Origin of the sequence: Flavobacterium sp. HBTb2-11-1 (assembly GCF_009826975.1) — a bacterium.
GTDB lineage: Bacteria > Bacteroidota > Bacteroidia > Flavobacteriales > Flavobacteriaceae > Flavobacterium.
Genome location: NZ_WUMO01000005.1, coordinates 346,029 through 403,699, shown reverse-complemented (window position 1 = coordinate 403,699; position 57,671 = coordinate 346,029). Strand labels below are relative to the sequence as shown.

General features: G+C 33.3%; 53 protein-coding genes (2 of these 53 cut by a window edge). 30 read left to right on the top strand and 23 right to left on the bottom strand.

Annotation, left to right across the window (positions count from 1 at the left end; genetic code table 11):
• Nucleotides 1-438 carry the 5' portion of a hypothetical protein gene (locus GR162_RS13515; RefSeq protein WP_160782607.1) on the bottom strand. The gene continues 195 nt to the left of window position 1, outside the view, so the window shows 438 of its 633 coding nt (coding positions 1-438); its start codon is at nucleotides 436-438; the stop codon falls past the left edge of the window.
• Between the two features lie 143 nt (nucleotides 439-581).
• Complete coding sequence (gene folP / locus GR162_RS13510; protein ID WP_160782606.1) at nucleotides 582-1,409, bottom strand: dihydropteroate synthase; 828 nt, start codon at nucleotides 1,407-1,409, stop codon at nucleotides 582-584.
• 224 nt (nucleotides 1,410-1,633) lie between these two features.
• Between folP and GR162_RS13505 the strand changes: the two genes are divergently transcribed.
• The 4 genes from GR162_RS13505 (at nucleotide 1,634) to tpiA (ending at nucleotide 5,044) form a co-directional block, all read left to right on the top strand.
• Nucleotides 1,634-2,173: a DUF1599 domain-containing protein gene (locus GR162_RS13505; RefSeq protein WP_160782605.1), complete on the top strand. Its 540-nt coding sequence runs from the start codon at nucleotides 1,634-1,636 to the stop codon at nucleotides 2,171-2,173.
• 91 nt (nucleotides 2,174-2,264) lie between these two features.
• Nucleotides 2,265-3,365, top strand: coding sequence for a BT_3928 family protein (locus GR162_RS13500; RefSeq protein ID WP_160782604.1), 1,101 nt, complete (start codon nucleotides 2,265-2,267; stop codon nucleotides 3,363-3,365).
• Between the two features lie 331 nt (nucleotides 3,366-3,696).
• Entirely contained in the window at nucleotides 3,697-4,194 is a 498-nt protein-coding gene (locus GR162_RS13495; RefSeq protein ID WP_066035041.1) for a TlpA disulfide reductase family protein, read from the top strand.
• A gap of 97 nt (nucleotides 4,195-4,291) precedes the next feature.
• A complete protein-coding gene (gene tpiA / locus GR162_RS13490; protein ID WP_160782603.1) occupies nucleotides 4,292-5,044 on the top strand; it encodes a triose-phosphate isomerase in 753 nt (250 codons plus the stop codon).
• A gap of 241 nt (nucleotides 5,045-5,285) precedes the next feature.
• Here tpiA and GR162_RS13485 read toward each other — a convergent pair whose 3' ends face one another.
• Both GR162_RS13485 and GR162_RS13480 read right to left on the bottom strand, forming a co-directional pair.
• The gene (locus GR162_RS13485; RefSeq protein WP_160782602.1) at nucleotides 5,286-7,622 is read right to left on the bottom strand and encodes a hypothetical protein; all 2,337 of its coding nucleotides are present in this window, start codon (nucleotides 7,620-7,622) and stop codon (nucleotides 5,286-5,288) included.
• Nucleotides 7,582-8,718, bottom strand: a complete 1,137-nt coding sequence (locus GR162_RS13480) for a hypothetical protein (protein ID WP_160782601.1) — start codon at nucleotides 8,716-8,718, stop codon at nucleotides 7,582-7,584. The genes GR162_RS13485 and GR162_RS13480 overlap by 41 nt, the downstream gene beginning before the upstream one ends.
• 116 nt (nucleotides 8,719-8,834) lie before the next feature.
• On the opposite strand from GR162_RS13480, the gene prmA reads away from it, so the two are divergent.
• From prmA to GR162_RS13420, 12 genes are all read left to right on the top strand, one after another.
• Nucleotides 8,835-9,668: a 50S ribosomal protein L11 methyltransferase gene (gene prmA, locus GR162_RS13475; RefSeq protein ID WP_008462980.1), complete on the top strand. Its 834-nt coding sequence runs from the start codon at nucleotides 8,835-8,837 to the stop codon at nucleotides 9,666-9,668.
• 37 nt (nucleotides 9,669-9,705) lie between these two features.
• The gene (locus tag GR162_RS13470) at nucleotides 9,706-9,981 is read left to right on the top strand and encodes an ATP-dependent Clp protease adaptor ClpS (RefSeq protein WP_095927736.1); all 276 of its coding nucleotides are present in this window, start codon (nucleotides 9,706-9,708) and stop codon (nucleotides 9,979-9,981) included.
• Between the two features lie 83 nt (nucleotides 9,982-10,064).
• The gene (locus tag GR162_RS13465; RefSeq protein ID WP_160782600.1) at nucleotides 10,065-11,576 is read left to right on the top strand and encodes a WG repeat-containing protein; all 1,512 of its coding nucleotides are present in this window, start codon (nucleotides 10,065-10,067) and stop codon (nucleotides 11,574-11,576) included.
• Nucleotides 11,577-11,685: 109 nt separating this feature from the next.
• Nucleotides 11,686-12,954, top strand: a complete 1,269-nt coding sequence (locus GR162_RS13460) for a sterol desaturase family protein (RefSeq protein ID WP_160782599.1) — start codon at nucleotides 11,686-11,688, stop codon at nucleotides 12,952-12,954.
• Nucleotides 12,955-12,962: 8 nt separating this feature from the next.
• Entirely contained in the window at nucleotides 12,963-13,649 is a 687-nt protein-coding gene (locus GR162_RS13455; RefSeq protein WP_160782598.1) for a lysoplasmalogenase, read from the top strand.
• A 20-nt stretch (nucleotides 13,650-13,669) separates the two neighbouring features.
• Nucleotides 13,670-14,116: a 2-dehydro-3-deoxyphosphooctonate aldolase gene (locus GR162_RS13450; RefSeq protein ID WP_160782597.1), complete on the top strand. Its 447-nt coding sequence runs from the start codon at nucleotides 13,670-13,672 to the stop codon at nucleotides 14,114-14,116.
• Between the two features lie 19 nt (nucleotides 14,117-14,135).
• Complete coding sequence (locus GR162_RS13445) at nucleotides 14,136-14,474, top strand: hypothetical protein (RefSeq protein WP_160782596.1); 339 nt, start codon at nucleotides 14,136-14,138, stop codon at nucleotides 14,472-14,474.
• 216 nt (nucleotides 14,475-14,690) lie between these two features.
• Nucleotides 14,691-15,509 carry a 3-deoxy-8-phosphooctulonate synthase gene (gene kdsA, locus GR162_RS13440; RefSeq protein WP_026729393.1) on the top strand — a complete coding sequence of 273 codons (819 nt, stop codon included), beginning with the start codon at nucleotides 14,691-14,693 and terminating at the stop codon, nucleotides 15,507-15,509.
• 18 nt (nucleotides 15,510-15,527) lie between these two features.
• The gene (locus GR162_RS13435) at nucleotides 15,528-16,433 is read left to right on the top strand and encodes a hypothetical protein (protein ID WP_160782595.1); all 906 of its coding nucleotides are present in this window, start codon (nucleotides 15,528-15,530) and stop codon (nucleotides 16,431-16,433) included.
• 99 nt (nucleotides 16,434-16,532) lie between these two features.
• Nucleotides 16,533-17,207 carry a YiiX family permuted papain-like enzyme gene (locus tag GR162_RS13430; protein ID WP_160782594.1) on the top strand — a complete coding sequence of 225 codons (675 nt, stop codon included), beginning with the start codon at nucleotides 16,533-16,535 and terminating at the stop codon, nucleotides 17,205-17,207.
• 87 nt (nucleotides 17,208-17,294) lie between these two features.
• Nucleotides 17,295-17,747 (top strand): hypothetical protein, encoded by a 453-nt coding sequence (locus tag GR162_RS13425; protein ID WP_160782593.1) that lies wholly within the window; start codon nucleotides 17,295-17,297, stop codon nucleotides 17,745-17,747.
• Nucleotides 17,748-17,751: 4 nt separating this feature from the next.
• Complete coding sequence (locus GR162_RS13420) at nucleotides 17,752-18,054, top strand: hypothetical protein (protein ID WP_160782592.1); 303 nt, start codon at nucleotides 17,752-17,754, stop codon at nucleotides 18,052-18,054.
• A 68-nt stretch (nucleotides 18,055-18,122) separates the two neighbouring features.
• Here the strand turns inward: GR162_RS13420 and GR162_RS13415 are convergent, their stop codons facing one another.
• The 14 genes from GR162_RS13415 to dnaK form a co-directional block, all read right to left on the bottom strand.
• Nucleotides 18,123-19,514 (bottom strand): M20/M25/M40 family metallo-hydrolase, encoded by a 1,392-nt coding sequence (locus GR162_RS13415; RefSeq protein ID WP_160782591.1) that lies wholly within the window; start codon nucleotides 19,512-19,514, stop codon nucleotides 18,123-18,125.
• A gap of 351 nt (nucleotides 19,515-19,865) precedes the next feature.
• Nucleotides 19,866-21,785, bottom strand: a complete 1,920-nt coding sequence (locus GR162_RS13410; protein ID WP_160782590.1) for a discoidin domain-containing protein — start codon at nucleotides 21,783-21,785, stop codon at nucleotides 19,866-19,868.
• 30 nt (nucleotides 21,786-21,815) lie between these two features.
• A complete protein-coding gene (locus GR162_RS13405; RefSeq protein WP_160782589.1) occupies nucleotides 21,816-22,589 on the bottom strand; it encodes a glycerophosphodiester phosphodiesterase family protein in 774 nt (257 codons plus the stop codon).
• Between the two features lie 90 nt (nucleotides 22,590-22,679).
• The gene (bglX, locus tag GR162_RS13400; protein ID WP_160782588.1) at nucleotides 22,680-24,980 is read right to left on the bottom strand and encodes a beta-glucosidase BglX; all 2,301 of its coding nucleotides are present in this window, start codon (nucleotides 24,978-24,980) and stop codon (nucleotides 22,680-22,682) included.
• A gap of 10 nt (nucleotides 24,981-24,990) precedes the next feature.
• On the bottom strand, nucleotides 24,991-25,704 hold the full coding sequence (locus GR162_RS13395) for a prolyl oligopeptidase family serine peptidase (RefSeq protein ID WP_160782587.1): 714 nt from the start codon (nucleotides 25,702-25,704) through the stop codon (nucleotides 24,991-24,993).
• 6 nt (nucleotides 25,705-25,710) lie between these two features.
• Complete coding sequence (locus tag GR162_RS13390) at nucleotides 25,711-27,087, bottom strand: glucoamylase family protein (RefSeq protein WP_160782586.1); 1,377 nt, start codon at nucleotides 27,085-27,087, stop codon at nucleotides 25,711-25,713.
• A 73-nt stretch (nucleotides 27,088-27,160) separates the two neighbouring features.
• Entirely contained in the window at nucleotides 27,161-28,624 is a 1,464-nt protein-coding gene (locus tag GR162_RS13385; RefSeq protein WP_160782585.1) for a RagB/SusD family nutrient uptake outer membrane protein, read from the bottom strand.
• A 4-nt stretch (nucleotides 28,625-28,628) separates the two neighbouring features.
• Nucleotides 28,629-31,631, bottom strand: coding sequence for a SusC/RagA family TonB-linked outer membrane protein (locus tag GR162_RS13380; protein WP_160782584.1), 3,003 nt, complete (start codon nucleotides 31,629-31,631; stop codon nucleotides 28,629-28,631).
• Nucleotides 31,632-31,875: 244 nt separating this feature from the next.
• Nucleotides 31,876-34,620 carry a histidine kinase gene (locus GR162_RS13375; RefSeq protein ID WP_160782583.1) on the bottom strand — a complete coding sequence of 915 codons (2,745 nt, stop codon included), beginning with the start codon at nucleotides 34,618-34,620 and terminating at the stop codon, nucleotides 31,876-31,878.
• A gap of 103 nt (nucleotides 34,621-34,723) precedes the next feature.
• Nucleotides 34,724-35,146, bottom strand: coding sequence for a DUF3995 domain-containing protein (locus GR162_RS13370; RefSeq protein ID WP_160782582.1), 423 nt, complete (start codon nucleotides 35,144-35,146; stop codon nucleotides 34,724-34,726).
• An 18-nt stretch (nucleotides 35,147-35,164) separates the two neighbouring features.
• On the bottom strand, nucleotides 35,165-36,349 hold the full coding sequence (locus GR162_RS13365) for an acetate/propionate family kinase (RefSeq protein WP_160782581.1): 1,185 nt from the start codon (nucleotides 36,347-36,349) through the stop codon (nucleotides 35,165-35,167).
• A gap of 98 nt (nucleotides 36,350-36,447) precedes the next feature.
• Nucleotides 36,448-38,541 carry a phosphate acetyltransferase gene (gene pta / locus GR162_RS13360; RefSeq protein WP_160782580.1) on the bottom strand — a complete coding sequence of 698 codons (2,094 nt, stop codon included), beginning with the start codon at nucleotides 38,539-38,541 and terminating at the stop codon, nucleotides 36,448-36,450.
• A gap of 64 nt (nucleotides 38,542-38,605) precedes the next feature.
• Nucleotides 38,606-39,679 (bottom strand): magnesium/cobalt transporter CorA, encoded by a 1,074-nt coding sequence (corA, locus tag GR162_RS13355; RefSeq protein WP_160782579.1) that lies wholly within the window; start codon nucleotides 39,677-39,679, stop codon nucleotides 38,606-38,608.
• Nucleotides 39,680-39,869: 190 nt separating this feature from the next.
• Nucleotides 39,870-41,756 carry a molecular chaperone DnaK gene (gene dnaK, locus GR162_RS13350; RefSeq protein WP_008462816.1) on the bottom strand — a complete coding sequence of 629 codons (1,887 nt, stop codon included), beginning with the start codon at nucleotides 41,754-41,756 and terminating at the stop codon, nucleotides 39,870-39,872.
• Nucleotides 41,757-42,083: 327 nt separating this feature from the next.
• Between dnaK and GR162_RS13345 the strand changes: the two genes are divergently transcribed.
• The 3 genes from GR162_RS13345 to GR162_RS13335 all read left to right on the top strand — a co-directional run bounded on the left by GR162_RS13345 (nucleotide 42,084) and on the right by GR162_RS13335 (nucleotide 43,649).
• Complete coding sequence (locus tag GR162_RS13345) at nucleotides 42,084-42,545, top strand: SRPBCC family protein (protein WP_160782578.1); 462 nt, start codon at nucleotides 42,084-42,086, stop codon at nucleotides 42,543-42,545.
• 69 nt (nucleotides 42,546-42,614) lie between these two features.
• Complete coding sequence (locus GR162_RS13340) at nucleotides 42,615-43,088, top strand: DUF1203 domain-containing protein (protein ID WP_160782577.1); 474 nt, start codon at nucleotides 42,615-42,617, stop codon at nucleotides 43,086-43,088.
• A gap of 123 nt (nucleotides 43,089-43,211) precedes the next feature.
• A complete protein-coding gene (locus GR162_RS13335) occupies nucleotides 43,212-43,649 on the top strand; it encodes a thioesterase family protein (RefSeq protein WP_160782576.1) in 438 nt (145 codons plus the stop codon).
• 94 nt (nucleotides 43,650-43,743) lie between these two features.
• Here the strand turns inward: GR162_RS13335 and GR162_RS13330 are convergent, their stop codons facing one another.
• On the bottom strand, nucleotides 43,744-44,436 hold the full coding sequence (locus GR162_RS13330) for a hypothetical protein (RefSeq protein ID WP_160782575.1): 693 nt from the start codon (nucleotides 44,434-44,436) through the stop codon (nucleotides 43,744-43,746).
• A gap of 281 nt (nucleotides 44,437-44,717) precedes the next feature.
• Between GR162_RS13330 and GR162_RS13325 the strand changes: the two genes are divergently transcribed.
• From GR162_RS13325 to GR162_RS13295, 7 genes are all read left to right on the top strand, one after another.
• Nucleotides 44,718-45,707 carry an alpha/beta fold hydrolase gene (locus tag GR162_RS13325; RefSeq protein ID WP_160782574.1) on the top strand — a complete coding sequence of 330 codons (990 nt, stop codon included), beginning with the start codon at nucleotides 44,718-44,720 and terminating at the stop codon, nucleotides 45,705-45,707.
• 125 nt (nucleotides 45,708-45,832) lie between these two features.
• Entirely contained in the window at nucleotides 45,833-46,222 is a 390-nt protein-coding gene (locus GR162_RS13320; RefSeq protein WP_160782573.1) for a DUF1398 domain-containing protein, read from the top strand.
• Between the two features lie 14 nt (nucleotides 46,223-46,236).
• Nucleotides 46,237-47,094 (top strand): ThuA domain-containing protein, encoded by an 858-nt coding sequence (locus GR162_RS13315; RefSeq protein ID WP_160782572.1) that lies wholly within the window; start codon nucleotides 46,237-46,239, stop codon nucleotides 47,092-47,094.
• 2 nt (nucleotides 47,095-47,096) lie between these two features.
• On the top strand, nucleotides 47,097-47,942 hold the full coding sequence (locus tag GR162_RS13310) for a sulfurtransferase (RefSeq protein ID WP_160782571.1): 846 nt from the start codon (nucleotides 47,097-47,099) through the stop codon (nucleotides 47,940-47,942).
• Between the two features lie 18 nt (nucleotides 47,943-47,960).
• Nucleotides 47,961-49,202, top strand: coding sequence for an ATP-binding cassette domain-containing protein (locus tag GR162_RS13305; RefSeq protein WP_160782570.1), 1,242 nt, complete (start codon nucleotides 47,961-47,963; stop codon nucleotides 49,200-49,202).
• Nucleotides 49,203-49,814, top strand: a complete 612-nt coding sequence (locus GR162_RS13300; RefSeq protein ID WP_160782569.1) for a family 16 glycoside hydrolase — start codon at nucleotides 49,203-49,205, stop codon at nucleotides 49,812-49,814.
• 15 nt (nucleotides 49,815-49,829) lie between these two features.
• Nucleotides 49,830-50,315 carry a hypothetical protein gene (locus GR162_RS13295; RefSeq protein WP_160782568.1) on the top strand — a complete coding sequence of 162 codons (486 nt, stop codon included), beginning with the start codon at nucleotides 49,830-49,832 and terminating at the stop codon, nucleotides 50,313-50,315.
• Between the two features lie 184 nt (nucleotides 50,316-50,499).
• Here GR162_RS13295 and GR162_RS13290 read toward each other — a convergent pair whose 3' ends face one another.
• The gene (locus GR162_RS13290; protein ID WP_160782567.1) at nucleotides 50,500-51,543 is read right to left on the bottom strand and encodes an RluA family pseudouridine synthase; all 1,044 of its coding nucleotides are present in this window, start codon (nucleotides 51,541-51,543) and stop codon (nucleotides 50,500-50,502) included.
• On the bottom strand, nucleotides 51,533-52,153 hold the full coding sequence (locus GR162_RS13285; RefSeq protein ID WP_008462802.1) for a PASTA domain-containing protein: 621 nt from the start codon (nucleotides 52,151-52,153) through the stop codon (nucleotides 51,533-51,535). The genes GR162_RS13290 and GR162_RS13285 overlap by 11 nt, the downstream gene beginning before the upstream one ends.
• 457 nt (nucleotides 52,154-52,610) lie before the next feature.
• On the opposite strand from GR162_RS13285, the gene GR162_RS13280 reads away from it, so the two are divergent.
• The 4 genes from GR162_RS13280 to GR162_RS13265 all read left to right on the top strand — a co-directional run bounded on the left by GR162_RS13280 (nucleotide 52,611) and on the right by GR162_RS13265 (nucleotide 55,902).
• Nucleotides 52,611-53,582 (top strand): D-alanine--D-alanine ligase, encoded by a 972-nt coding sequence (locus GR162_RS13280; RefSeq protein ID WP_160782566.1) that lies wholly within the window; start codon nucleotides 52,611-52,613, stop codon nucleotides 53,580-53,582.
• Between the two features lie 147 nt (nucleotides 53,583-53,729).
• Entirely contained in the window at nucleotides 53,730-54,188 is a 459-nt protein-coding gene (gene coaD / locus GR162_RS13275) for a pantetheine-phosphate adenylyltransferase (RefSeq protein ID WP_026729362.1), read from the top strand.
• Nucleotides 54,189-54,225: 37 nt separating this feature from the next.
• Entirely contained in the window at nucleotides 54,226-55,245 is a 1,020-nt protein-coding gene (locus tag GR162_RS13270; RefSeq protein ID WP_160782565.1) for a hypothetical protein, read from the top strand.
• 78 nt (nucleotides 55,246-55,323) lie between these two features.
• Nucleotides 55,324-55,902 (top strand): alkylphosphonate utilization protein, encoded by a 579-nt coding sequence (locus GR162_RS13265; protein WP_160782564.1) that lies wholly within the window; start codon nucleotides 55,324-55,326, stop codon nucleotides 55,900-55,902.
• Between the two features lie 207 nt (nucleotides 55,903-56,109).
• On the opposite strand, the gene GR162_RS13260 is transcribed toward GR162_RS13265, so the two are convergent.
• On the bottom strand, nucleotides 56,110-56,556 hold the full coding sequence (locus GR162_RS13260) for a hypothetical protein (protein ID WP_008462792.1): 447 nt from the start codon (nucleotides 56,554-56,556) through the stop codon (nucleotides 56,110-56,112).
• 273 nt (nucleotides 56,557-56,829) lie between these two features.
• Nucleotides 56,830-57,671, bottom strand: partial view of a DEAD/DEAH box helicase gene (locus GR162_RS13255; RefSeq protein ID WP_160782563.1) — the 3' portion only. Its footprint extends 520 nt past the window's final position; only the last 842 of its 1,362 coding nucleotides appear in the window; its start codon lies off the right edge, out of view; the stop codon is at nucleotides 56,830-56,832.

The window sequence follows — 57,671 nt, the reverse complement described above, 5'->3', positions numbered from 1 at the left end:
AACCTGTTGTTTGCCTTTTTTAAAGTAAACTACAAAATTTCCTATTTTGGGTCTTTCTGTTTTATAAAACACTTTTGTAAAAGGCAGAAAAGCTAAATTCTTTCCAACTGAATCTGCATACGAATAATAGTTCTCAGATTCTTCATTTTGATGCATTTTCTCGTTTCGCTTTTTATCCTGCATTTTTATTACTTGAGGAATTACCAATTTCAAAGGAAGACGTTTATCTATATTAAAAATCCAATTCGTTGAAATTATGGCACTTTTTCGATTTAAATCGGCAATGGTGTCTTTTCCTTCAACTTTAAAAAAGATGTAAATCGGGGAATGATCTTGCACGTCTTTTACGATTGAAACATTTGATTTTGGAAGTAAAACGTCTTGTTTTTTTTCGCAAGAGAAAAGAAATAAAGCGATAATTAAAGTGAAGTATTTCATAATTTATAATTCATTTTAGATAAAGTATGTCATTTCGACGAAGGAGGAATCACACTAGTATTTCCTCTCAGAAATTCGCCAATGTTTGTCGAGTTTCGAGTGTGATTCCTCGTTCCTCGGAATGACAAAACGATCGTTAAATATTATTCGAAACTTATTTTATTAAACAAAGTAACACATTCCACCGCTTCTTTCACATCGTGCACACGAAGAATTTTTGCTCCTTTTGTCAAAGCGATTGTATTTAGAAACGTTGTTCCGTTTAAAGCTTCTTGAGGCGTAATATCAAGCGTTTTATATATCATTGATTTTCTTGAAATCCCAGCTAAAACCGGCAATTCTAAAATATTAAAAAGCTCCATCTTCTGCATCACTTCATAATTTTGATCGGTTGTTTTGGCAAAACCGAAACCTGGATCTAAAATCAAATCGTTGATTCCTAAAGCTCTCGCTCTTTTTACTTTTTCAGAAAAATAGAAAAGCATTTCTTTTATAATATCATCGTATTGCGTTAAACTTTGCATCGTCTGCGGATTGCCTCGCATGTGCATCATAATGTACGGAACGTTATATTTGGCAATAACATCAAACATTTTGTCGTCCAATTCTCCTGCCGCGATATCGTTTATAATCGCTGCACCGCTTTCGATACTCGCTTTTGCTACCTCAGCCCTAAAAGTATCGATCGATAATAATGTTTTCGGAAAGTGTTTTAAAATCAATTCTATGGCTGGAACAATGCGGTCGATTTCTTCTTGCTCTGAGACAAATTCTGCGCTTGGTTTGCTCGAATAAGCGCCAATATCGATAAATGTTGCGCCTTCAGAAAGCATTTTATCAACTCTAGAAATAATCTCGTCTTCGTTTTTATATTTTCCTCCGTCAAAGAAGGAGTTTGGCGTAACATTTAGGATTCCCATTACTTTAGGAACCGATAAATCTATAAGTTCGCCTTTGCAGTTAATAAACATTTGTTTCAAGTTTTTATTTGTTTAAAGTTTCAAGTTGGATTCAGATTGGACAAGTTTTGGAACGTAAAACTTGAAACCTGAAACTTGAAACATTTTTCCGTTTCAAGTTATCCCTATTAACACTTTGTTTAGAAAAAACTTGAAACAAAGCGAGCCTTAAACTTGAAACTCTAAAAAAATTATCCTTATTTTTGAAGAAATTTTAGCAAATATACAGCATATAAATGAAGAATACTTCCCAAGAGTTTGATAATGTTATAGCGGTTTGCCGCACCTTGTTTATCAATAAAATGAAAGATTACGGCAGTGCGTGGAGAATCTTAAGATTGCCATCATTGACAGATCAGATTTTTATAAAAGCACAGCGAATTAGAAGTTTGCAGGAAAATGAAGTCCGCAAAGTGGATGAAGATGAAAAGGGAGAATTTATCGGAATCATCAATTATTCGATTATGGCTTTGATTCAGCTAGAATTAGGCGTTGTAGATCAGCCTGATCTTGACGTTGAAAAAGCAACTGAATTGTATGATGCTAAAGTAAAACTGACCAAAGATTTAATGGAAGCTAAAAACCATGATTATGGCGAAGCTTGGCGTGATATGCGTGTAAGTTCTTTAACCGATTTGATTCTGCAGAAATTGCTTCGCGTTAAGCAGATTGAAGATAATAAAGGCAAAACTTTGGTTTCTGAAGGCATCGATGCTAATTATCAGGATATGATAAATTATTCTGTTTTTGCCTTAATCCTAAACCCAATAAAATAAATCAAATTCCAAAAAATAAAATCCCAAATTCCAACTTTAATATTGGAGTTTGGGATTTAAAAATTTAGAATTTAAACCCTAAATATTTATCATGAAGAACATCATTACCCAATTCTCCCGATTATTTGTCGGCGTCCTATTTATCATTTCTGGATTAATAAAACTAAACGATCCTGTTGGTTTCTCTTATAAATTGGCTGAATACTTCAGCGAGCCTGTTTTCAATATTCCTTTTTTAGAACCATTGGCTTTAGGTTTAGCAATCTTTTTAGTTATTCTGGAAGTAGTTTTAGGTGTGATGCTTTTAGTGGGTTATAAATCAAAATTGACGATTTGGGCTTTATTATTGCTAATCATTTTCTTTACATTCCTTACCTTCTACTCTGCTTATTTTGATGTAGTAAAAGATTGTGGATGTTTTGGAGATGCTTTACATTTAACGCCTTGGCAATCGTTTACAAAAGATGTTGTTTTACTGTTCTTTATCTTGATTTTATTCGTCAATAAAAAACTAGTAAGACCTTTATTTTCTAAACTGGTTACCAATATCATTGTGTTGATTAGCATTATTCTTTGTGTATTCATGGCTGTTTGGGTTATAAATCACAATCCGATTAAAGATTTCCGTCCGTATAAAGTGGGAACAAACATCGAGAAAGGAATGGAAATTCCAGAAGGCGCGCCTAAATCGGTTGTAGAAATGATTTTTATCTATAAAGTAAATGGCGTTGATAAAGAATTTACAGAGAAAGATTTAATGAATATTCCTGAAGGTGCCGTATTTGTTGATAGAAAAGATAAAGTAATTTCTGAAGGATACGTTCCGCCAATTCATGATTTCACCATGACAAAAGATGATTCTGACTATAAAGAAGAATTATTAAAAGAGCCTAAATTGTTGATTTATGTGGCTTATGATTTGAATTTATCAAATCCGGAAGGAATGAAAAAACTAGCAAAGGTCACTTCAGATGCAAAAGCAAAAGGTTACAAAGTAATCGGAATGACGGCTTCTGGAGCTGAGGAAATTGCAAAAGCCAAAAAAGACTATGCTCTAGATATCGATTTCTATTTCTGCGACGGTACAGCTTTAAAAACTGTCGAAAGAGCAAATCCGAGCATTGTAGTTGTTCATAATGGAACTATTGTTCAAAAAGTGCATTACAATGATACAGATGATTTGAAATTGTAATATTTCAATTAACAAATAAATCTAAAAAGCCTTCAATAATTTTAATTTTATTGAAGGCTTTTTTTATGAAATCTGACGTTTTTCTGCTTCAATTTTCATTTGCGAAAACAAAAAAATGCTTTTTAATTATTTTTCAAAAAAGGAGTTTCAAAAAAATACTCGATTTCACAGCCAACTATTACGATTTCAAAACGGTTTTTTCAACCAAAAAATACTGTTTTGTTACAAAATAAACGACTCTTCAAATTTTGTTAATCTGCAATTGGCATTCCATTTGTTTGTTTAACTTTGTGAATTCAGTACCTTAATAAAAAAATAATTTTAATAAAATATGAAACAATTAGTCCTAGCCGTAATTGCATTTATTTCTTTTTCTTGCACACAGGCTCAGAAAACAGCTTTTTCTAAAGAGGCTCTATCTGAGAAATTATTAGCTACCGACGGAAGTCAGGTTACTTTCAAAAACATCTTAAAAAAATACAAAGGAAAAACTTTGGTTATCGAAGTTTGGGCTTCTTGGTGTGGTGACTGCGTAAAAGCAATGCCAAAATTAAAAGAATTGCAAGCCAATAATCCTGATGTTTCTTACTTATTCATTTCGGCTGACAAAACGGCTGACAAATGGAAAGCAGGAATTGAAAAACATGAGTTAAACAAAGGAGACCATTACATGATGAATGATGGTATGAAAGGCCTTTTCGGAAAAGCTATTGACTTAGATTGGATTCCAAGATACATCGTAGTTGACAAAACAGGAAAAATCGTCTTATACAGAGCGATTGAAACTGATTTCGAAAAAATCAATTCTACTTTACAATCATTGAAATAAGCTTCAATGATCATTGCAATGTCAAAATTCAAACATCAATTTTGGACTTTGCTTTAATTTCAAACAAAAAACAAAAAAATAATATAAAACTACCAAAATGAGAAAATCGATTGTTGCAGGAAACTGGAAAATGCATAAAAATGCTGCACAAACTGAAGAATTATTAAACGAGTTAATTGCTAAAATTCCAGCGAAAACAAATGCACAAGTAATTGTAGCGCCAACTTTTGTAAACTTACAAGCGGCAGCGTCTAAATTAAAAAATACAACTATCGGGGTTTCTGCTCAAAACGTTCACCAAGCTGAAGGTGGTGCTTTTACAGGAGAAATTTCTGCAGATATGTTAACTAGCATTGGCGTTAATACAGTAATTTTAGGTCACTCTGAGCGTAGAGCTATTTTCCACGAAACAGACGCTTTAATCGCAAACAAAGTTGATACTGCTTTAAAACATGATATGACAGTTATTTTCTGTTTTGGAGAAGAATTAAAAGACCGTCAGTCTGGAAATCACTTCAACATTGTTGAAAACCAATTGCGTGACGGTGTTTTCCATATTGCAAAAGAATCTTGGTCTAAAATTGTTTTAGCTTATGAGCCAGTTTGGGCTATCGGAACTGGAGAAACTGCTTCGCCAGAGCAAGCTCAGGAAATGCACGAATTTATCAGAGAAACTATCCGTAAAGCTTTCGGAGCTGATATCGCTGATGAAGTTTCTATTTTGTACGGTGGTTCTGTGAAACCAGAAAACGCTAAAGAAATCTTCTCTAAACCAGACGTAGATGGTGGTTTAATTGGAGGCGCAGCTTTAAAAGCTGATGATTTCTTAGCTATTGTAACTGCTATCTAATTTTGAATTTTAGATTTTAGATTTTAGATTTTAGATTTTAGATTTTAGATTTTAGATTTTAGATTTTAGATTTTAGATTTTAGATTTTAGATTTTAGATTTTAGATTTTAGATTTTAGATTTTAGATTTTAGATTTTAAAATCCTTATATAAAAAAGCGTTCGCTGTGCGAACGCTTTTTTATATCTCTATCTTTTCTCTTACATCTTGCATCTTTTCACATCTCACATCTCACAAAAAAACTAATTAATAAACGATTTCAAAAGCGGACAATTGTACTTTTTAAACGTTAGTGTTGTCTTGTATATCGAATAAAAATTAACCAGTTCTTTTCCTGCTTTAAAAGGATTTTTGGCTTCTTGTTCCTCCCTAATCAATTCGGCGTAATGATTGTAATAATTGCATTCAAAAATCATTAAACTGGCCATTGCTTTTTCATTGTTGTTTTTAGACATTTTCAAAGCTTTTTCATAATACATTTTGGCCATTTTCAAGTTGTAATAATTGCCATTTTGGTATTTCTTTTCGTTTTCAGAATTATCTCCGTAAACATAATCTGTGTAAGATGCTCCAGAAGTCCAATCATAAGCGGTCATCATCCAGGAATTTCCTAGATAAGAAACATTAAAATAAGCATGAGCCAATTGAAGATTACTGCTTCCTGTATTTTGCTTTTTCAGCTGAATTAATTTGGCTATAAAATCGGTTTTATTGAAACGATAATCAAATTTGCGTTCTTCTTGTTTTTGAAGGATTTTAGGCGTGAAAGGATTTTCGTTTAAATAGTTTTTGTACTCATAATTCTTTTCCCAAAAATCCTGTGGCATGCTTGAAAAAGTTTCATAAGCCAACTGCAAATCATTATTTCTAAAGGCTATTGTTCCTTTTAAATCTTTATAATAATTGACATTTGGAGCAATTGTTCCCGAGCAGATATATTTTTCGAAAGGCGTTTTATCTGTTTTCTGTTGTAACGCGATCAAAAGATCGACATCTTTTACAGACGCATTTCGGTCAAAATATCCTATATAACTAAAGAAATACGGATTATTATATGCTGCATATTCTCCTCCATTTTTAATATCCGATTTCATCCAAAGTAAACCAGCTGTAACAATATCACCTTTTTTACGAAAATCATTACTTGCAATTCGGTATAAACTGTATAAGTTTTTAAATAGTCCGTGATCGGTTTCTACTAGATTTTCAACTGAATCAAAGTATTTATAAAGCTGATTCTGAACTTTTTCATTCTTCAAATCATCTTGTTTTAATGAAACCAAAGCCAACTGAATATTTTTTTGCATTTGTATCGAAACATTGGCTTTATTTGAAATCAAATCAGTATATTTTTTCCCTTCATCAACTTGATCGTCAATAAAACATAATTGAGCAATTGCGGCAGTAATATAATCTTTCTGTTCTCCAGAAGTCTGTTCGCGAATCGAAATCAGGAAATACTCTAATTCTCTCAAATATAAAATATCCTTGTTGAAGTTTTCTTCTTTCGCTTTAGCGTAATTTTCATACCAATCGGTACTGCTAAACACTACAGACGGCGTACCATCATTGGTATATTGAGGGGTAAAAATCCAATCTTCGAGTTTATTTACTTCTCTCCCTATCAAGAAACTCAAAAACAAACTGTTCGGATTTAATTCATAAATATCTTTTATCGATTTTAAATCTGGTGCTGGATTTCTGAGACTTTCAATAGACAATATAACGCTTCGTTCTTCATCATTTTGGGCTAATGCCAAAGTTTCTTCGGTCAATTTCCAATTGTAATGCTGCAACACTGCAAATGATTTTTCTTCGCAGGAATTAAAAACTTTACTTAGCAAATAGTTTTGCAAAGGTAAATTCTCAACACATAACGCATTGTAATACAACGCCCATGGTTTAAGAATTGTATTCGATTCCGAAGCAAAATAGGCATCATACAATCGAATAACATCTAGCTTTTGCTGTGCATAAAAATAATACCGCAATGCTAAAAAAGCATAGCGCTGTTTTAGAAATGAATCTTTAGTCGACTTTATTTTCTTTTCAAAATCGAAATTATCTTCTAAATCAAAGTTTTTGTAATTGCTTCCTACCTGATCCCAAGATTCCCATTTTGTATATTCTACATTACCATATTCCAACTTTTTAGCCAGCAAAATATAATTTAAAAAAGCTTTATTTTTAGACAACAATAAAGCTTCTACAAAAGTGTTTTTAGGAAAGACACTTTTTAAAGTTTTGTTTTCAAAAGCAGTTTGAAATTGCTCTGAATCTGTCTCATACAAAATCTTATGAACGTCATCAGGATTAATGCCATTTCCTAATTTCTTTTTCCATTCTAAACAATTCTTTTCCTGATCTACGCTCGAAACAGTATTAGTTGCATAATAATTATCTGCCGAATAATAGAATGGCGTAAGCTTAAAGAAACCTTCTCGCTGTGCTCTAAACAAAGCCAAACGGCTGGTTTCTGGAGAAACGCTCCATCCGCAGGCAAATGAAAACTGGACGCTTAAAACGAGAAGCAAACTGCTAAAAGCGCGCATAAAAATTGGAGATATTTTCGGTTCCATAATCGTTGATGTATTTTTTATCAAAAGAGAAAAAAGTCACTTTTGTCTGATTGTCAATCTGAATTTTGTTTTTAATGATCGAAATCATTTTATCGATTTCATTATCTGAAATTTTCTCAATTCTAATTTCGTCGCCATTTCTAAGATACGTCTGCCCTACTAAAACATCATCTTGCAAAACATATTTAGCATCCGAATTTTTTTTCACTTTTAAGGAATCTTTTATCAATTGATCATAATCTGATAAAATGCCTTTGAACTGATTTCCTCTAAAAACGACTCCCCAGCTGTACAACGGCAACGCAATATCCAGTTTGAGTTTGTAATCGCTATGGGTAATATATTGCGCCAATTCTTCGCTAGTGCCAATAGAATTTTTAGTCTGAAAATCATCTGGTTTGGTAATATTATAACACATCAGCAAGCCTTTATCAACTGGCGGTATTCCAGCTTTTGCAGCATACTTATATTGCCAAAGTCTGATTGTTGCCGCAATTTTCGAATTTGGATATTGCTTTTTAATCTGCTTTAATAAATAGAAATAATTCTTCTGAGATTTTTCGGTCCAATCACAGTCAATCAAGATTTCTTTAAAATCAACTTTTAATTTGGCCGATTCCGCTTTTTTAACCGAATCATAATTCAGGGCTTTAAAGTCTTTCTGCTTATAATAATCTTTTGGATAAACAATATTATACGCATTGCTTTCTGCTTTTCTGTCATTCATTCTTTTTGCAATCTGGCCAATTCGGCGAGCCATTCTCACCGCAAGACTATCCAGCTGTTTGGCATCTGATTTTAAAACTACTTCATTTGTAATAAAAATGCTTGGTGTAATCTCAGGATTGCTTTTATTGAGTGAAATATCCTGAATGGTAGCAACGGGCAAAGATTCTTTTGAATACGGATTATAATCTACATCAAAGAAACGGACATACATATGTTGGACATCCATTTTCTTTACTAAAGAATCTTCTGCTTCTTGAAAATACATATCGGTTTTCCAATAACAAAAAGATCGGATAACATCATGCTCTTTTTCGCAGCTTGCAGAGCTTAAAATGACCAAAAGCGCCACCAAAACAATATTTTTCATAATAATAAAAAACTTACAAAATATAATTCAAAATTAGTATTAAAATTTATAACAATATGATTTATTTATGAACAACTTTTGCTTTGTATTCTTACCTTTGCAAAAATTTTTTATTTATGTCGAATATATATTTAGGATATCATTTTACAATTGAGCCAAAAGAATTAGGTTCTGAAATTTTAGTGGCTGAATTGGGCGAAAAAGCGTTTGAGAGTTTTACGGAAACTGAAAACGGAATTTCTGCTTTTGTGAAGAAGGATTTGTGGGATGAAAATATTCTGGATGATATTTATATTCTACAATCTGAGGAGTTTAAAATTGAATATACGATTGAAGAAATCGACCAGGTAAACTGGAACGAGGAATGGGAAAAGAATTTTGAACCGATCGATGTAGATGGAAAATGCCACGTTCGCGCTCCTTTTCATGAAAAAACGGATGCCGAGTTTGATATTGTAATTGAGCCAAAAATGAGTTTTGGAACTGGACATCATGAAACTACTCATATGATGATTCAGCATTTACTGGAAATGGATGTGAAAGGTTTAAAAACACTTGATATGGGATGCGGAACAGCCATTTTGGCGATTTTGGCAGAAATGAAAGGTGCTGAACCAATTGATGCTATTGATATTGATAACTGGTGCTACCTCAACTCTATCGAAAATGCAGAACGCAATAATTGCAAACATATCAGCGTTTATGAAGGCGATGCAGCATTATTGGCAGGTAAAAAGTATGATTTAATTATTGCCAACATCAATAGAAATATTTTGTTGAACGATATGCAGGCTTATGTTGATGCTTTGAATCCAAAGGGAATTATTCTTTTTAGCGGTTTCTATGAAGAAGACATTCCGTTTATTGATGCTTCGTGTGTTGAAAAAGGTTTAACTTATGTTAAAAAGCTTCAAAGAAACAACTGGGTATCTTTAAAATACGTAAATTAGACACTGATAATCAATTCAGTACAAAAACTATAACAATATGAGTACTAAAGAAAAAGTAAGAGAAAGAGTTCGCGAAAAAGAAGCCATTGCTTTTAATAACGAGATCATTGTGTATAATGATGATGTAAATACTTTTGATCACGTAATTGATACTCTTATGCGTGTTTGCGACCACACGGCCGAACAGGCTGAGCAATGCTCTTTGATTGTACATTATAACGGAAAATGCACTGTGAAAACAGGTCCGATAGAAAAACTTAAACCTCAATGCACGCAACTTTTGGAAGCTGGTCTTAGCGCCGAAATTGTGTAATTGATCATATTTTAAAACGCATTCTGTTTTATTCTATACTAGAATTGAATAGAATGCGTTTTTATTTGCAGAAATTTAAAATCATGAGAAATATCCTTCTTTTACTAATTCTGTTATTCTCTTTTATAACGAAAGGGCAATCGAAATTTGAGCCTCTTCGTAAACAATTAATGGAAAATAAGACTTATGAATATGTCTATGGTTTTGAAAATGATTATGCCGTATTTAGAACCTTTAAGGGAAAAATGGGCTTAATTGATTCTCTTGGCAATGTGGTGCTTAAACCTAATTATGCATACATAGAGAACAGAAAAGAGCTGAAAAATATATTTGAAGCAGGAATTATCGTTAACAAAAATTTCAAAAGAGGGTTTGTAGATTTACAAGGCAAAGTTAAAATTCCATTTGATTATGAAGATGTTTACTATTTGGGAAATAATCTGGTAAGAGTTTCAAAAAACAACAGAACTGGTGTTATTGACACTGAAAACAAAGTCATTCTCCCTATTAAATATGCCAATATAATGAATGGCAATGGAATTTTATTTGTTCAAAATAACAACAGTATTGATTTATTTGATTCAAAAGGCAAACAAATCACTAATTTTCAAGCTTTTGATATTGAGTATTTCCAGCACAAAAGGTCTATTGTGACGCTTCAAAACAAAAACACTTTTATCATTGACACTCTCGGAAATATTGTTTTAAACTCTATTAAAAATCATCAATTTGAAAGAGTACTTGATCAGGATTCTTTCCTTATTCTTAATACTTTAACGAAGAAAAAAGGAATTATAAATTCAAATGGACAGTATGAAATTAAATGCAAGTATGATGAAATTCATCCTTCAAATTCAATTTATGTGGTAAAAAACAATGGCAAAGAAGGGATAATCGACCAAAAGGATACTGTTTTGAAACCTTTAATTTATGATAACGTTTATGGTGTTTTTTCTAATGACAGCATTTCGTTCAAGAATCACTATTTTGCTTATAAAAACAATTTCCAAGGCATTATAAATCCTTATCTTGAAAAGGAAATCATTCCGATATCATACAAATACATCAATCCTTTCTCTAATTACTACATCACAACTAATTCTGAAAATAAAAATGGATTGTTTTCTGCTAAAGGAAGAATTATAATTCCACAAGAGTATGATTTTTATAGCGCTTCTCAAAACAAAATTTTTGCTATAAAAAATTCAAAGAAATATCTTCTATCAGTTGAAAACAATAATTATACAGAAACAGAAATCTTTATTGATGAATTTGCAAAAGAAAATTTAGCTTTTGGAGGATTTACAAAAAGCAATTATCAGATTTTTAAAGACAAAAATAAGTTTGGAGTTTATAGCAATAAGAACAAAATTGCAATTCCAGCAGAATATGATGCGGTTATAGAGATTTATGGAACTGGAGAATTTGTTGTAAAGAAGAACAATAAGTATGGCGTTGTAAACTCTGAAAATAAAATACAATTGGAATTAAAATATGACTCGTTTCAAATTATAAAAGAAGTAGTTCGATTTAATATTAAGAACCCAAAAACATCCAAATTCTATTCAATAAAATATCCTTTTGAACCTCAATAATTTGCATTTAGCTTTTGAATAAAAAATACATTCAAAGCTATTTAATTGCAAATAACTCAAAATGCATTCGTTTTTATTATATATTTGAACGAAATAGAATGCATTTTTTATGGAAGAATACGGAAAGATATTGATTATTGCAATGCCGATTTTTTTATCTTTAATTGTTATTGAAAAAATCTACGGCATTTATAAAAAGAATGATACTGCTCCACTAATAGATAGTGTATCAAGCATAAGTTCTGGCATTACCAATTCGGTCAAAGATGTTTTGGGTTTGAGTGTAACTTTTCTTTCTTATGAATGGCTGGTTTCTAAAATAGCACTGCAGCATTTAGAAGCCAATCTCCTTTCCTACTGCATTGCTTTCTTTGTAATTGATTTTTATGGCTATTGGAGCCATCGTCTAGCACATCAGATTAATTTTCTTTGGAACAAACATGCCATACATCATAGCAGTGAAGAATTTAATCTTGCCTGTGCACTTCGCCAGCCCATTGCGAGTCTAGTAAACCTGTTTACCTTTTTATTGATTCCTGCAGCTTTATTGGGCGTTCCTGCTTCTGTAATAGCTATTACGCTTCCTATTCATTTATTTTTACAGTTTTGGTACCACACGAAACATATCAAGAAAATGGGATTTATTGAGCATATTTTGGTAACTCCTTCGCATCATCGTGTGCATCATGCCATTAATCCCGAATATTTAGACAAAAACCATTCTCAGATTTTTATCTTTTGGGACAAACTTTTTGGCACTTTTCAAGAAGAATTAGACGACGTTCCTCCTGTTTTTGGCATCACAAGACCTGCTAATACATGGAATCCGATTAAAATAAATTTTCAGCATTTGAGTTTATTGATAAAAGATGCCTGGCGTGCTCCAAAATGGAGAGATAAATTGACTATTTGGTTTAAACCAACTGGCTGGCGCCCTGAAAATTTTGAAGAAAAATATCCTGTAAACAAAATTGACAATGTTTTTAATTTTGAAAAATATGGTACGCAAAATTCTCAAAAACTAATATATTGGTCTGTTGCGCAGGTTTTAATAACATTGCTTTTTGTAAGTTATCTATTTGATAATATTGCCAAAATCGGTCTCCCAAATATTTTCATTTATGGCTTTTTTATTTTTCTAACCATATATAGCTACACAGAGTTAATGGACAAAAATAAATATGCTTTTTTATGGGAAGGCTTGCGATTGGGATTTGCAATTTGCATTATTGGCTATTATGGAGATTGGTTTGGTTTAAATCGTGTCGTTCCAATTAGTAATTATATTATTTTTACCTACCTGATCTTATCTTTTTTAACGACACTATATTTTATCAATTTTGATTTTAAAACCAACCAAAAATATATCAATTCATAACCCCTATTATGAGAAACTCTTCTTTTTTTAAAATTTATGCAGCATTTAGTGTGGCATACCTGATTGTTCTGCTTACTGGCCACGAGCATTTTGACCTCTTTCTCAAACCCATTCTAATACCAATTATCGGATTTGGAGTCTATTTTTACAGAAAATTTCCGAGTCAGAATATTTTATTGGCTGCACTTGCGCTTTCTTGGCTTGGAGATGTTATCTTACTTTTTACAGACCTTGGCGAGATTTACTTTATATTAGGATTAGTTTGTTTTCTTACAGCTCACATAATCTATTGCATACTTTTTAATAAACAGAAAAGAAATAGAAAAAAACAGAATAAACCCATTTTTATATTTGGAAGCATCTTAATTGCATTCTACCTAATAGGTATGATTTCTGTTCTAATGCCTCATTTAGGCGATCTTGAAATTCCTGTTTCTATCTATGCCTCAGTAATTTCAATTATGCTTTTATTTGCTTTCAACGGATTTTTGGTCTGGGAAAAACCTGGAAATAAGCTCGTTTTTTTTGGCGCCATTTTCTTCGTCATTTCAGATAGTATTCTGGCTATAAATAAGTTTTATGTTCCAATACAAAAAAGTTCCTTTTTTATTATGCTAACATATCTTCTGGCACAATATCTGATTGTAGTTGGTGTTTTAAAACTAAATCCAAAAAAAGCAGAACAGATAGTTTAACTTTCTCAAAAACCAGAATCATGAAAAAAATAGCTATTTTAATTGTTTTATTAATCAGTGTTTCTTCTTGCGTAAGCACCAAATCAACATTAAAGAATGTCGATGACAATGCGCCTGATTTAATTTTAAAAAAGGACAATACCTTTTCTATAACACAATTTGCTAAAGACAAAAAATACGGTTACGACCCTGATTATCCGATTAATATATTTTTCCAGAACACCAACAATGAAGCATTAAACGAAACTCGTTTCTTAAATGCTTTGGCTGGTCCAAATGGCGAAAAAATAACGTATTCCAGATTAGAAACCTGCTGCCCATTCCCTACTAAAAGAAGCAATATGGGGGCTGGATTTTTGAATGTTTATGAATTGAAATGGGAAGGGCAAAAAAAGCCAGTTAAGCTTTATTTGAATATTTATGAAAAAGGAATTTTGATGGTTCCTGTTGGATTGAGGTTGAAATAAATATCATCAAACTAAGATTATGCTTCATATATTGCCACTGTTTCTTATTATTTTACCAGTATTGTCACAATTAATATTGGGAACATTTTCTATCTATAAACCTGCCTCATTAAAATTCAGTCGTATTTCTTGGACCAATTGTATTCTGCAAATTGTACTTTCTTTTATAGCTTTTAATATTGCAGATTATAATTTTTCTAAACAATATGAGCAATATCCAAATCCTATGAGATGCGGCATGCCGCTTGTTGGAATAGCTGTTGCCTGCTTCTTTTTCCTTTTTGCTCTGATTTTGGTTATTGCAATTCAATTTTTAATTAAAAGATGGAGAGGAAAAAAATTAAAAACACAGTATTAAGTGCAAAACTTTAGAACATGATAATTGTCATTTATCATGTTCTTTTCATGCTTTAATATTGCCTAGAAAAAAGCATTGAATTATTTAAAAGAAATTCTAGAAATCCGTTAATTCTACTAAGCTCTTAGCCAGTTATTAGAGTTCTTAAAATAATCTTAAATCTTCATCTGAAACTCATAAATCATAACTACCTTTGCAGTGCAAAAAAATAATTTTATGAACTTACAACATATTCCACAAATTAAGCATACTGACAGCGGGAATTTCTTTTTATTGGCGGGGCCTTGCGCTATCGAAGGAGAAGAAATGGCGCTTAGAATTGCTGAAAAATTAGTTGGTATTACCGACAATCTACAGATTCCTTATGTATTTAAAGGATCTTTTAAAAAAGCAAACCGTTCGAGAATTGACAGTTTTTCTGGAATTGGTGACGAAAAAGCCTTAAAAATCTTAAGAAAAGTTTCAGAAACTTTTCATGTTCCAACAGTAACCGATATTCATACAAATGAAGATGCTGAAAAAGCTGCTCAATATGTAGATGTATTACAGATTCCAGCTTTCCTAGTTCGCCAGACCGATCTTGTTGTGGCTGCTGCCAACACCGGAAAAACAGTAAACTTGAAAAAAGGGCAATTTATGAGTCCGGAAAGCATGAAACATGCCGTTCAGAAAGTTTTAGACTGTAACAATGAAAATGTTATGGTTACAGACCGTGGTACTATGTTTGGATACCAAGACATGATTGTTGATTTTAGAGGAATCCCTACTATGCAGCAATATGCTTCTACGGTTTTAGACGTAACGCATTCTTTACAACAGCCAAATCAAACTGCTGGTGTTACAGGCGGAAGACCAGACATGATTGAAACCGTTGCCAAAGCAGGTATTGCAGTTGGTGTCGATGGTATCTTTATCGAAACGCATTTTGATCCAGCAAACGCAAAAAGTGATGGCGCTAATATGCTTCATTTAGACTATTTTGAAGGTTTAATGAACAAGTTAGTTGCGATCAGAAAAACAGTTAACGCATTTTAATTATAATACTTAAGTTCTTTGAAAACAAAATTTTTATTTTTCTTACTGGCTTGTGTTTCTTTAAACACATTTGCTCAGGAAGAAATACCTGTACAAAAGTACGCCGCACACAACAAAGGAAAATTCTTTGTGATGTGGGGTGGTAATAGAGAAAGTTACTCGAATTCTGATGTAAACTTTAGAGGTAAGGATTACAACTTTACGGTTGATAACATGAAAGCTCATGACAAACCAAAAGGATGGCATGTAGATTATATCAATCCTGCTAATATGACAATTCCTCAGACTAATTTGAGATTTGGTTATTTTTTTAGTGATCATTATAGCGTTACAATTGGTGTTGATCATATGAAATATGTAATGGCACAAAATCAAATTGCAAACGTAAATGGAAATATCAATTTACCTGAAAATGACCCTGCTCATATTTATAATGGAGAATACATTAACAGACCTGTAGATATGTCTCAAGGTGGAGCAAAAGAAGGTGGTTATGGCAATGGTGAAATAAATGTAAATGGTCCAGCTTTTTTAATGTACGAACATACAGATGGTCTGAATTATGTTAATACCGAAGTTGCTAGATTTGATGATGTTTCTAAATGGTTTGGATTGCCAAATATTGACAAAGTTCAAATTAACTTAACTGAAGGTATTGGAGCTGGTGTTTTATACCCAAAAACCAATACTACAATTTTAGGTAAAGAACGTCATGATGATTTTCACGTTTCTGGTTATGGGGTTTCTGCAAAAGCTGGTCTTAACGTTACTTTTTTCAAACATTTCTATGTTCAAGGAGAGTTAAAAGGTGGTTATATCAACATGCAGGATATTAAAACTACTACAAGTCCTGAGGATAAAGCTTCTCAGCACTTTACTTATTTCCAACGAATTATTGCTGTTGGAGGTATTTTTAGAATCTAGTATTTCGCAAAATATATTTAAAAAATAGCTGTCATTTTATTTGGCAGCTATTTTTTTTATCATTTACTTTGCAACTCAAAGTACTTTAAATTATACTTTATGAAAATCAAAAAATATCTATTTCCGATCATTACTTTCTTTCTAAGTTTTGGCTGTGCATTATTCGTTGCGATAAAGGTTTTTCCAAACAATCCTTTTACTGGAAACAAAGAAGAAAAAACCACTGTAAGCAAGTTTAAGGATGGAGATCTTATTTTTCAGACCTCAGAATCTAAACAATGCGAAACGGTTCGAATTGCAACCAATTCTAAATTCTCGCATTGTGGCATTATTTACGATATTAACGGAAAATGGTTTGTTTTTGAAGCTGTTCAGCCAGTAAAACTTACTCCTCTTGAAGACTGGATTAAACACGGAAAAGATAGTAAATATGTAGTAAAAAGGTTAAAAGATGAAAGTACTTTGAGTTTGCAGGTTTTACAAAAAATGAAAGATTACAGCCAACAATTTGACGGTAAAGAATATGATGCTTATTTTGAATGGACTGATAACAGAATATATTGTTCTGAATTAATATGGAAAATATATAAAAACGCTGCAGGAATCGAATTGTCTAAACTTAAAGAACTGAAAGATTTTAACTTGCAAGATCCAAAGGTTCAGAAAATACTAAAAGAGCGTTACGGCAACAATATTCCATTAGAAGAAAAAGTCGTTGCCCCTTCTGACCTTGCCGATTCTAATTTATTAAAAACAGTCACAGACACTTATTAATTTTTTAAAAAGCTAGTCTTAATTCATTCTAGCTTTTTTATTTGCTAATTAACTTTGAAATTCAAAGAACTTTTAAAAACCAAAACAATGAGAGATTATTTGATTGAAAAACTGTATGAATATTCCAAAAAACCATATCAAAAATATTTTAAAAAGAATGAGCCTTGGGACATTGACAAAAGCAACTTAATGAGCTATCCAGAAGAAAGTTTAGGATTTGGTTTGGGAAATTTTCTCTACAAGAATCATTTTGATATTCAAGAAAAACTAGAAGATCACGACATTATTCATGTTCTGACCAATACTGGAGTTTCGGTTTATGAAGAAATAGGCATGCAATATTATTTACTTGGAAATGGAAAGAAAAGCCTGTATTTGTTTATGGTAATTGTGACAGGAACTATTTTTTACCCAAAGCGCATGAGTTATTTCATACAGCAATATAAAAGAGGAAAAAAAGCAAATGCATTTCATTATCTGGATTTTTCAAAAATGCTTTTTATGCCTGTTCAAACTATTCAGCAAACTTTTAATATTTAAAATCATGAAAACAATTCATAAACCTTTTGAAGAAAAACAATCCATTGAATTGGCTATCGGAACATTTATAATCAGTACCATTCTTTTTATGCTTTATATTATTACAAATGCAAATTCTATCGTTTTAGTTATTGCTTGGCCTTTTGCTTTGGCTGCCATTATAGTCAACACTATAATGTTTTTTCACTTAATGGAAAAGTTTATCCATTTACTTCATCAGCGAAAAGATATAGGAATCAAAATTTTAATCTTACTTTCTAATATTCCAATACTCTACTTGTATTATCTCATTGCGGTGAAGTTTTGATTAAAAATTTAATCCATAAAAAAAGCCACAAGTCAAAACTTATGGCTTCTCGTTTTTTAGATTGAATCTTAATTTGCTTTTTTGGTTTCGATTCCGTTTTGGTCTAATAAATACATTAATGTAGTCATTGTCGCTGCACCAAGCTCTAATTCTCTTTTATTGATCGCGTCAAAAGTATCGTTTGCTGCGTGGTGATAATCGAAATAACGTTGAGAATCTGGTTTTAAACCTGCTTTTACAATAGCTGGAGAAGTCAAATGATTAATATCTGAACCTGCGTGTCCAATTGTAAAACTGTGCACTAAATAAGGCTCAAAAAGATCTTTGTAACCTTGTATTTTTTTCAAATTAGCATCATCAGCTTCAATTGAAAATCCTCTTGGAGAAAATCCTCCTGAATCGCTTTCTAGTGCGAAAATGTGGTTCTCTTTATTTTGTTTTGATACTTCCTCGTATTTAGCACCACCTTTTCCGCCGTTCTCTTCATTCATAAACAATACAACACGAATCGTATTTTTAGGTTTGTAGTTTAAGTTTTTCAAAATACGGATCACCTCCATACTTTGCACTACTCCTGCTCCATCATCGTGAGAACCGTCAGCTAAATCCCAAGAATCTAAGTGTCCTCCAACAACCATAATATTTTCTGGAGTAACGCTTCCTGTCAATTCACCAATTACGTTATAAGACAAAGCATCTGGCAAAGTCTCGCAAGATTGTTTGAAGTAAAATTTCAAAGCAGGATTTACTTTTAAAGATTTACTCAACAATTCAGCTCCGTTTGTACTGATCGCCGCTGTTGGAATATACTGTGCCTTTGGCAAGTCTCCATAACTTTGAGCTCCTGTATGAGGAAAATCGTCTAAACGTAAATTCATAGAACGAACAATTGTACCAACTGCTCCTAGTTTTGCAGCTTCTTTTGCCCCTGCATATCTTTGGTCAACACAAGCACCATAAGAAGTAAAAGTTTCAATATTTTCAGGATTCATTGGTCTGTTATAGAAAACAATTTTTCCTTTTACTTTATCTGCTCCTAATTCAGCTAATTCTTTAATTCCTTGAACTTCGATAATTTCTGCCGTAAGACCTGTTTTTGGAGTCGCAACAGAACCACCTAAGGCACAAATTGGCACATTGGTTTTTACTTTCCCATCAAGAATATAAGCGGTTTCTTTTTCGCCACGCACCCAGTGAGGCACCATAACTTCTTGTAAATATACTTTATCAAGACCTAAGCTTTCTAATTGCCTTTTCGTGTACTCAACTGCTTGTTCTGCACCCTTAGAACCAGACAAACGAGCGCCGATGTCATTTGACAAGTATTCTAGCCAAATATAGCATTTTGACTCGGTTAAGGCTTTTTTGTAAAATAATTTGATGTTTTTTTCATCATTTGTCTGTGCAAAAGATGTCAATCCGTTTAAAACTAAAGCAGTTAAAAGAATCGTTTTTTTCATAGTTTCTGTAGTAATTTGGAGTTAGTATACCAGCGGTATATTCGCAAAGGAACAAAATTATTGACATTTCTGAAGCTTTTTTCTCAACCTTTTCTCAAAAAAAAACTCCAATTACAAATTCTTCATTTTGCAATCGGAGCTTTTATATATTCTATAAATAAAGATTGTTTTAAATCAGTGAAATAAAAATTTAAACACATAGGAACATAGATTTTTTGCTTTGTTTAAGAAAAAAGAAAAGCACGCTTTAACACATAGCTCTTTGTGTTTTATTCTCTAAGTGAAAAGCCTTTCGTAGATTCCTAAACTATGCTTCTATGTGTTAAAATAATTTCCACTAAATGGATTAGATTATTTTACTTCAATAATCTTATTTTTTGTGCCAATACCATTTTCATTAAAAGGCTCGATCGTAAAATAATATTTCGTGCCTTTATCCAAACCTCTAAAATCGTATGTATTATCGCCATAAACCATAATACTGTTGTATAATTTATCAGGAGCGATTCCGTAATAAATGTTGTAACCAATAGCATCTGCCTGTTTTTTCCAAGAAATCATTGCGTTTCTAGAATCTGCTTTGTTTCTGTCTACTTTAAAAGAAGCAACAGATTTTGGTTTTGCTGCCAATCCTTTTCCGAAAACTCTGAAATCTGAAATTGCAAATAAGCCAGAAGCATTGTGGATATTTTCCATTTTAATATAACGTCCTTTAAATGGCTTTGTCAATTCTACATAATCATGTGGAGCATCTTTATCATTTTTAGATTTATCAACTACTAATGTCCAATTTTGGGCATCATCAGACATAAATATTTTATATTGATAATAAATATCCATGGCCTTATTAAACTGCGTCGCTTTATGGTCTGCATAATTAATCTGCAATGCATTTATTTCCATTTGTCTTCCTAAATCCATTTGAAGCCATTCTCCTGGGTCGCTTGTCTTTGCAGACCAATAGGTTTGAATATTTTCATCTGTAAGATTTTCAGGTCCGTAACAGAATTTCTCATACACTTTTTTACCGCCATGATCCATTCTATGCGTTTCTACTTCCATACATTCCTCAGAAGAAGAAACCGTCACAGGCTTTTTATACGAAAGTAGCATCCATCCTGATGAAGCGCCTTTTGTCTGATCGCGCTCGCTTGTAGGCAACACAATTGGGAAATCTCCATAAGCTGTAATAGAATACATTACATCATCTTTGTCAAATCCGGCAGGAAACATATCGATACGACGCTCAAAACGGTCTTTTATTGAAATTTTACAGGTTCCTGTATTCCAATAATTTCCATAATTATCGGAAAAAGTATTTCCGTGTCCGGCTCCAATTACAAATCCGCCTGGTTTATAAGACATCGGATTGTGTTTTTGATACGTAAATGGTCCTAACGGATTATCTCCTACATGAACACCATTTGCATAACCTTTAAACTCAGTTGCTGGCGCACCATACTGCATATAGTATTTTCCATTATGTTTCGTCATCCAAGCTCCTTCAATAAAGTTACCCCATGGCGCTGGTTCCATATCGTTATTTGGTCCAAAACGCTCCCATCCGTGTGCTGAAGGATCTAAAATAGCAACTTCTTTAATTTGTCCATAAGGTTTTTGAATATCTTCGACTTCAGTTGCTTTGTATAAAGTTGCATAGTCCGCTTGATTTCCTTTCGGAAGCCAGGTTTTATAATCAACCTCAACACCTACAAGTGGTAATTTTCCACTTGATCCATAATACATGTACACTTTTTTATCATCATCTTGAAAAATGGCAGGATCCCAAGTTGGCAACATTGCTTTGTCTACATGACGTATCCATCTTCCTGATTTTGGATCAGCTGTTTTCCAAATTGGATGATCCCTTTTCCAAGTTGAACCTACATAAAATAAAGTGTCATTTACAACCCAAGCCGCAGGGGCACATTGATCATCGTCGCCTGGCTGTCTTTGGAAACTTCCGTAAACAAAGTTCCAATCTGACATGTCTTTACTCCAAAAGAAACCTGCTTGATTGGTCGCAAATAAGTAATATTCTCCTTTAAAAGTAATAATTACCGGATCGGCACTAGAACGGCGTGATTCTGGAATTCTGTTATGATTATGGGTGGTAAAATTGTATCCGATATTTATGGGATTACAATAGGTTGTCGCGGGTCTGCTCGGATCAAACCATTCTGTTTTACCAGAATTTTGCGCCAAAAGACTGCTTCCGAATAGCATCGAAAACAATACAATAGCCGTTAGTTTTTTATATATCTTTCTCATGGTTAGATTTTTAGTTAAGCTTAAAAGAGATTATTTTTTAGCCTCTTTTCTTTCCTTTAAAAGTTCGGGTTCGTTTGTCGTAATGTAGTTGAACTTGTGTGCGATTATCCAATCCATATCTTTAGCATCATTAACAGTCCAAGCATTTAGGATCACCTTATTGTCTTTTGCTTCTTGAATCCATTCTGGATGTTTTTGAAATACTGAATAATGGTAATCTACACCATTTATTTTATCAGCTTTAACTTCTTTTGGTGATTTATTTCCTTCTAAATATTGCAAAGAGGTTTTAGAATCTATTTCTCTGATTTTCTTTAGAATATCATAATCAAAACTGATGTAGCAGGTGTTTTTATCGGCTTTTAATTTTTTAATGGTCTCGACTGCTGCTACACCCGTTTTTTGTCCTCTTTCTTTACTTATTTCTGAAGGTTTAATTTCACATACCAAAAGCGTGTGTTTATTATTTCGCATTCCCTCTGAAATATATTCATGAAGCGTTGGAAGCTTTTCTCCGTTTGAAAGTTTAAATTTTATCAAATCTGCATAATTGGTTTCTTCAATAAGCAATTTGTTGTAATGCGCATCATGATTGATTACAAGCGAATCATCTGCCGTTCTCCACACATCAAACTCAGATCCTGGCAATTTTAAATCGATTGCATGTCTTAAGGCAGCGATTGAGTTTTCTGGCAGATTGTTTTTTTTCCAAGCACCGCGATGCGCTACAATTGCATTTTTTTGCGCATTGCAATATGAAAAAGCGACAAGGCAAACGGCACTAAGTATTTTGATTTTATTCATAATAATGTAGTTAAAAAATTACAAAAAGGTTTTTCGTTTTAGAAAAAAAGCCCTCCAAACGAAGGGCTTTTCACTAATCAAATAAACCAACTATTTAGTTAACTCAAAACTAACTTTCTTATCGGCATTTGAATTTCCTCCAACGAAAACATCAAACTGCCCAGGCTCTGCTACAAATTGTAAATCAGAGTTATAAAATTTCAAATCTTCAACAGTAATATCAAAACTTACTGTTTGTTTTTCACCTTTTTTAAGTGCTATTTTTTGGAAACCTTTTAATTCTCTAACTGGTCTTGTTACTGAACCAACTAAATCTCTGATGTATAACTGAACTGTTTCTTTTCCGTCAAAATTTCCAGTGTTTGTAACATCAACCGTTACTTTTAATTTCCCTGAAGCATTCATTTTATCAGAAGAAATTTTCAAGTTTGAATAATCAAAAGTGGTATAGCTTAAACCAAATCCGAATGGGAATAAAGGCTCGTTTCTTTCGTCAATATAATTTGATCTGAATTTCTCAAATTTTCCTTCTGTATTAGAAAGCGGTCTTCCTGTATTTTTGTGAGCGTAGTAAATTGGCAATTGACCAACGCTTCTTGGAAAAGTTGAAGTCAATTTTCCAGAAGGATTTACATCTCCAAATAATACATCAGCAATAGCATAACCAGCTTCTGTCCCAGCAAACCAAGCATTTAAAATGGCAGGAACTGTTTTCTCTTCGTCAGTAATTACTAACGGACGCCCGTCAAATAAAACTAAAACAACTGGTTTTCCTGTTTTTAATAAAGCGTTTAATAAATCTTTTTGCGCTTTTGGAATTTCTAAGTTTGTACGGCTGCTTGATTCTCCGCTCATTTCAGCAGATTCACCTAAGGCTGCTACAATTATATCAGATTGTTCAGCAACTTTTAAAGCTTCTGCTAATAATTCTTCTTTTGTACGAGCATCACGGTGTAATGTTTTACCGAACATTGTTGCGTTCGTTTCAAAAGTTTCATCATAATCTAAGTTGCTTCCTTTAGCATATAAAACTTTAGTTCCAGCTCCAGCAACTTCTTTAATACCTCTCAATAATGAGACGGCATTTTCCATTTTTGTAGCTACACTCCAAGTTCCTGGCATATTTTCTTTAGCATCTGCTAATGGTCCGATTAAACCAATTGTTCCAGATTTTTTAAGAGGCAACAACTGATTTTGGTTTTTTAATAACACTAAAGATTGAGCTGCAATATCACGTGCTTCTTTTCTGCTGTCTGTAGTGAAAATCTCCGTTTTAGCTCTTTTTTCATCACAATATTTGTATGGATCTTGGAATAATCCTAAATCGTATTTTGCTTCTAAAATCAATTTTACAGCATTATCGATCGTTTCGATTTTTACTTTTCCTTCATCTAAAGATTTTTTCAAAGTTCCTAAGAAACCTTCTCCAACCATATCCATTTCAACACCAGCATTCATAGCTAATGCAGACACATCTTGAAGATTTCCCATTCCGTGTTCGATCATTTCAGGAATACCTGTAAAGTCTGTTACTACAAATCCTTTGAAACCCCATTGTTTTCTTAAAACATCTGTCATTAACCATTTGTTTCCAGTTGCAGGAATTCCGTCAACTTCGTTGAAAGAAGCCATTACAGAACCTACACCAGCATCAACTGCTGCTTTGTACGGAGGAAAATAATCGTTGAACATTCTAATATGGCTCATATCTACTGTATTGTAATCACGTCCCGCTTCTGGAGCCCCGTATAATGCGAAATGTTTAACGCAAGCTAAAATTGAATTATTTTTAGAAAGATCGCGCTGTTGGTAACCGTTTACCATCGCTTTCGCAATCTGGCTTCCTAAGTACGGATCTTCTCCTGAACCTTCAGAAACTCTTCCCCATCTTGGGTCACGCGAAATGTCAACCATTGGAGAAAACGTCCAGTTGATACCGTCTGCACTAGCTTCTTTAGCAGCAATTTGAGCACTTCTTTCAATTAAGCCCATATCCCAAGTACAAGACAATCCAAGCGGAATTGGGAATGTTGTTTCGTAACCGTGAATAACGTCCATACCAAAAAGCAACGGAATTTTCAAACGGCTTTTCTCAACAGCAATTTTCTGTACTTCTTTAATTTTTTGAACTGATTTAATGTTGAACAAACCACCCACTTTTCCTTCAGCAATATTTTTTGCCACATTTGAGCTGTTTGCCTGCCCTGTGGTAATATCACCAGATGTTGGCAAGTTTAATTGACCCAATTTCTCGTCTAAAGTCATTTTTGACATTAATTCCGCCACAAATTCAGACTTTGGTTTAATTTTCACTGTATTTTTAGCAGGCTTTTTTTGAGCATAACCCAAAACCGCGCATCCTAAAAAAAGTAAGACTAATTTGTTTTTCATTCTATTCTATTTATTTGTTTGTATTTGTTTTCTTCTGCTGTAACATCCAGTCGTAGATTGCTGCATTATCATAAACTCTTGTCCAGCTGTCATGATTTGCATCATCAAAAATGGTCAGCTTCACATCTTTAGCATTACATTTTTTCAATTCTTTATAAATCGTGATGGCATAATTAACATCGACCACATCATCTAATAATCCGTGGTAAATTCTGGTTGGAATATTGGCAATTTCACAAGCGTGTTCTAACTGAATTAAATCTACAAAACCAGCGACAGGTACATTTGCGGCAAATAGATCTGGATGTGCAAAAGCCAAATTCCAAGAAGCCCAACCTCCTGAGCTCAAACCAGTAACATAAATTCTGTCTGGATCAATTTTATTCTCTTTCTGAATTTTTACAATCAGCTGATAAATTGATTCTATATCCCAATTTTCATCTTCTTTGCATTGCGGAGCCAAAACATAAGCGTCTAATTGGTGTGTTCTTAAATACTTTAACGGACCATTTATTTTTACTTTTTCCAAATCAGTACCTTTTTCTCCATCTCCAGAAATAAAAACAATCAATGGCTTTTTCTCCTTAACATTCGCAGGACGATGCAAAACATATCCCAGCTCATATTTAGACATTATAACTGTATTGATTTTCCCAGTTGTTTCACTCTGCCCAGAAACAACAATAGAAAACAAGAGAGATATAAATGCTAGTGTATATTTCATAGAATTTTAAATTCCGTATTTTCCAGATTTAAATCCAAGTTTTGTTAAACCTTGTTTTACTTCTGGTGCATTCATAAACAATTTCCACAACAATCCAGTTCTATAATTTTCAATCATTACTACTTCTGGACCTTGATCGATGGCTAAATAACGTTTTGCTACCCATTTATTTCCTAAGCTTAAAGCATCATAAAAACCGGCATCGCCCCAAGTTTCATCTTTATGGTTTTCGTATAAGTTTCTTATCAAAGCCATAGATTCTTTTGGCGTATAAACTATTGAACTGATTGCAGCTGTTGGCGAAATCACACCTTGATCATTGCTTGGCATATGCGCATTGTATCCGATAGAACCATCAGGATTTCTAGAATAAGAAGCTGTTAATCCCCAATACTCAGGACCATAACCTGCATTTTTATTTGGGTTTTCTACACAATATTGATAATTGATTTTAGTCTGATTTACATTTAAATCCCAATAGTTAGCGTATTTATCGCTTAATTGATTTGGATCTAAACCTACATAAGAATAGTGTGCCCAGAATAATGGACCTCCAAATTCTTCTGCACCATTGTGCTTTAAAATAAGTGGGATATTATATTTTGTTTTTGAAGAAACAATTTCACCGCTTCTCGCCCATCCTTCATGATATGCTTTCGCATCAATAGTATGTGTTGGCGAGGATGCTGCCATTACGTATGTAATAAGGCATTCGTTATATCCTTGTAGCGGGAAATTCATCTCCCAAGCATAACTCGGAGACCAGTGCCAATATAAGACATTTTTTTGATTGGTGTACCATTGCCAATCAACACCTTTCCAAAGTGCATCGTATTTTTGTGCTACCGCTTTTTCTTTTTCAGAACCATCTTTAAGATATTCACGAACAGTAATCATTCCTGCAACCAAAAATGAGGTTTCGACCAAATCGCCTCCATTATCCTTGGTTCCAAAAGGTTTTACTTTTCCTGTATTTCCGTCAATCCAATGAGACCATGCTCCGTGAAAACGATCTGCTTTGCCTAAAAAATCTGCAATTTTATTCAGTCTCTCTACTCCTTGCTCTTTTGTAATATAACCTTGTGACATTCCAGAAACAAGTGCCATTAATCCGAAACCTGAACCTCCTGTTGTTACGATATTTGAATCATTTTCAGGATAAACTCCATCTGGATGATAGCGTTCTCTAGCCAATCCAGAATTTGGTTCTGCATAATCCCAGAAATATTTAAATGTTTGTTTTTGAACAGCATCCAAAAGCTGCTCATCTGTTAATGCAGTAACGCCAGAAGTATTTTCCTGTACATTTTCTTTTGACTTCTCAGCATTTGATCCACAACTAAAAAAAGTAAATGCTAAAAATAAAACTGAAATTCTAACCATTATAAAAATTTAAGATTGTATAAATAATCACTTCCTTCAGGAATCTGAAGGAAGTGATATCTGAGATTTTTGATTAATAACCACCTGGGTTTTGAGTTGAATACCCAACAGATTCTCTAATGAAAAATGTTGGTATAGGCCATAATTCATGTTTTCCAACCACAAATGTTTTCCCATCTGCCGCCATAGCTGCCTGAGCTTGTCCTGTTCTAACAAGATCAAACCATCTATCATGTTCGAAAGCAAGTTCTACTCTTCTTTCTTTCCAAATTGCGGTTCTTACATCTGCTTGCGAAACTGCAGGAGTATCTCCCAGATTAGCTCTGTGTCTTACTTGGTTTAAGAACGGAACTGCAGCACTTGTCTGCCCCAATTCATTAAGAGCTTCTGCTTTCATTAATAAAACTTCAGCATATCTTAAATATCTTAAGTTCGTATCAGTAAATTCAAGATTGTAAAAATCTGATGAGTAAGCTTTGTAGTTGTACATTGGATTTGTTACTGTTGATGCCACAACTCTTCCATCATATAAGACTGAACCTCTAAAGATGATCGTAGCATTTTTCCTAACGTCACCCGGTTCGTAAGCATTTGCAAGACCTTGAGTTGGTGTATTGAATCCCCAGCCCCATCCTCCAGCACCTCTTGGAGCTTGAGAAACAGAATAATTACCAATTCCTAATTTCTGATCAGAAGTAGGTGAACCAACACCATTGATTTCGAAAATTGATTCTGGACCAAATTCTCCTTCTAATTTAAATTGCGAAGAATAGTCAGCGACTAAAGTATAACCTGTTACTTTATCACAATTATCAATTACAGCCTGCCAGTTTTTCAAGTATAAATTTACTTTTGCTAATAATGCATAAGCAGAACCTTTAGAAACTCTTTGTTTGTCATTTCCTGAATACGTGCTTTTTTCTGGTAACGCTTCAGCAGCTTCTGCTAAATCTTTTTCAATAAAAGTATAAACATCAGCAACAGGTCTACGAGTTAACTGCATTTCCTTGTCTTCTGCTGTCAAAGGTATATTTGCTAAACGATCTACAATTGGAACTGCACCATATCCTTTTACCAAAGTAAAGTACATAAAAGCTCTCATGAATTTTGCTTCTCCAATTAATCTATTTCTTAACGCAGGAGTTACTTTATCTAACTGCGGCAAATAGTTTAACGCCTGATTACATTTGTTGATTCCAGCATAATTTGCTTTCCAAACACTTTCAAATGAAGGAGTTGAAGCATTGTAAGTTAATGCATCTAACACATCCTTATCCGCACCCGTATCCCCTGGGTCAGAACCTTTATCTGCATCATCAGAAATAATACTTGTTACTCCATTCCATCCAAAAGATGACATGTCCCAAGATAAAAACTGGTTGTAAATAGAGGTAACTAGTTCTGTAGCCTTGCTATCTGTATTTAGATATTCTACATCAACTGGAATTTTATCCGTTTGATCAACATCTAAAAAATCATCTGAACATCCTGAAAAGAGTCCAGCAAGTATAAACAATGATATATATATTCTTTTCATAATATTAAAATTTTAAATTAGCTCCAATAACAAATGATCTCAATGATGGATAAGCATCTAACTCAACACCTTGAGTACCTGTAACTAATTCACCATCTCCCAAGGCTTCAGGTGAAAATCCTGAGAATTTTTGAGTAATAAATGGATTTACAGCATTTACATAAATTCGACAGTAGTTAATAAATCCATCTTCTTTTAAAGGAAGTTTGTATCCAACTGTAATGTTATTAATTCTAAAAAAGTCAGCTGATTCTAAGTAATAAGTTGAAGCAACTGGAACTTGGTTAAATGGAGCTGGATTTGAAGCAGTGGTGTTTGTTGGAGTCCAGAAATCACGAGTTAAAGAAGCTTCTACGTTTTCTCCTGAAAAACGTTGTGCTTTTTTACCATTATATACTTTTGCTCCTCCCGTACCGTATCCGTCAACAGAAAAATCAATAGCTTTATATGTTAAACCTAATGTTACACCGTAGTTTGCAGTAGGTAAAACTGAACCAACATATTTCTTATCATTAACTTCATTTAAAGCTCCTTGAGCAACTTTATTACCACTTGCATTGTAATATAACATTTGTCCATTTGTTGGATCTATCCCTGCATATTCGTACATGTAGAAACTTCCGATTGGCTGTCCAACAGATGTAATATCAAGCATTTTTGTATTCTGACCGTTCCCTAAATTTCCTGCCACAATTGGAGCAATTGAAGGATTGTTCAAACTAGCTAATTTATTTTTGTTGTGAGAGAAATTACCTCCAACCCAGTAACTTAAATTATCATTGATTTTATCATCCCAACGAAGAGCAATTTCGTAACCTTTGTTTGAAACCTCTCCTACGTGAGTAGCTGTTCTTTGAGTAAGTCCCGAAGTTGAATAAGGTAAAACATATAAAATGGCATTTGTTGTATTTTTATCATAAACATCAAAAGATCCTTTTAACCTATTGTTAAACATTTCAATGTCAAAACCTGCTGAAAGTTCTTCAACAATTTCCCATGACAAATTTGGATCGACAGCTGAGTCAACACTAATTCCTGGATCTGAATCTGGTCCATAATTTAAACCTGAAGTAAAAGTCTGATTGTTCAAAGGCACTTTTTGATTACCTAATCTACCCCATGAACCTCTAATTTTTAATAAATCAAGACTTTTTACGTTGCTTAAGAAGTTTTCTTTCGTTACAATCCATCCAGCACCAAATGATGGGAAGGTTCCCCAACGGTTACCTTCAGAAAACTGTGATGATCCATCACGTCTTACCGTTCCCGTAAACAAATATTTGTCCATTAATTTGTATTGGAAACGTGCAAAATAAGATGATAATTTTTGCTGATTTAATGCAACATCTGTATAACCTACGACATTTGGAGCGTAAGGAACCCCGTCTAAAGCCCAATAATTAGAATTAGCTTCGACATTTTTTCTAGTAATACCAAGTTTTTCTCTTGTACCAATAACGTTTGCCTCAATACCCGCAGTAACCTCAACATCATGAATTTCTGCAAATACCTTATTATAAGTAAAATAATTAGATAAGTTCCAGTTAAAATATTGATCTCTATTTCTTGTTAAGGTATTGATATTGCTTTTTGGATCGTATGCACCTACAACTCTGTTAGGGTCCGCTGCTAACCAAATAGCTAAATTGTCAACATAGTTATATTGCTTGTAAGTATAAAACTCTCCATTAAATTGAGAAGTAAATTTTAATGATTTTGTAATATCAAAATCTAATTTTAAGCCTCCTTGTAAAATAACAGTTTGCTGTTGTTCATTATTGAAATCAATAGCACTTACTGGATTTCCTACTGAATTGAATTGAGAACCTGTTTCTGCTGCAACTCCATTATTTACAAAAGGAACACCATATTTGCCATCAGCATAACGTACTGGCACGATTGGCGATTGTCTGTAAGCTGTTGTAAATGCAGATAATGGTTTTGGCGTGTTTTTTATTGAGCTAACACTAAAATTCTGACTTAATTTAAGTCTCTCAGAAATTTTGTACTCGTTGTTACTTCTAATAGTTGTACGAGAATAATCTGTTCCATTCAAAATTCCTTTTTCTTGGTAATTTCCTGCACTTAAAAAGTATTTAACACTTTCTGATGAACCAGACAATGCTATATTGTTTTCTGAATAAGTCCCCGTGCGTGTAATTTCATCATACCAATTTGTATTGATTGGTTGATTTAAAGAAAATTTAGTAGGATCGTTGAAAGCTGCATTACTATAACGAGCAAACTCTTCACTATTAGCCATTTTCACTTTCTTCAAAGCAGATTTAAACCCACTATAACTATCAAAATCAATAGTCATCTTGCCCTTACCCGTTTTTGTAGTAATCATGATAACACCATTCGCTCCTCTAGTACCATAAATAGCAAGGGCAGAGGCATCTTTTAAAACTTCATAAGAAGTAATATCATTTGTGTTAATGTTATTGATGTTGTCTGTTGGCATTCCATCAACTACATATAAAGGATTTCTTCCTCCTAATGCTGTACCAACTCCTCTAATAATTACTGAAGGTGTTCCTCCTGGCGTATTAGAAGAAGTTACCTGAACCCCAGCAGCTTTCCCTTGAATTGCTTGAGTTGCATTTGACACCTTCATTTTTGTAATTTCCTCTGATTTTAAAGAACTTACAGCAGAAGTATTATCAATTTTCTTTCTTGTACCGTACCCGATCACAACTACTTCTTTTAAAGCAGTATCTCCTGCTTCTTTTAAGGTAATTGTCATTGGTGCGGCAGTAGCCGGCACAGAAACCGCATCAAAGCCTAGCATAGATATTTTTAAAATATCTCCAGGTTTTGCATTAATTGTAAAGTTTCCGTCGAAATCTGCATCTGCAGTAGCTCTAGCATCAGCTGAAGCAATAATTGCCCCTGGAATTCCCATTCCATTACTGTCTACTACTTTTCCTTTAATTGCTTGTGTCTGCCCTAACATAAATGTAGGCAACAGCAATAGCGCTAAAAAGCTAAAAATAAAATTTTTCATACAGTACGTAATCGTTTAAGTTAGTAGAGCCAAATTAAGCAATTACAACGTTGTAGTACATCAAATACCACTACAACATAGCTACATCATTGTGTTAAAAATTTATATTATTGTACTGATTATCAAAACAATAAATGTTAACAAAAATTCCTTAACATATCATTATGATGTAGTAATGATGTATTGTAATTATATAAAAAATGATATCGAAAAATATAAATTCTGTAAAAAATAAAATCAAATCTTACAGACTTAATAAAAACTTTGACAGGTTTTCGTCTTGCGTGAGGTTTAGCTTCTTTCTAAGACGATATCTATGCAGCTCTACACCTCTAAAAGAGATATTCATCATAGGAGCAATTTCCTTCGACGAAAGATTCATTTTAAGATAAACGCATAGTTTTATGTCCTTTGGAGTTAATTGTGGGTATTTTTTGGATAGATTTATAATAAACTCGTTATGGATTTGATTCAAATTGGTTTCAAATGTTTCCCATTCGTGTTTATTTACTTCATTAATCTTAATCGCTTTTCTAATTTCATTTTTAAGCTTACCAAAATCTTTCTCGGTTTCTAAAATACCTTGGATTTTATCAATCATTTCAGTTTGTTTGGCAATCGATAATGATTTGCCTGCAACTTCTGAAGATTTTGCTTGCAATTCTAATTCTAAAATATGCTTTTCGTATTCTTGAATGTTGAGTTCGTTTTCTTTTTTCAATTCCATTTCAAGAATTTCTCTCTGATGTTTTAATTCTTCAGCCTGCAATTTTAATTTTTGCATATAGCGGAGCTTATTCCATTTATAATAGAAAAACAAGACTGCTCCGATTACAAGAAAATACAGTAGAATCATCCAGAATGAAAAATACCATGGTTCTGCCACTTTAAATTTATATGATGAAACTGTTTCATAAGTAGCTCCATCATGTTTGAATATTTCTACAGTATGATATCCACTGCTTAAATTATTCAAAACAATCAATCCATCTGAAATTGGAATGAAATCTTTTTCTTTATCTAGCTTGTAAAATAAATTTGGCTTGCTTGCTCCATAAATTCCAGAAATAACATTGATCTTTAATTCAGTATTAAATTTTATTTTCTCATCGTCTGGAATTAAAGCATTTTCGCTAAATGCTTCAATTTTAACTTCCGAATTCTGCTTGTTTTCGTATTCGAGTTTAAGAGAAATAAATCCGTCATCCAGATTAAATAAATAATAATTGTCTTTCTTGAAAATTCTTAGATTTTCATTAATCAATTTTCCTTTATAATATTTCTCCTGAATAATATTCCAGACAAATTTGTTTCCTTCAGCATAAATATGATATAAGATTCCATTTTGCAGAACCATAAAATGATCTTCATCTATAGAAACGACATCTGTTACATTTCTGAAATTTGTATTAAACAAACTATTTTCTTCCAATTTATTGGATATCGAATTGTAGGTATACCAAGAATTATTAATTAGAAAAAGTATTTCTTTTCTAAACTCAAAAATCTTAATTCCAAAATCATTCTGGATTTTGCTTTGCTGCGTGACATTTTCAACTTTAAGCGTATTATAATTATCATCTAGCAAAACACGATACAAACCACGATAATTATCGGCCGCCCAAATTTCATTCTTTTTATTTTGAGCCACATATTTGATCGGCTTTGCCAAATCTTTTATAATTTTATAATGGGACATGTTTGACGGATCATCATAAACCAAAATACCACTGTAAGTGGATTGAAAATAAGTATTATTAATACTGCTTTTAGACATATTCCAGCCTCCACTTACACCATTTATTTTCGTTAAAGTGTTATTTTCATACGAAAAAGTACCATCATTATGGCCAATAATATATTTTCCGTCAATGAGAGAAATATTCCAACCCTGCCCTTGTGTATTTGGCATCATGTTAAATTTTCCAGCACTGTATTCAAAAATACCGTGATTAGAAGCAATTAAATAACCTTTATTAATTGCCGCCACAGCATAAACAGAGCCTAAAAGACCCGAGTTGTCATAAAAGAAAGAAATTGGAGAATTAACCTCAACATGCGCAATTCCGTTATCTAAACCAACCCAGAGATCGTTCTCTTTATCCAATCCTAAACTTAAGACTGAATTGTTCATTAAAACGTTATTGCGTTCGATATTTTTATAGGAGTTGTTTTTTAAATCTAAAATGTAAATTCCACGGTTTCCAGTTCCCACAATCAGCCTGTCATTTTTGACAAATTTTGCCACATTAATTGTTGCCGATTTTAAAGTTTCATTTATAGGATGTTCCCAACTTTTTAGTCCATTTTTTTCTACAATGAAAACGCCTTTTTTCTGAGTAAAAATATAAGTCTTGTTTTGAAATTTTTCAATGGCATGAACAACCGTATTTTTTAAAACGTTCCAACCTTTTGGATTGGCAATGTGTTTGCCATTCATTTTAAAAATTCCATCTCTGACTGAGGCTACATATAAATTTTTATCTACTCCAAAACAATACGAAATAAGAAAAGGAAACTTAATTTTCTTAATTGTTTTTCCGTTGTAAATAAAAACATCATTAAAGGATTGAAAATAAAGAGAGCCCTTAAACCTAAATATTTTCCAGATTTCTTCATTGTCCTTTTCATCAAATAATCTGAGTTTTTTGGTAATCGAAACATAATGCATCGTTCCGTCTTTTCTATACCAATAGCCAAACTCTTTATAAGAACCAGAATAAATTTTATCTCCTTCAATCAAAATAGATCGAATAATCGTTTTGTTTGGAAGTGTATATTTTTCCCATTTTACTCCATCATAACGAAGCAAATAGTGATTATTGGCAAAATACATTGCATTGTCATTGCCTTGCGCTACATTCCAAATCTGATTATCTCCTTGATAATCTGATTTGCTGTAATTTTCGACAAAGGGAAGTAATTCTTGTGCTTGAAGCTGTAAAGCGATGAAAAAGAAGAAAACTGATTTAAAAAGTATCGATTTCAAGATATTATTTTTTAAATCCAAAGATACTCACAAATATTTAATTATAAAGCCATAAAAAAGCTCCCTAAAAGGGAGCTATCTTATAAATTTTAATTCTAAAAACTTAATTATTTAATTCTAAAACTAAAGTCAATATACCAATTAGCAAACATAATGGTGAATAATATTTTGTGTCATTTACACCAAATTGCGAACTTTTGTGTTTTTTAAAGAAACCCACATAGTTAAATTCTCCAATAGCTCTCAAGGTAAATATCGAAATTATGAGCCAAAATCCGTATTTATAGATCCATCCTGGTAAACTTAACTGTATAAATCCAAATTTTATCAAATATAGAACTCCAAAAAGCAACGTTGCAACAGCCACAACAAAACACGAAATTGGTCCTGGTGTAAAAAGCGGTGTTTCATCATCTTTTGTAGGAACAGCCTCCTTGCTTCCCCATTTTCCGCCAAAACCCCAATAAAAATGAATTCCTGAAATGGTGGCAAAAATTAAAAACAGCAATAGTGAAATAATACTCATTTTAAATAATTTAGCAAATTAGTTATTTAATAACTGAAAAACCTGATTTGCAATTTCATATTCTTCGTCCGTCGGAACTACCAGAACTTTTACAATAGAATTTTCCGAATTAATTTCTCTTACTTCTTTAGAACGAATTTTATTTTTTTCTACGTCAATTTCAATTCCAAAATAATCCATGTCTGTACAAATCAAATTACGCATATAAGAGGAATTTTCACCAATTCCTGCTGTGAAAACAATTGCATTTAATCCGTTTAAAGTGGCCGCATAAGCTCCAATTGTTTTTCTAATTCTATAAGCATTCATTTGCAATGCTAACAGACAATCTTTATTGCCTTTTTCAGCTTCTGCTTCAATATCACGCAAATCACTGTAGCCAGTAAGGCCAAGCATACCGCTTTGTTTCAGTAAAACTGCATTTACTTCATCTGGAGTATAACCAAGGTTTTTAATCATATAAAAAATAACAGACTGGTCAATATCTCCTGCACGTGTTCCCATGATCAAACCATTTGAAGGTGAAAATCCCATTGAAGTATCAATACATTTTCCGTCTTTAACAGCGGCCATACTGCAGCCATTTCCTAAGTGAATGGTAATTATTTTCGAATTGTCTTTTAAGTAATTAATAGCCTTTTCAGAAACATATTTATGGCTTGTTCCATGAAAACCATAAACACGCACTTTATTTTCGGTCAAAAGATAATTCGGAATGGCATACTTATACGCTACTTCTGGCATCGTCTGATGAAAAGCAGTATCAAAAACCGCAATTTGTTCTGCAGAGCTGAAGATTTCTTCTGCAACATTAATTCCTTCTAAATTTGCAGGATTATGCAAAGGCGCTAGTTCAAAAAGTTGTTTGATTTTATCTTTTACTTTTTCATCAATTTTTACTGTGGCGCTAAAATCGCTTCCTCCATGCACCACACGGTGTCCAACAGCAGCAATCTCAGAAGTTGATTTAATTACTCCTTTTTCAGGATCTAAAAGCATATTGGCCACTTTCTGCAAACCTACTTTATGATTCGGAATGGGAAGTGTTTCTTCACGTGAAGCTGTTGCGGTTTTTAAAGTAATATTTGAAGTTTCTAAACCAATTCGGTCAATCATTCCAGAACAGATTACTTCGTTTTCTGGCATTACCATTAATTGATATTTAATTGAAGAGCTTCCTGAATTTATAATTAGTATTTTCATTTTTTATTAAAGGTGCTAAGATGCTAAGTTTCTAAGATTCTGAGTTTTTTCCCAAAAACAGAAATTTTTAATTTTTAATTCTCAATTTTTAATTGAATTTACATTCCTTGTGCTTGAATGGCTGTAATTACCACTGTATTGATGATATCGTCTACGGTGCAACCACGGCTTAAGTCGTTTACAGGTTTGTTTAATCCTTGCAGCATTGGACCAATTGCCAAAGCTCCAGTTTCTCTCTGAACGGCTTTGTAGGTATTATTTCCTGTATTTAAATCAGGGAAAATCAATACGCTGGCCTGTCCTGCCACTTCTGAATCTGGCATTTTGCTTTTTCCAACGCTTAAATCAACTGCCGCATCGTACTGAATTGGACCTTCTATTTTTAAGTCTGGCCTTTTTTCTTTTACAATTGCTGTTGCAGTTCTTACTTTATCAACCTCATCTCCTTTTCCTGATGACCCAGAAGAGTAAGAAAGCATGGCAATTTTTGGTTCAATACCAAAAGCTAAACTTGATTCTGCAGAAGAAATAGCAATTTCTGCCAATTGTTCTGCCGTCGGGTTTGGATTAATAGCACAATCTCCAAAAACAGAAACGCGATCTTCTAGACACATAAAGAACACTGAAGAAACCACAGATGAATTTGGTTTTGTTTTAATGAATTGCAGTGCCGGTAAAATAGTATGTTGTGTTGTGTGTGCTGCTCCAGAAACCATTCCGTCCGCATGGCCTTTGTAGACCATCATGGTTCCAAAATACGAAACATCTTCCATCAAATCTCTCGCCATTGTAATACTTACATTTTTAGCTTTTCTAAGCTCATAATACGTATTAGCATAATCTTCATAAAACTCAGATTCTATCGGATTGATGATATTTACTTTAGAAAAATCAAGTGTGATTCCTAATTCTAAAACTTTACTTTCAATTTGTTTTTTATCTCCAATAATCGAAATATCAACCACATCCATATCTAACAATCTTGAAGCGGCTGTAATAATTCGGTCATCGTTTCCTTCTGGCAGGACAATATGTTTTCTGTGCTGTTTCGCTCTTTTAACCATATTGTATTGAAACATTTTTGGCGTCATACCTTCTGGTTGGAAAGTAATTACTCTTTGCGATAAAGCTTCAATTTCAACGTATTTTTCAAAAGTATTAATTGAAGTTTCAATCTTGTGTGTATTGTTGGCGTAAATCTGCGATTTAATAGAGCCTATTTTATTGGTGATATGATATGTTCCGCCATCAACTGCAATAATCGGAACAATAGCTGAAAGTCCTTCAATAAGCTTTAAAATACTTTCTTCAGGAACAATATTTCCTGTCAAGATAATCCCTGAAATGGTTGGATAATTGGCCGATTCATTTGCTTGTAAAGCTCCTAAAATAATATCTGAACGATCTCCAGGCGTAATTACCAAAGCATTGTCATGCAAATGCACTAAATAATTATGCAATTGCATGGCTCCAACGCTGTAATGTCCAATTTCGTTATTCAAATAATTTTCTCCAAATAAAACCTTTGCATTCAATTCGTTTACAATTTCCTGCATTGTTGGATTATTCAGACTCGAAACAAGCGGAATGGTATTAATCAATACATTTGAAGGTAAACTTTTCTGTAAGCTTGTTGTAACCAATTCGATATTTTCTGGTTGCACTTTATTAGCAAAAACAGATAAAACCTCAACTTCTTTTATTTTGAAAGAATCATAAACCAAATACAAACTATCCAAAAGCTCTTCTAAAGTTTTTCCAACTCCAGAACCTACAATTATGGTTGGAATTCCTAGGTTTTTAGCAATTAAAACATTCAAATCTAATTCGATAGAAGTTCCTTCACCTGTAAAGCTGGTTCCTTCAACCAAAACAAAATCAAAACGCTCTTCTAGTTTTTTATACTTTTCAATAATTAAATCTAGAACCTCGCCTATTTTCCCTTTATTCTTCTTTTTAATTAATCTGCTTTTGGTAATGGCATACGCATCTTCAAACTTAATATCAAGGTTAAAATAGGACAAAACGGTCTCGATATGATTATCTACCTCACCATCAACAAAATCTTCAATTATAGGTCTAAAATATCCTACTTTGGCCGTTTTCCCAATCAAGATACTCATTAAGCCGAGCGTAATAATTGATTTACCACTGTTGTGATCACTAGTGGCTATATATATTGCTTTACTCATAATTATTTATTTTTATTCTAAATACCAAATTTACAAAATCAAATTTTTCAAATATAAAAGAACACTAAAACCAGCGTCGTTTTTTGAAATAGATGATCAGGGCAATTACCAACAAGAACATTACACCCATGACTATAAAATAGCCATTTTGCGTTTTGAGCTCTGGCATGTTTTCAAAGTTCATTCCGTATACTCCAACTATAAAAGTAAGCGGAATAAATATGGCTGATATGATGGTCAGCGTTTTCATGATTTCGTTCATTTTTCGGCTTTGTTCCGAAAAATAAAAATTAGAAGCGCTTTCTAAAGCACTCATATCTGATTCTATCTGATCTAAAAGCTCCAAACTTTTTTGATGCAGTCTGATAAAGAAATTAAATGTTTCTTTTTGGATTAAGCCGTTATCATCGTCATCATCTTTCTTCGTTTTCAAATAATAAAGCGAATCTCGAAGCGGCACTATAGATCGTTTTAAGAAATTTAAGTTATCGCGATGATTTTCAATTTTCTCTAAAACAACTGGTTTTGCATCTTTTTTAGTCAAATTGATTAAATCTTCGATTTTATCTTCTTCATCTTCCAATGTAATGTAGAAATTTTCCATAACAGCGTCTAAAAGCAAATACAAGAGATAATCTACCTTTTTGGTCCTAACGATTCCCGCATGGGTACGCAAACGTTCACGGATATGCGTAAAAAAGTCGCTTCGCTTTTCTTGAAAGGAAATTAAAATTCCATCCTTTAAAATAAAGCTTAATTGTTCAACACTGATATTATCTGAATATTCAGAAGGAAGAAGTGATTTTATATTAAAGAACAAAACATCTTGCTGGTCTTCTAGTTTAGTTCTTTTGGTAGTGTTTAAAATATCGGCAAGCAGAAAATCATCTAATTTGAAATGTGCGCCAATCGTTTTAATAAGATTGATATCATTAAGCCCATGTATATTGAGCCAATTGTTTTTAGTATAATCAAAGCAAGAATTTAAAGCCAAGACCGTAAACTTATCATATTCGACAACATCAGCATCATTATATACAAAAAGTTGCATCTCTGTTTCATGCTCTTTATGTATGCCAGTATACTCTAAAGTAATGTGTTGCAACTTACGCCCTTTCTTGTATTTAATCTTTCTCATTCATGAAAATTTACAATAGTAATATTACGAAAAAGAATTTGAACAGGAAATGACAATTATCAGTTTGTAAAAAACCTAAAGTTAAACGCACTGCAGTGCTTCTCTACGCTAATTGGCAAAAAAAAACCGAGTCATTTCTGACTCGGTTTTCTATCTTAATGCTTTGTAGTAATTACTTAATACTAAAGAATTATTTTACTTCTTCAAATTCAACGTCTTCAACATTGTCTCCAGATTGCTCTTGTTGTGGAGCAGCTTGTTGACCTGCTTGGTCACCACCTTGAGCGTACATTGCTTCTGTAGCTGTTTTCCAAGCTGCATTTACATTGTCTAATCCTTTTTGGATTGCGTCAAGATCTTGAGATTGGTGAGCCATTCTCAATTCAGTTAAAGCGTATTCAATAGCTGTTTTTTGATCGTCTGTCAATTTATCTCCTAACTCTTTCAATTGAGATTCAGTTTGGAAAATAGTACTGTCAGCTTCGTTCAATTTCTCAGCTCTTTCTTTTGCAATTCTATCTGCATCAGCATTAGCTTCAGCATCTTTTTTCATTCTTTCGATTTCTTCAGCTGTTAATCCAGAAGAAGCCTCGATACGGATATCGTGAGATTTTCCTGTTCCTTTATCAGTTGCAGAAACTTTGATAATACCGTTAGCATCGATATCGAAAGTCACTTCGATTTGAGGAACTCCTCTTGGTGCTGGCGGAATACCATCTAAGTGGAAACGACCGATAGTTTTGTTATCAGCTGCCATAGCTCTTTCTCCTTGTAATACGTGAATTTCAACAGATGGTTGAGAATCAGCAGCAGTAGAGAATACTTGAGATTTTTTAGTTGGGATAGTTGTGTTAGCCTCAATTAATTTAGTTAATACACCACCCATAGTTTCGATACCTAAAGAAAGAGGAGTTACGTCAAGTAACAATACATCTTTTACATCTCCAGATAAAACTCCACCTTGAATAGCAGCTCCAATAGCAACAACCTCATCAGGGTTAACTCCTTTAGAAGCTTTTTTACCGAAGAATTTTTCAACTTCGTCAGCAATTCTTGGCATACGAGTAGAACCTCCTACAAGGATTACTTCGTCGATATCAGATGTAGATAAACCTGCATCTTTTAATGCTTTAGCAACTGGCTCCATAGAACGTTTTACTAATGCATCTGATAATTGCTCAAATTTAGCTCTAGTTAATTTTTTCACTAAGTGTTTTGGTCCAGAAGCAGTAGCTGTTACGTAAGGTAAGTTTACCTCAGTCTCAGCAGAAGAAGATAATTCAATTTTAGCTTTTTCTGCAGCTTCTTTTAAACGTTGTAATGACATTGGGTCTAAACGTAAGTCAATACCTTCTTCAGATTTGAATTCGTCAGCTAACCAGTCAATAATAACTTGGTCAAAGTCATCACCACCTAAGTGAGTATCACCATTTGTAGATAATACTTCAAATACACCGTCTCCTAATTCAAGAACAGAGATATCAAAAGTACCTCCACCTAAATCGTAAACAGCAATTTTTTGATCAGTTCCTTTTTTATCTAATCCGTAAGCAAGTGCAGCAGCAGTTGGCTCGTTGATGATACGCATAACTTTAAGACCAGCGATTTCACCAGCTTCTTTTGTAGCTTGACGCTGAGCATCGTTAAAGTAAGCAGGAACAGTAATAACTGCCTCAGAAACTGTTTGACCTAAATAGTCTTCAGCAGTTTTTTTCATTTTTTGAAGTGTCATTGCAGACAATTCTTGTGGAGTATATAAACGACCGTCAATATCCACACGTGGAGTATTGTTGTCACCTTTTACCACTTTGTAAGGAACTCTTTTTGCTTCACCTTCAGTTTCTGCAAAAGTGTGTCCCATAAAACGTTTAATAGAAGCAATCGTTTTTGTAGGATTCGTTACTGCTTGTCTTTTTGCAGGATCACCTACTTTAATTTCGCCACCTTCAACAAAAGCGATGATAGATGGTGTAGTTCTTTTTCCTTCTGCGTTAGGGATAACAACTGCTTCGTTACCTTCCATTACAGAAACACAAGAGTTCGTCGTACCTAAGTCAATTCCGATTATTTTACCCATTTTTTATATATTTAATTTTTGATTTAATTTTAATAACTCAGGTGGCATAAGTCAATCTTTGTGCCAATATAAAAAACCAAATAAAATTGTCAGTTTTACTGTCGAGACTTAAAAATCGTCTGACAACATGACATTTTTCAAACCTGACAATCATGGCATAAACTATTTTTTCATGCCACTTCTGAAGTCATTATAGAATAGACATCTGTTTTTATAAGAGCTTTATTGTATGGTAAAATGAATACAACTGAGACAATCTTGAAAGTATCTAAAAATAGCGTAATTTTATAACTGCACACTTTTGTTTAATTAAAAACGATCAAAAAAATGACTTCAGATATTCTTACCACAACACCAGATTCAGAAATTGTCACAACACGAATTCTGAATTTTCCTCAAGAACTTGTTTTCAAGGCATGGAGCGATCCTGAACATTTAAAAAACTGGTGGGGACCAAAAGGCTTTACAAACACTTTTCATGAATTTAATTTTTGCGAAGGCGGCAAATGGAGCTTCATCATGCATGGTCCTGAAGTTGGAAATTATGCCAACGAATGCGAATTCATCAAAATAGAAAGGCCCAACCTTATTGCTTGGAAACGTCATTCGAAACCACTTTTTCAAATCCTGACAACATTTGAAGCTATATCTGAAAATGAAACAAAAGTAGTTTTTAAAATGCTTTTTGAAACCGAAGAAGAATGCCAAAAACTGAAACCCTATGTAGTTGATAAAAACGAAGAAAACTTTGACAAACTTGAAGTTGAATTATCGAAAATGACATCGTAAATACAGAAACATAGCAAGATTTGGATTTTTTCTCGTTCTAACAAATATGATTTTTGTATAAAAAAAATTATGGAAGCAAATTTTAAAATCAAGTCTTTAAATCATACTGAATTTTCAGGCTACTTCGAATTAACAGATCTAGAACTAGAAAAAATCGGCGCAATCAGAATGACTGTCGATAAATTTCCAGGATTTCCTTGTAGAGTAAGTCTAGAAGATGCTCAAATTGGCGAAGAAGTAATTCTTTTGCCCTACAGCCATCATAAAACCACCTCACCTTACCAAGCAAGCGGACCAATTTTTATACGAAACAGAGCCAATACACCCACATTCGAAATCAACGAAATCCCGCTTATGCTTAATCATAGATTACTTTCGTTGCGTGGTTATGACAAAAACGGCATGATGAAAGAAGCGTCTGTAGCAGAAGGAAACACTCTCAAAGAAAGCATTATCAGAACTTTTGAAAACGAAAAAATAGAGTACATCCATATTCATAATGCAAGGCCTGGATGTTATAATTGCCTAGTAGAAAGAGCATAAAGTATTTTACAAGATGATGCAAATTTCAAAAACAATAAAAAAATATGCACGCATAGTAATTTTATGATATTCGTTTGTTTTTTATTCGTAATTTCGATTTCTCATTAAAATTACAATTATAAAATGGCTTCATTTGTAAAAGAAATATCTTTCCGCTGGTCAGATTTAGACCCAAATTTTCACGTTCGTCACAGTGCTTATTATGATTTTGGCGCACAACATCGTATCGAAATCCTTGAAGAACTGGGATTAACTCTAAAAGTAATGCAGAAACAAGGTTTTGGCCCTGTTTTATTTAGAGAAGAATGCGTTTTTAGAAAAGAATTAAAACTTTCAGACAAAATATTCATTCATACTAAAACTTCAAAAATGAAAGCCGACGCTTCTCGCTGGTCTATCATTCACGAATTTAGAAGAGAAGACGATACACTTTGCGCAACGATTACGGTTGATGGTGCATGGATGGATACCAAACTAAGAAAATTGGCATCACCTACTCCAGAAATTGCAATTCAAGCGTTGAGCATTTTTCCAAAAAGCGATGATTTTGTTGGGCTATAAACTAGTAAATCTTAATCTTATAAAAAATCCCAAAAACAATTGCTGACATTGTCTTTGGGATTTTTCTCTTAACCAAACTGTATTTTTAATTTCGTTATTCAAACTTTAATCCAAAGTTTACCCTTTCAAAAGTGGTGCTGCAGGAAAAGGAAAATCGTCCGACATTGACAGTTCCGAAAATTCCACCTACTGAATGCCCAGAATAAAATCCTCCAGCTGAAAATCGGTGAACTTGATATTTTAAAGCAATATCATTTACTCTCGAACTCAATTGTCCAAAAGCAATCACGTGTGGGATAATTTCATAACTTCCAAAAACTTTGGGAACCACTTTTTTATAGTAATCAAAACTTTCATCGGTTTCATAATCAATTATTGACGAATGCAGATTTTCTAAATTTCCGCCGATATAGGTATTTTCAGAAAAATGCCATGAGATGCTAAAACCTGTAAAAGTTCCTTCGTAACCGCTTCTAGAATCGACATATCCTATGCCGATTGTGGCTCTAAATTTATCGCAAATTTTACCGATGTAACCAACATAGGTGCGATCAATTTCAGATTTGTCAATTCCAGCACCAAAAATAATATCATCTTCACACATCGTAAGAGCATACTGAAAATAAGCTGAATATTGATCCTGATTTGCCGCGACAACGCTCCGGCCTTTATCAAGGTCTATATTTGCAGAAATTAAGGTTGAGTTTATAACGGCGAAATCAAAAGTATTGAGTTCTTGGGCAAATGTGGGGACTGTGAGCAGGAGCAAAAGTATTGTCTTTTTCATAATACTAATATTTAAGGCTTACAACATTCTGACACTAAATTACATCCATTTTTCCTATTAATAAAAGATGTCCTCTGAAGTGCTACATTATTCGTTAAAATACATTATTTTCATAATCAGCGTCGTTTAATCGATGAAATTTCAATAAATCATCGATTACCGACATTAAAAACCACTAATTCATTTTAAAAGCTTTTTTTCTGATAACTTTAAGATTTTAAGCTTTGTTTTAAAAATGGTTCGGTTTAACTTTATGAATCATAAAAACAATTGCCTGTCAAATGAAAATCCTGAAACTATTATTCATATTAATTCCTTGCTTAAGCTTTGGCCAACAGGGCAATATAAAAGCCTTAGACATTAATTTAACTAATTACGAATATCCTTTTCCTGTTCAATTTATCGAATTGAGCAATCAGCGCCAATACTTGAAAATGAGTTATATGGATATTATTCCAGAAAACTATAATCAAAAAAACATTGTTTTATTGCACGGAAAAAATTTCAATGGTGCTTATTGGGAAACTACAATCAAAGCGCTGACTAAAGAAGGTTATCGCGTAATTGTTCCAGATCAGATTGGTTTCGGAAAATCGACAAAACCAGACCATTTTCAATACACCTTTCAGCAGTTGGCAGAAAACACCAAAAAACTTTTAGATCATTTAGGAATTAACAAAACGACTATTTTAGGTCATTCTATGGGCGGAATGCTGGCAACACGCTTTGCATTAATGTATCCGGAAACGACAGAAAAATTAGTTTTAGAAAATCCGATTGGTTTAGAAGATTGGAAATTAGTCGTGCCATACAAACCTGTTGATTGGTGGTACGAATCGGAATTAAAACAGAATTACGAAAGCATCAAGCAATACCAAATGGCAAATTATTATGACGGAAAATGGAATGCCAATTATCAAAAATGGGCTGAACTTGGCGCAGGCTGGACAACTGCACCAAATTATGATATTATGGCTTGGAACTCGGCTCTTTTGTATGATATGATTTTTACACAGCCTGTTTTGTATGAATTTAAAAATATAAAATGCCCAACATTATTGATTATCGGAACGAGAGATAAAACAGCTTTAGGAAAACCGCTGGTTTCTGAAGAAGTGAGAAAAACAATGGGAAATTATGCTGAATTGGGCAAGAAAACTCAAAAAGCAATTCCGAATGCAAAACTCGTTGAGATTCCAAATACGGGACATTTGCCACATATCGAATCTTTTGATTCGTTTATAAAATCATTAATCGTATTTTTGAAATGATATTTTTTTTCCGCCACGAATTACACGAATTTACACGAATTAATTTTCTAAAATCTTTAAATAAAAAATTCGTGTAATTTGTGGCTAAATCTAAAATCTAAAATCAACAATCTAAAATTAAAATTATGTTTACAATAGATCAAATAAAAGAAGCGCACTCTAAAGTTAAAACTGGTGCAGATTTTCCAAGTTATATTCAAGATTTAATAATTCTTGGCGTTAAAGGGTATGACACTTTTGTACACGACGGAAGCGTTGTTTACTACGGATTAAACAATTACACAGCCGCAGCTGAAGAAAAATATCCTGAAATTAAAGTTGCTGACTATCCTAATAAAGAACTTTTTATAGAGCATTTGGTAAAGCATCAGCATGGAGAAACCGATTATATGACATTCTGCAATCATTGCGCTCAATGCGGTATTGCGAAATGGCGTGTTGATATTGTGGAAATGACTTGCACTTATTTTGATAAATCGGAACATGAAATTTTAATCGAAAAAATCCCAGTTTAATTATTCCAACATTCATGACTATTTTTAACCAAAACCACCAAACCTTTTTTAAAAGAAGCATTTTAGTTTTACTTTTAACCTTTTCTCTGTTTGGCTTTTCGCAAAAGAAAAAAGAGAATCCAAAATTTAAAGTCATTGCTTTTTATACTGCAAAAAATGATCAGGCGCATATCAGTTTTGTGCATGAAGCCAATAAATACTTTCCAAAATTAGCAGAAGAGAACCATTTTGAATATGATTCTACCAGCAATTGGGACAATTTAAACGCTAAGTTTTTGGCAAAATATCAGATTGTTTTATTTCTAGACACACGTCCTGAAAAAAAAGAACAGCGCGAAGCTTTCCAGAAATACATGGAAAATGGTGGCGGTTTTATCGGATTTCATTTCTCGGCATTTGCATTAAACAATTCAAGCTATAATCAAGATTGGAATTGGTATCACAATACTTTTTTAGGTTCTGGCGAATATGGAAGCAATACTTGGAGACCAACTTCGGCAGTTTTGAGAGTAGAAAATCAGCATCCTGTGATCAAAAATCTACCTAAAACTTTCTCTTCTGCTCCAAACGAATGGTACAGATGGTCTAACGATTTAACCAAAAATCCGGACATTGAGATTTTATTAGCGATAGATGAATCGAGTTTTCCTTTAGGAACTGGTCCAAAAGCGCATGAAATTTGGCACAGCGGTTATTATCCTGTCGTTTGGACCAATAAAAAATACAAAATGCTGTACGTAAACATGGGGCATAATGATATCGATTATGAAGGCGGAACAAACAAAACCTTATCATATACTTTTGAAAACAAAACACAAAGTCAATTAATTTTGAATGCTTTGCTTTGGCTTGGCAATTCTAAGAAAAAATAAAAATGTCTACTACTCTTTCTCCATTAATTACAGCTGAAGAATTAATTGCCAATCCTAAAATCATTCTGATTGATGCTCGAGCTGGCGCAAACACTTTTGAAACTTATCAAAAAGAACATTTAAAAGGTGCACGTTTTGTCGATTTAAATCGTGATTTGGCTGCAGTTCCTGAAAATCCAGCAAATGGCGGAAGACATCCGCTGCCATCTTCACAAGATTTTGCGAAAACTCTTTCTTCATTAGGAATTTCACCTTCAGATCATGTTGTGGTTTATGATGATAAAAACGGATCTAATTTCGCAGCTCGATTCTGGTGGATGATACGTGCGATTGGGCATGAAAAAATTCAGGTTTTAAATGGCGGTTATCCAGCAGCAATTCAAGCAGGATTTCCGACTAATTCTGGAATTGAGACTTTTGAAAAAACAATATATCCTTCACAGGAATGGAAATTGCCTTTAGCCGATATTGAAGAAGTCGAAAAAGCCCGAAAAAATGATCAAAACATTGTAATTGATGTTCGTGATAAAAACAGATTTGACGGTCTGGTAGAACCTTTGGATTTAATTGCAGGACATATTCCTGGAGCCGTTAATGTTCCGCTAACGGAAAATCTGGATGAAAACGGATTCTTTAAACCAGCTGATGAATTGGCTGAAAAGTATAAAGCTGTTTTGAAAGATATAAAACCAGAAAACACAATCGTTCACTGCGGTTCTGGAGTCACGGCCTGCCATACGTTATTGGCGATGGATTACGGTGGACTTCCAATTCCGAAATTATACGCAGGTTCTTGGAGCGAATGGTCAAGAAATGACCGCGAAATGGCTTTAAAAGAAAACAAATAATACTTTACAAAAAATATAATGCAACACTGGGATATACTTTTATCAAATCAGGTAAATAAAAAGAAATTAATCGAAAATATATTAAATGGCGAAGCAACTGGAGAATTAGCCATTTTTAACAATCAAAAAGGAATATTGTTTTCTGATATTGCAATCGAAAAATTCATCGAAAAAGAATTTCAATATGACAGTGTTGAAGCTTCTCCAGATTCGCACAGACAACTTCGAACTTTTTCATCTGGCGAACGTAAAAAAGAGTTTTTAAAGTACTGCATCAATCAAAAACCAGATTACATTATTTTTGATAATCCTTTTGATCATTTAGACCAAGCTTCACGAGTAGTTTTAGCCGATTCCTTAAAAGATTTGACGAATGATATTGCGATTATTCAGCTTTTAAACCGTACTGTTGATGTTCTTGAATTTGTACCCAATAAAGCTCAAATAAAAGACAATACATTCGAATTGCATCCATTTAAAAAAGCCGAAAATCATTTCAAAACATTAAATACAACAGCAATTCCAAAAGCAACAGAAACTCATACTTTTCTTGAAAATGAATTAATCAGACTCGAAAATGTTTCGGTAAGTTATGAAGAAAGAAAAATCCTGAACAACATTTCTTGGACCATCAAACAAGGCGAATTTTGGCAGTTAGTCGGTCCAAATGGATCTGGAAAAAGCACTATTTTATCTTTGATTACAGGAGACAATCCGAAAGGTTTTGGGCAGAATTTATTCTTATTTGGAAGAAAAAAAGGAACCGGAGAAAGTGTTTGGGATATTAAAAAACAAATCGGAATTTACGCCACTTCAATGATGGATTTGTTTCAAAAAGGGCATACGTTGGAACAAATGATTCTCTCAGGATTCTTTGATCAAATCGGGTTGTATACAGAACCAACAACACATCAAAAAAACATCGTGACGCAATGGCTTGAAGTGATCGAAATGACACACTTGAGAAAAAAACGTTTTATAGATCTTTCTATCGGCCAGCAGCGTGTTGCATTGATTGTTCGTGCCGTTTTAAAACATCCCCCATTATTGATTCTAGACGAGCCAGTTGAAGGTTTAGACGACGAAAATGTAGATTTGGTAATTCAGCTTATCAATACCATAAAACAAGAAACCAATGTTGCTATACTCTATGTTTCGCATAGAATAGAACAGGGTCTTGCTCCTACTTCTGTTTTCGAACTTTTGCCTTTTGAAACAGGTTCAATCGGAAAAATACAATATCATTCAGAATTAAATTAAATGAAAACAAAATTTGCCGTATTTCTTCTTTTACAATTCATCTTGATTTCGTGTTCCAGCACCATTTCAACAGTAAAAAAAGAATATGCTTTAAACCGTTCAAAAGAACTAAAATCAGATTGGACAATCAATTCTAAAGAATGGATTTTTAAAAATGATACTCTTACAGGAAATGGTTCTCTTTCGCCTTGGGGCGTTTTGGTTTCAAAAAAACAGCTTCCAGAGAATTATGAAATTGATTTGAAAGTCAATATGACCAACGAATCTTTATTTGAAATTATGCTCAATTTAGATAAAGGAAAATACATTAGAACCTATTTGTATCAAATTGATCAAAATATTGTAATTGGAGACGGGGTTTATGATAAAAAAGACGATTCCTACGGAAAAAGAGGTGGAAAAAGCCTTTTCACAAAACCAATAGCATTGGAAAATAATAAATGGTATTCGGTAAAAATTAGAGTTGTTAACAATCAAATATATTTTTCTGTAGACAGCAAAACAACTTTAGAATGTTCTTTAGAAAAAAGCAATCTAAACCAAAAAGGAAAACTAGGTTTCATAACCAACGGAGAAGTCAAAATAACCGATTTAAAAATAAAATCTTTCTAGAAACAGACATAACGAATGGAAAAATATGAGATCTTGCAAAATGGTGATAACGAAATGACTATTTCGTTTTATTTCAATAAAAAAGCACTGATTGTTCCCTGGATAATTTTCTTTTCAATATTACTGTTAATTATAACTAAGTTAAAACCTGCATTAATAGCCGAAACATTTATTTCAATGATCATTGCAATGTCAGCGCTCGCATATGTGCTATTTAATGATTACTTTGAATGGTACAGAACCAAGTTTCATATACTTAGCATTAGAGATGAAGATTTGTATATTAATAATAAATTTCATTGCAAATTATACAAATTACAAACTGTTAACGTTATTTATTTACGTGGAAAATATAGCTTAGGTTGGATGGTATACTTAGATGTTTTTCCAATTTCATCAAATGACTACATCATAAAAAAACAGTTATTAGAAACAGACGCACATGAAATAGCAGAAAAAATATCAATATTCCTTAACCGCAATGTAAAAATAGAATCATAAAAAAGCTTCATGCAGTGCGTCTCCGCAATGAATATTCACAATACGTTAGACGCAAAGCAGTGCGCCTCTACAGAATATGGGAAAGAATAAATTATGGTAAAACAAAAAAGCTCCAAAATGGAGCTTTTTTGTTTTATGTAAAGAAAGGAAAATTATCTAATTGACAAATTTCCTAATTATCTAATTAAGCTTCGTCCTCAACATTATGCGACTTCACATAATTACGCCATCTCTCGATACAATCCTGAAAATCCTGAGGCAGTTCTGTATCAAAACGCATTAATTCTCCCGTATTCGGATGAACAAATCCAAGCGTTTTAGCATGCAGCGCCTGACGTGGTAAGGCTTTAAAACAATTCTCGATAAACTGTTTGTATTTTGTAAAAGTCGTTCCTTTCAAAATCAAATGACCGCCGTAACGCTCGTCATTAAACAACGGATGACCAATATGCTTCATATGCGCACGAATCTGGTGCGTTCTTCCTGTTTCTAGTCTACAAGAAATAAGAGTTACATAACCAAAACGCTCCAAAACTTTATAATGCGTAATAGCAGGTTTTCCAATTTCTGGATCATCAAAAACCGCCATTTGCATTCTGTCTTTCAAATGTCTCGCTAAGTTTCCTTCAATTGTACCGCTATCTGCCACAACATTTCCCCAAACTAGAGCAATATACTCGCGTTCGGTAGTTTTAGCTTCAAATTGCTTTGCTAAATGCGTCATAGCAGCTTCTGTTTTTGCCACAACCAAAAGACCAGAAGTATCTTTATCGATTCGGTGAACCAAACCTGGGCGTTCGCTGCTGTTCATTGGCAGATTTTCAAAATGAAATGCCAAAGCGTTCACCAAAGTTCCAGTATAATTTCCGTGACCTGGGTGCACAACCAATCCCGGTGGTTTATTGATCAGCAATAACGCATCATCTTCATAAACAATATCCAACGGAATATCTTCTGGATCTACCCTATTTTCAAACGGAGGATGCGACAACATGACCGTAATCACATCAAAAGGTTTTACTTTGTAATTTGATTTTACGGGAATATCATTTACAAAAATATTTCCATTAGTTGCCGCATTCTGAATTTTATTTCGTGTGGCATTCGGAATCAAATACATTAAATATTTGTCAATACGTAAAAACGCTTGACCTTTTGGGACTTCAAATCTGTAGTGCTCAAATAATTCGTCTTCCAGATCTAAATTTTCTTCAATATTATTGTTCATCACTTGGGGTTTCTGCAGGCACCGCAGTACTATCTGTTGCCTGACTTTCATCTACATAACTTGCTTTTCCATCTCCTAAAACTAAATCAATTTTAGAAGCTTTAAGCACTCTATCTCCAACTTTTAAGTTTCTTCCTTTTAAACGCATTTCCAAAACCATATCTTTTCCAAGATTCGGAATATACGTGATCGTTCCCGGCTCAAGACCTAACGCTTTTAAGGTTGGCACAGCCTCACGATATGTTTTTTCGATCAAATCTGGAATTTTTACAGAAGAAAAACCAGAAGCATTAATCTTGATATAAATTTTTCTACCCACTTTTACCATGGTTCCAGGAAGCGGATCTTGCTCAACAACACTATATTTTGGGTATTCACTTCTGTAATCAACGCTATCCAATAAAACATAGTCCAAATCCAGTTCATCCAATTTCTCTTCTACTTGTTCCTCAGTCAATTTAGACAAATTCGGCACCGCAATTTCGTGTCCGTGATCTGTTGTAAAAGTTAACCAATGCATAAATAAATAACCAATAACAGCGATTATAGCTGCGGCCGCAAGCAATTGCAAGAAAAAAACTCGGCTTGTTAAATACTGACGTAAACTCATAAATTTATTTTTAATAGCGACAAAGATAAAGTATTTCGTTTCAAAAAAAATGATAATTTTGTTTAAAACAAGAAAGTCCCGAGATTGTCATCCTGAGCGAAGTCGAAGGATAATTTTCAGGAGCTATTTCCTGCTATCCGCTGTATCTTTTGCGCCGAACCCCGGCACAAAAGGATGCCGCTTCTATCAGGGCTAGGGCACTCGGTTTCAAAAGAACGATCTTTAACAGAAATTAGTACAGTTTTATTCTCGAAAGAACTATAAATATAAAGTTTGTCTTCCTGAGCAAAGCCGAAGGATTTACACAAAGTAAATAGACAATCTTTGTAGAGCTACTTGCGAAGATTTCTCCTCCGTCGAAATGACAATATTGAGGAAAAATCTTTTTAATTAGTGTAATCAGTGGCAAAAAACTTGAAACATTAAACTTGAAACAATTAAAAAATAAAAACATACAATGAAAAACATTGCCATCATCATGGGCGGCTATTCCAGCGAATACAAAATATCTTTAATCAGCGGAAATGTCGTATATCAATATCTTGACAAAACAAAATACAACGGATTCCGTATTCACATTTTCAAAGAAAAATGGGTGTATGTAGACGAAAACGACGCCGAATTTCCAATTGATCGAAATGATTTTTCAGTTATAGTAAACGGTCAGAAAATTACTTTTGACTGTGTTTTCAATGCCATCCACGGAACTCCAGGAGAAGACGGATTAATGCAAGCTTATTTCGAATTGATCGGAATGCCTCAATCTTCTTGCGATTATTACCAATCGGCACTTACATTCAACAAAAGAGATTTATTATCAGTTTTAAAGCCATACGGAATCAAAACAGCCATTTCTTATTATTTGAATAAAGGAGACGAAATCAATACAGCAGAAATCGTTAAAAAAGTAGGATTGCCATGTTTCGTAAAACCAAACAAAGCAGGTTCTAGTTTCGGAATCTCAAAAGTAAAAACAGAAGCTGAGCTGCCAATTGCCATTGAAGTAGCTTACAAAGAAGACAACGAAATCATCATTGAAAGCTTCCTTGACGGAACAGAAGTTTCTGTGGGCGTGATCAACTACAAAGGCGAAATAATCGTTTTACCAATCACAGAAATTGTATCAGACAATGATTTCTTTGACTATGAGGCAAAATACGAAGGAAAATCGCAAGAGATTACGCCAGCGAGAATCTCTGACGAACTGACTAAAAAAGTGTCAGAAACGGCAAAACGCGCTTATGAAGTTTTAAAAATGAAAGGTTTCTCAAGAAGCGAATTCATTATTGTAAACGGCGAACCACATATGCTTGAAATGAACACCATTCCAGGTTTAACAACAGAAAGTTTAATTCCGCAACAAGCAAAAGCAGCTGGAATTTCTCTGGAAGATTTATTTACAAATGCAATTGAGTTAGCTTTAGCTTAAAGATACTAAGGTTCTGAGATTCTAAGTTACTAAGATTTCAGAACCTTATTTTTTATAACATAACTCTCAGACTAAACGAAATCTAAGTCATCAAAATACATTGCGCCTTTGTGCCTTTGTAGCTTTGAACCTTAAAAAAGAAAAAAAATGCGAAAAGCCATATTCCCAGGATCATTTGACCCAATTACTTTAGGACACGAAGACATTATCAAAAGAGGAATTCCTTTATTTGACGAAATTGTAATTGCTATTGGTGTCAATGCCGAAAAAAAATACATGTTTTCATTAGAAGAAAGAAAACGTTTTATCGAGGAAACTTTCAAAGACGAACCAAAAGTTTCGGTTATCACTTACGAAGGCTTAACAATCGATTTGGCGAAAAAAGAAAAAGCTAATTTCATTTTAAGAGGTTTACGCAACCCCGCCGATTTCGAGTTTGAAAAAGCGATTGCACATACCAATAGAAAACTTTCAAAAATAGAAACCGTTTTCTTGCTGACAGCTGCAAGTACTTCATTCATCAGTTCGAGCATTGTACGTGATGTATTGCGTCATGGTGGCGAATATGAGATGCTGGTTCCAGATGCTGTTAGGGTTAAGAAGTAAATACTTCTTAAAGTTCTCAAAAGTATATTCGCTATAGATGAAAATAAAGACCTATACTGCTCTGATAATTTGCTTCATAATCCTTTCTTGCAAAAAAGAAGAAAAAATAACGAATCAAATTACAGATAAAACAGAAAAAAATAAAAGCAACGATCAAGGTGAAAAAGCTAATCTAACCGTCATTTATAAAACTCGAAATAAAAACAATTCTGAAGAAATAAGAATTACTGTATCCAAACAGAGTGAGTATGATAAATATTTGCTTGCTGAAGATAAAAACCTCATTCTGGTTTCGAAATATTTAAAAAATGAAAATACATTTAGACTTGTTAAAGAAGACACTTTAATTTCTAACGAATATAATTACACTTCAATTGGAAAAGAAAGCTTTGAGAAGGTAACTATTAAAGATCAAGAATATATTCTTTTATCTGTACATGAGGTTTATCAAGGATCTGCTGTTACAGATGAAACCGTCTCTTTTATCATATTAGATACTAATACCCTTAAAACTTACACCCTAATATATGGAGGCGAAACTACAGTCCATAATGGAGAAGCAATTGTTGGGAAATTTACAGAGAATAAGATTTTAGATTCGAATCCAGAAATAAAAAAAGCACTTTATGATTTTGCTAATAAAAGCAAATGGGTATTTCATGCTTCCAAAGATCCGAATCATTATACCAATTACATGAAAAAATGGGAAACAGATAACAATACCGTCAATCATTTGGCAAACGGTTATTCTGGAATTCCAGACATTATTTATAGCACTTATTACAAAGATGATTTATTCAGTTTTACGGGAGACTATGATGAATCACAGAGTATTGAAAATGACAATTTTAAAATTGTATCGTATTTTCGAGGCAACATCCTTGCGTTTGATAAAAACAAGCAGTTATATTTTCCAATTTATACAGAAGCCTGTGTAACAGGTTGCGATAAAAAAATAAGATTCGTTTCAGAAAATAGCATAGAAGTAACATATCATGAAAGTTCTCAAAATGAGACTTCAATTATTCATCTTAACGAAATAATATTCAAAAACTAAACTTTCTAAGTTTTAATGTTAATTTGCATCCCTAATCAATTATAAGTAATTTCGCATTTTTAAAACAAACACAAAACAATGAGTATCGAGAGAGAATTAAGCAAACGAAGCGGGTCAAAATGCGAACTTTGCGGTAATGAAGAGAATTTAAAAGTTTATCAGGTTCTTCCAACTAGAAAAGGAGGCATTGATGAAGCAATATTTGCCTGTAACACTTGTATTGACCAAATTGAAAATCCAGACAATGTAGATTTAAATCACTGGAGATGCCTTAACGATAGCATGTGGAACGAAAATATTCCTGTTCAAGTTGTAGCTTGGAGAATGCTTAGCCGTATGCGCGCTGCAGGATGGCCACAAGAATTACTAGATATGATGTATCTTGATGACGATACGCTAGAATGGGCAAAAGCAACAGGAGAAGGCGAAGATGACGAAAATAAATTGGTTCACCGCGACAGTAACGGCGTATTGCTACAACACGGAGATTCTGTAGTTTTAATCAAAGATCTAAAAGTAAAAGGATCAAGCATGGTTGCCAAACAAGGAACTGCTGTGAGAAACATTCGTTTAGATCACGAAAACGCTGAATACATTGAAGGAAAAGTAGACGGACAGCAGATTGTGATTATTACGCAATACGTTAAGAAGATTTAATTTTAAGGTTCAGAGTAACAAAGGCGCAAAGGTACAAAGTGCTCAAACTAAAATGATACCCCTTCGCTCCTTTGTTACTCTAAAACTTTCAACCTAAAAACAAAAAAAGCTGTTCGATTAGAACAGCTTTTTTTATTTATATGATTAAGAGCTAAGCTTAAAAACTTTGTCCCTTTGCAACTTTGAGGCTTTGAACCTCAAAAAGAATTATTTTTGGAATAATTTATTGATTTGGTCTTTTACGAAAGGCTCAGAAACGTTGTTTGTATCAGCATCTCTTTCTTTGCTAGAAACCATAAATTGTACAGTTGCTTTGTCTGGAACTACGTTTCCAGTGTAGTGCAACCAAATGTAGTTATTTGGCAATTCTAATTTGATGTCATACAAAGGTGTTGCAGTAAATCCTCCAACAATGATATTGTAAAGGTTGTTGTAGGCATTATCGATGTTTTTGAATGAAAACTTTCTTAAGTTAGAAGAATCCTCATCGTTTTGGATAATAGTATAATACACCGTGTACTCATCTCCAATTTTTTGGATGTAATTGTTGTTTACTTTTCCTAATTTCTCAACAGGAACTGTCTCTAAAACTTTAACTTGACCAAACGATACAAAGCTAACGAACAGAATAGCAAGGGTAATAATGTTTTTCATACTGAATTTGGGGTTTACAATTTTACTGTAGCAAAAAAACATAGAATTATTGAAAAAACACCTATCAAATCATTATTTTTTTAACATAAAATTGTAAAACTTAGCTACACAATCATAAACAACTGAAAAACAAATAAATACCAAAAATTAAAATTCCAAATTCCAAAAGATTGAAGTAATCTTAAAATCTGAAATTCCAAAATCAAAAATCTAAAATTTAAAATAGCGTAGCGATTTTGAAAAATCTAAAATCTAAAATCAGAAATCTAAAATTTAATACTTCCCTCTCTTCTCGTCTTCTACTTTTTTGATGACATTACGGGCAACTTCGATTTTAAACTTCTTGCCTTTCATTTTTTCATCTTTAATATTTTTCAGAAGGTCTTTGACTTTATTATATTTTACCGCCGCAAACGAAACAAAATCTTTTACTTCGATCAAGCCTAAATCGTCTTTTTCCAGTTTTCCTTTTTGCGAAAAGAAACCGACAATATCAAATTTGTTCAGTTTTGTTTTCTTTCCTCCACTGATATAAATAGTTTGAAATTGAGGCGGTTGCGGAAGCGAAACTTTTCCTTCAACATCAAAAACCTCCATTTCATAATCAATGTAGTCTAATTGTTTTTCACTTTCGTGAATGATTACATACGCCGTTCCCGTTGCCTGCATACGCGCTGTACGTCCGTTACGATGCGTAAATTCGTCTTCTTTTAACGGCAAATGATAATGAATAACATGTTTCATTTCAGGAATATCCAAACCTCTCGCAGCCAAATCGGTTGTAACTAGATAGGTCACACTTCCGTTTCTAAACTGAATTAAAGCCCTCTCCCGCTCTTCCTGATCCATTCCCCCATGATAATACACCGAATAGATTCCTTTTTCGTTTAAAGTATCGCTAATACGTTCTGCAGCATCACGATGGTTACAGAAAATAATAGCCGATTCTGATTGCAGTGAGCAAATCAAATTGAATAAACTCCGCAGTTTATCTTTGGCTGGCGAAATCACCATTTTCATAGAAAGATTCGCCTTTTCTTCTTCCTCTGGAATAAAATCCAAAACCGTTGGATTTACAACACGTGTATATTTCGGAATCTCAATATCTGAAGTTG

Bases quoted from the DNA above. Each gene is read 5' to 3' on its own strand.
- folP (WP_160782606.1), bottom strand. From the start codon at position 1,409: ATGTTTATTAACTGCAAAGGCGAACTTATAGATTTATCGGTTCCTAAA.
- GR162_RS13505 (WP_160782605.1), top strand. From the start codon at position 1,634: ATGAAGAATACTTCCCAAGAGTTTGATAATGTTATAGCGGTTTGCCGC.
- GR162_RS13500 (WP_160782604.1), top strand. From the start codon at position 2,265: ATGAAGAACATCATTACCCAATTCTCCCGATTATTTGTCGGCGTCCTA.
- GR162_RS13495 (WP_066035041.1), top strand. From the start codon at position 3,697: ATGAAACAATTAGTCCTAGCCGTAATTGCATTTATTTCTTTTTCTTGC.
- tpiA (WP_160782603.1), top strand. From the start codon at position 4,292: ATGAGAAAATCGATTGTTGCAGGAAACTGGAAAATGCATAAAAATGCT.
- GR162_RS13485 (WP_160782602.1), bottom strand. From the start codon at position 7,622: ATGGAACCGAAAATATCTCCAATTTTTATGCGCGCTTTTAGCAGTTTG.
- GR162_RS13480 (WP_160782601.1), bottom strand. From the start codon at position 8,718: ATGAAAAATATTGTTTTGGTGGCGCTTTTGGTCATTTTAAGCTCTGCA.
- prmA (WP_008462980.1), top strand. From the start codon at position 8,835: ATGTCGAATATATATTTAGGATATCATTTTACAATTGAGCCAAAAGAA.
- GR162_RS13470 (WP_095927736.1), top strand. From the start codon at position 9,706: ATGAGTACTAAAGAAAAAGTAAGAGAAAGAGTTCGCGAAAAAGAAGCC.
- GR162_RS13465 (WP_160782600.1), top strand. From the start codon at position 10,065: ATGAGAAATATCCTTCTTTTACTAATTCTGTTATTCTCTTTTATAACG.
- GR162_RS13460 (WP_160782599.1), top strand. From the start codon at position 11,686: ATGGAAGAATACGGAAAGATATTGATTATTGCAATGCCGATTTTTTTA.
- GR162_RS13455 (WP_160782598.1), top strand. From the start codon at position 12,963: ATGAGAAACTCTTCTTTTTTTAAAATTTATGCAGCATTTAGTGTGGCA.
- GR162_RS13450 (WP_160782597.1), top strand. From the start codon at position 13,670: ATGAAAAAAATAGCTATTTTAATTGTTTTATTAATCAGTGTTTCTTCT.
- GR162_RS13445 (WP_160782596.1), top strand. From the start codon at position 14,136: ATGCTTCATATATTGCCACTGTTTCTTATTATTTTACCAGTATTGTCA.
- kdsA (WP_026729393.1), top strand. From the start codon at position 14,691: ATGAACTTACAACATATTCCACAAATTAAGCATACTGACAGCGGGAAT.
- GR162_RS13430 (WP_160782594.1), top strand. From the start codon at position 16,533: ATGAAAATCAAAAAATATCTATTTCCGATCATTACTTTCTTTCTAAGT.
- GR162_RS13425 (WP_160782593.1), top strand. From the start codon at position 17,295: ATGAGAGATTATTTGATTGAAAAACTGTATGAATATTCCAAAAAACCA.
- GR162_RS13420 (WP_160782592.1), top strand. From the start codon at position 17,752: ATGAAAACAATTCATAAACCTTTTGAAGAAAAACAATCCATTGAATTG.
- GR162_RS13415 (WP_160782591.1), bottom strand. From the start codon at position 19,514: ATGAAAAAAACGATTCTTTTAACTGCTTTAGTTTTAAACGGATTGACA.
- GR162_RS13410 (WP_160782590.1), bottom strand. From the start codon at position 21,785: ATGAGAAAGATATATAAAAAACTAACGGCTATTGTATTGTTTTCGATG.
- GR162_RS13405 (WP_160782589.1), bottom strand. From the start codon at position 22,589: ATGAATAAAATCAAAATACTTAGTGCCGTTTGCCTTGTCGCTTTTTCA.
- bglX (WP_160782588.1), bottom strand. From the start codon at position 24,980: ATGAAAAACAAATTAGTCTTACTTTTTTTAGGATGCGCGGTTTTGGGT.
- GR162_RS13395 (WP_160782587.1), bottom strand. From the start codon at position 25,704: ATGAAATATACACTAGCATTTATATCTCTCTTGTTTTCTATTGTTGTT.
- GR162_RS13390 (WP_160782586.1), bottom strand. From the start codon at position 27,087: ATGGTTAGAATTTCAGTTTTATTTTTAGCATTTACTTTTTTTAGTTGT.
- GR162_RS13385 (WP_160782585.1), bottom strand. From the start codon at position 28,624: ATGAAAAGAATATATATATCATTGTTTATACTTGCTGGACTCTTTTCA.
- GR162_RS13380 (WP_160782584.1), bottom strand. From the start codon at position 31,631: ATGAAAAATTTTATTTTTAGCTTTTTAGCGCTATTGCTGTTGCCTACA.
- GR162_RS13370 (WP_160782582.1), bottom strand. From the start codon at position 35,146: ATGAGTATTATTTCACTATTGCTGTTTTTAATTTTTGCCACCATTTCA.
- GR162_RS13365 (WP_160782581.1), bottom strand. From the start codon at position 36,349: ATGAAAATACTAATTATAAATTCAGGAAGCTCTTCAATTAAATATCAA.
- pta (WP_160782580.1), bottom strand. From the start codon at position 38,541: ATGAGTAAAGCAATATATATAGCCACTAGTGATCACAACAGTGGTAAA.
- corA (WP_160782579.1), bottom strand. From the start codon at position 39,679: ATGAGAAAGATTAAATACAAGAAAGGGCGTAAGTTGCAACACATTACT.
- dnaK (WP_008462816.1), bottom strand. From the start codon at position 41,756: ATGGGTAAAATAATCGGAATTGACTTAGGTACGACGAACTCTTGTGTT.
- GR162_RS13345 (WP_160782578.1), top strand. From the start codon at position 42,084: ATGACTTCAGATATTCTTACCACAACACCAGATTCAGAAATTGTCACA.
- GR162_RS13340 (WP_160782577.1), top strand. From the start codon at position 42,615: ATGGAAGCAAATTTTAAAATCAAGTCTTTAAATCATACTGAATTTTCA.
- GR162_RS13335 (WP_160782576.1), top strand. From the start codon at position 43,212: ATGGCTTCATTTGTAAAAGAAATATCTTTCCGCTGGTCAGATTTAGAC.
- GR162_RS13330 (WP_160782575.1), bottom strand. From the start codon at position 44,436: ATGAAAAAGACAATACTTTTGCTCCTGCTCACAGTCCCCACATTTGCC.
- GR162_RS13325 (WP_160782574.1), top strand. From the start codon at position 44,718: ATGAAAATCCTGAAACTATTATTCATATTAATTCCTTGCTTAAGCTTT.
- GR162_RS13320 (WP_160782573.1), top strand. From the start codon at position 45,833: ATGTTTACAATAGATCAAATAAAAGAAGCGCACTCTAAAGTTAAAACT.
- GR162_RS13315 (WP_160782572.1), top strand. From the start codon at position 46,237: ATGACTATTTTTAACCAAAACCACCAAACCTTTTTTAAAAGAAGCATT.
- GR162_RS13310 (WP_160782571.1), top strand. From the start codon at position 47,097: ATGTCTACTACTCTTTCTCCATTAATTACAGCTGAAGAATTAATTGCC.
- GR162_RS13305 (WP_160782570.1), top strand. From the start codon at position 47,961: ATGCAACACTGGGATATACTTTTATCAAATCAGGTAAATAAAAAGAAA.
- GR162_RS13300 (WP_160782569.1), top strand. From the start codon at position 49,203: ATGAAAACAAAATTTGCCGTATTTCTTCTTTTACAATTCATCTTGATT.
- GR162_RS13295 (WP_160782568.1), top strand. From the start codon at position 49,830: ATGGAAAAATATGAGATCTTGCAAAATGGTGATAACGAAATGACTATT.
- GR162_RS13290 (WP_160782567.1), bottom strand. From the start codon at position 51,543: ATGAACAATAATATTGAAGAAAATTTAGATCTGGAAGACGAATTATTT.
- GR162_RS13285 (WP_008462802.1), bottom strand. From the start codon at position 52,153: ATGAGTTTACGTCAGTATTTAACAAGCCGAGTTTTTTTCTTGCAATTG.
- GR162_RS13280 (WP_160782566.1), top strand. From the start codon at position 52,611: ATGAAAAACATTGCCATCATCATGGGCGGCTATTCCAGCGAATACAAA.
- coaD (WP_026729362.1), top strand. From the start codon at position 53,730: ATGCGAAAAGCCATATTCCCAGGATCATTTGACCCAATTACTTTAGGA.
- GR162_RS13270 (WP_160782565.1), top strand. From the start codon at position 54,226: ATGAAAATAAAGACCTATACTGCTCTGATAATTTGCTTCATAATCCTT.
- GR162_RS13265 (WP_160782564.1), top strand. From the start codon at position 55,324: ATGAGTATCGAGAGAGAATTAAGCAAACGAAGCGGGTCAAAATGCGAA.
- GR162_RS13260 (WP_008462792.1), bottom strand. From the start codon at position 56,556: ATGAAAAACATTATTACCCTTGCTATTCTGTTCGTTAGCTTTGTATCG.